Raw genomic sequence first — 56,299 nt, forward strand, 5'->3', positions numbered from 1 at the left:
TGCCACCCCTGTGGGTCCCCAACCAAACTGGTAGCGGGCCGGGGGGTTTTATTGGCGTCGCGCTTTCGGCGGGGCGGGGGTGGCGGCGGGGGGGGGGGGGGGCCGGGGGGGGGGGGGGGGGGCCGGGCCCCCCCCCGGGGGGGGGGGGGGGGGCCCCCCCCCCCCCGGGGCCGGTGGGTTATGCGGTGCGTACGGCGGCGGTAGCGGCGCGGGCGATGGCTTGGGCGGTGGTGGCGGGGTCGGTGATGCGGTGGACGATGGCACCGGTGAGGGGTCGGACACCGCGCGTGTTGGGGGCGAGCCACAGCACCGCGCACCCGCTGGCGCGGAGCCGGTCGAGGCGCTGCTGGGCGCGTCGGCGGGGTTCGGCGCTGAAGACGCCGTCGGAGATGATGACCAGCAGGCGGGTGTTCTCCCGGCGGGATAGTCCGAGCGCGCCGTCGAGTGCGTCGATGGCCACGTCGATGGCCTCGTAGTTGTCGCTGGATTTGAACTCGGTGACCTTGGCCGGTGCGGTACCGGGGCGGGTAACCGAGTGCACGTCGTTGCCGAAGGTGAGGGTGGCGGTGTCGGCGGGCATGGTGGCCAGTTGGGCGGCGTGGGCGATGATCCACGCGGCGGAGGCGACCGGTTTGGCGTAGGAGGTCATCGACCCGGAGATGTCGCAGGCGATCCCGACTCGCAGCGGGGGCACGGGCACGGTTTTACGGGTGGTACGGGTGAACATCTCGGCGGTGGGGATGGCCCCGGCGGCGCGCTGGGCTTCGCGTGCCATCGCGCCGCGCATCCGCACCCGGCCCGGTGGTATCACCGACCCGGTTTTGACCACGGCGCGTTCGCGGCGGCTGGCGGTGCTCAACGCGCGCGCCAGCACACGAGCGGCGGCCCGCTCATCCGCGCGCGGCGCGCGAGGGGCGCGGCTGATGGGAGTCGAGCCCCGAGCGCCGAACACCTTGCTCGCGGCGGCCTCGGCTTCCAGTTCGGCCATGAGTTCGGCGGCAGCGGCAGCGGCGGCGATCTCCGCCGGATCGAGCGGGGCGGGTTCGTCGGCAACTGCTTTGGTGATTTTGGTGATCGTCGCGTCGATCGCGGCGGCCAGTATCGAGGCCGGGTCGGGTTCGGCGTGCGGGTCGGGGCCGACCAGGTCGAGCCAGCGCTGCCCCAGTTCGAGCATCCCTGCCGTGTCGTCGTCGGCGAGGGTGTGCGCGTGCTGCCAGATCGCTTGGAGGTCGGCGAGTTTCGTAGCACCGAGGATGGCTTTTATCGTGGTGGCGGCGGGTGCGGTCTCGGTCTCGGTGAGGATGCCGCCGTCTACGCGGCCCAGGATCAACGCGGCCGAGTGGGCGGCGGCGTATTCGGTGGCGGGTACCGCTGCCATAGCGGCGGGGCCGCCGGTGTCTCCGATGACGATCTCGGTGGCCGAGGCGCGTAGCCAGTGGCGGTCGGCGGGGCGGCGGCGGATCTGCGCGGCCTCGATGCGGGACTCTTCCAGCAGCATCGCGGCCTCGACCACGGCCGGATTCGCGAGTGCGGGTGGCTCCCAGGCCGAGTGGCGGGCGTGGGCGCATTCGTGCACGAACGCACCGAACAGGGCCGGGTAGCGGGCGCGGTCGCTGTTGCGGTCCGGGCGCGCTGTGGCCGGGTCGATCCTGAGGTGGGTGCCGTCGAGTTCGATGGCGGCCCGATGCGGCATGAACACCGCCGGGTGCCCGTGCGCGGCACCGGGGGCGATCGTGACCACGAGGTCGTCGCGGTCAGCGATCGGGGGTGCCTCCTCGGTCAATGCGGCGGACAGGGCAGCCCAGCCGGTGGTGGCGGGCGGGGCGGCGGGTGTGGTGGCGGGGTCGGCGATCACGTGAGCGGTCACGGCGGGGTGTTCCTTCCGATCAGGCGAGAGGTGTGTGGAGGTTCAGTCCGGCAGCCGGGTGGACAACGGGGCGGGTGCGCTGTTGGTGTAGACCTGCGCGGCGAAACCCGCGTGCCGGTTGCGCATGACACCGACCGCGCCCGTCGCGTATTCGGCGATGTCGTCGGGATTGACCAGGTGGATACGCGGGGCGGCAAGGGGGGCGCTCACGTGCGCCACGGTGAACATGCCCGCATCGTCGGCGGCGTAAATGATGAATTGGTCTCCGGTGACAGGGTTTTTCACCTCGTAGATCGGGGTGAGCGCGGCGGTGGTCGGGCGTGTCCGGTTCCTCGGTTCGGTCATTGCGATGGCTCCTCTTCGAATTCAGCTGTCACCGTGCGGTTTCAGGTGTTCGGGGTCAGTGGTGGCTGTAGCGGAAGGTCGCCTAGAGGCGGGTGCCCAGCGACAGGGGCTCGAGGGTGGTGCCGAACACGGTTTTGACGACCTCGGCGACGATGGCGCGGTCCTCTTCCGGTGCGGTGCCGATGAGGTTGGCGGCGGCGGTGAGTTCGGTGGTGGCGGTGGCGATCTTCTGGAAGGCCAGCAGTTCCCGCAGTTGCGGTGCCCACCCGATCTCGCCCTTGGCTTGGCGGGTGGACAGATTGCGGGCCACCCGCACCGCTTTCGGGTTCACCCCGAGGCTGGTGGCGAGGTCGTAGTCGCTGGAGACCTGGACCTGGAAGGCGAACCGGCTGGCGAGCGCGTCCGACAGGATCGCCCCGTGGACTCCGGGGTTGTGTCCCGCGCAGATGTAGAACCCGGGCTCGGCTTTCACGACCTCGCCACCGTTGGCTTTGATCACGATCTCCCGCCGCCCGTCCATCGCGGGGTATACGCACGAGAGCACGGTCGGGGCGATGAGGGTCGCGTCGTCGACGAACAGCACTCGGCCCTCGCGCATCGCCCGGACCAGCGGCCCGTGCACGAACACGAAGGTCCCGTCCGGGGCTTGGGTGTACTCGCCCACGAAATCAGCGACCGTGGTGTCGCCATCCCCTTGCACGGTCAGCAGGTCACCGAACGCGGCCTCGATCAGCGAGGTCTTCCCGGTTCCGGGTGGCCCGTACAGCAGCACGGGCACCTCGTTGGCGCGCATCGTGCGCAACACATCCACATCGGCGCTGCCCGCGAGCTTGCGCGGGTGATACATCTGCCCATTCGGACGCGCCACCGGCCCACTCGTCGTTTTCGCCGCACGGGGCCGCCTACGCGGTGCGCTTGCGGCCGGGACCGCCGGGGCAGCGGGCGCGGCGGGTGCCGCCGGGGGCGTAGCGGGTGCGGCCGGGGCGGGTGTGGCGGATGCCGCCGAGGCAGGCGTGGCCGGGGCGGCAGCGGCGGCGGTGTGGGCGTTGGCGCGGTAGCGGCGCGGTGAGGCGGCGGTGCGGTCGGCGTGACCGGCGGCGGTCAGCGCCTCGAGCGCGTTGCCGACCGCACCGGAAGAACGCGCCAGGGTTTTCGCGACCTCCCGGGGGGAATGCTCGCGGCCCGGATCGCCAGCCAGCACACCGGCGACCATGCGCCGCAATTCACCATTACCCAAACGAGGTGCAGTCATTTCGTCTCCAGAAAGTCGAACCCGAATCACGTACCGCCACGCGGATCGTGGCATACGTGTGGCGAGGCCACCAATCGGATTTCCGTGGATTCCCCGGCGAATTCCGGGGCACGTCTCGACGCTAGCTCGGCTCACGACGAGTCCACAACCCGAAAAAGCGGCAATTTCCCGAAATTTATTCGCGAGCCCCCATATCCGACAAAGCAAGAATGAAATGAAACGCGCGCAGCCCTCCTCGGCCGAGACCGCGCACCGCCCATAAAAGCAACAAAAGAAAAGAAGATAGATGACACAGAAGGTGGAGAAGATAAGGCGGGATGGAGACAGGCAGCAAGGGTGGTTGCGGCACGGCACGGGCGGGAGGAACCGCCGACGAGTGGGGGCGAAGCATGTCTATATAGCTTTGTATATAGACAATCCTGGATGGCCCCCACTCGGGTATATGGCCCCTGAACAGGTATTTTGCCGCGTCGAAGTGGGGCGTCTTGACCGCCCCACGGAACACCCCACGGAAAACCCCACGGAGCGCCCCACCAATTGACCACATCAAGATCGCGAGCAGCAGCCGCACCGGGAATAAATCCACGATGCCACGAGAACGGCATTCGAGAATTCGTGAATGAAATGCGTATCCGCGCCCGCAACGAATAATTTCCCGAGCGGCGCGCATCGCTGGATTGAATTATACATTGCATTCGGCACCGACCGTCACTCGGTAACACTTCGCTGCCACACGGGAGAGGGTGGCGCGGATTTCTTAGCGGACCCACGCAGCAGCAGGAGAGGATTCGTTTGATGGCCGTCTTCTATTCGGCGGTTTTACGGAGGTCTTCGAGGAGCCGGTGTGTTTCGCGGCTCGGGGTTTCGCCGATTTCGGCGAGTCTGTGGGTGAGTAGTGAGTAGGTGGAGGCGAGGGCGTCGTATTCGCCGAGTCGGGCGTGCAGGCGCAGGATGTGGTGCCAGAGGGTTTCGTTGTAGGGGTCGTTGTCGACCGCTGTCTCGAGCAGTCCCAGGGTGGCGTGGGGGTCGAGGTCGGCGTTGCGGGCCAGCCAGCTCAGCGCGTAGCGGGTGTCGCGGCGTGCGGCTTCGCGCAGGGGTTCTACCCAGGCGGCGTCGGTGAGGTCGGTGGCCAGGGTGGTGGTCGCCAGCTGCGCGATGGTTCGGCAGGCGGCGGCCTGGTCCTCATCTGCGGTGGCGCGGCGGCGGGAGGCGACGGCCGCGGTGAACTGCCGATAGTCGACGGTGATCCCGTCTTCGGACAAGCGGCAATGCGTTCGGTCGTCGCTCAGCAAGGTGGTGACCTGGTCGTCGGTGGCGGCGGCGACGGTGGTGCGCAGGCGGCTCAACGTGTTGGTCAGCGCGTGCCCGGAGCGTTCCGGGGCACGCTCGTCCCAGAGCAGCTCGATCAGCGCTGCCCTGGTAATGCCCTCGGGGTGCAGGGCGAGCACGGTGAGAAGCGCGCGGCTGCGTGGCTGCAACCGGGAGGTGATGTCCACGGCCTCCTCACGCCCTGGTGCTCGCCATAGCAGCCGGGTCGGCCCGAAGACCTTGATCGCCAGTCCGGGCTCGGACCGCTTCGGGGCCGGGCTCGCCGGTGGCGGGCTCGACGGCGCGAAGCGATGTGGCGCGGCAGGAGGGTCGGTGGCTCGGTCCTGGCCGGGTGGGCTGGTCTGCTGGGCGGCGTGGCCGGGTGTGGTGGGGCGAGGCGGCGGCACACGTACGGGAGAGGGGGCGGGCGGGGTGCGGACCTTCCCTGCCTCCGTTCTCGGGTTCGGTGACGGTCGCGGGCCTACGGCGGTGGTGGCCGGGTCGAGTCGGTAGACGGTCGGTGGTGGTGCCTGGCGGCGGGCGGGGGCCGTGTGGGGGCGGGTCGGTGGGCGAGTACGCCGATGCGGGGCGGTCGCGACCGGGTGCGGTGGGCGCAGTTGTTCGCGCACGGCGGTGGCGATGGTGCGCGCGGCAGGCAGCAGGCGAGGACCGCGACGCGGTTGCCGGGTCCCGTGCAGCAGCGCCTCGGCCGACACCGGCGCGGCGGGCAAGGATCCCAGGATCGGCAGGGCGAGGGCAGCGGCGAACTCGCTGCGAGGTTTCTCGATGAGCACGATCCCCCGGCGGCGGCAGCCCGCGGTGAGTCGCAGGATGCGGTGGGCAGCGAGTTCGGGCTCGGTGTATTCGGGGCGTACGACGACCAGGCAGGCGTCGGCGGCCTCCAGGACCGGGGCCAGGTCCGAGTCCGGTTCGGGGACACCGCAATCGGCGAACACCGTCGCCCCCAGCCCCCGCCAGCCCGGGTGCGCGCCGGTCAGCAGTGCGGTGGTCAGTGCCGTTCGCGCGGGGTCGCGGCCCGGTGGTGCGGCCAGCATCGGCACGGCGTTGGGCAGGAATTGCAGGTGCTCGAGCACCCGGTCCTTTTCGAACTCTGCGTCCGGTTCGAGGGTGCGGGCCAAACTCGCCAACCCCAGATACGGGTCGGCTTCGACCATGTCGGCCAACTGCCCACCTGCGGGGTCGGCCTCCACCACCAGCGCGGCCTCGCGACCAGGCCAGGCGCAAGCCAGAGCCACCGCCGTGGTCGTGGTGCCGACGCGCGGGCCGAGGCCCGCGACGGCGATCAGTAACGGCGCCTGCGAGCCGGGAGACTGTGGGGTGGTCGGGGTCATCCCTGCCTCTGGATGTTGCTGATCAACAGGCCGCTCTCGCCGGGGCGGGTGTTGATGAGCTGGAGGTAGTCCATCCGTTGCCGGTCCGGGCGCAGCTCGACCACATGCACGTTCGCGGTCGACTCCGAGATCGGAGTTACCGCGACGCAATGGGTCGTGCCCGCCGGGATCGAGGCGATCCCGGCGGCGAGTCCATCTGCGGCGATGCCGGACTCCGGTGCCAGCAGCCGCATCGCGGTCTCGGCGTTGCGATCGATGTAGTAGGCGGCCTCGAACGCCGCGATCACCCCCGCCACGGTCGCGGTGGTGTCGGCGCGACGGTCGGTGACCACGGTGCCCGACAACCCGGTGCACGCCCCCTCGGCCGACGACGTGACGCTCGGCGGGACCGCCGTGGCACGCAGCGGATCACCGGCGTCTCGTGTGTCGTCAGCCCACACGGCCACCACACCGATCATCACCGCCACAGTGGCCGCCAGCGCCGCCCACACCCGCCACGACACCCGATGCCCGGCATCACCCCGCCCCCATAGCCCTACGGCCGTGTCGGGCGGGTCAGGAGGCTGCGGCAACGCCACCAGCCAGCGACCTTCCCGCGCCGCAGGATTCGCCTCGACCCCGGTCTCGGAATCGAGATCGGGGTCGGGCACGAGGTGCAGGGACGGTCCCATTAGCGGCTGTTCGATCCAGGCCCACGGGTCGTCGTCGCCCGGCGTCTTGCGCAACTGCATTCACCTCGCCTGATCAGGAGTAGGTCTCGGACTGTGTGCTGTGGGTACGTCTCCGGGGGCCTGCCCGCACCCCGGGTGGGGGTGGGTGCGGGGTGCGGGCAGGGTTTCCCCTGGAGGGGGTCAGGGGCGGGTGGCGTGCTCGCTGTGCTCGCCCTCGCCGATCGGCCGGCCCGGCTTGGGAGGCGGCCGGCGGGTGATGTTCTCGCCGAGTCTGGCGAGGACATCGGGGGTGGCGGCGTCGGCGGTGGCGCGGTGATCGGCGCCGTACTCGCGCCAGCTGACCTCGGTGCCGCGTTGCCGGTAAGCGATGAGGGTGCGCCGCCCAGCGGACACGGGCACGATCTCATCGTCGCTGCCGTGGTACAGGTGCAGCGGCATCGCGGGCATGGTGTGGGCGAGGGTCTCCAACGCCAGCACCCGCCGCCACCAGTGATCGTTCCACGGGTCCGGGCGTCGGCACCAGTGCGCCACCGGTTGCGGAAACCGTTTCAGCAGTGCGGCATCGGTGAGATGTTGTGCCTCGGCCACCGCTCGCGTCCCGGCCTCGGTCAGGATGTGGCGCAGCGGGAGCTGGTCGTAGGCGCGTGAGAGCCCGATCAGCGCCGCGAGCCCGAGGCCCGCGCCCAAGCCCCGGCTGAACGCCGGAGCCAGCGCCGCGAGGTCGGAAGCGACGGCTCCGGCGGCGATCCCACGCAAGTCCACCTCGGGCGCATACCACGGCTGCAGTTCCCCGGCGGCGGCGACCACCCGCCCACCGTCGGCGTATCCCCAGGCCACCACCGGCGCGACCGGGACATCGGGGTTCGCGCCCCGATAGACCGCCCGCGCCAGATCGAGCACGGCCCTGCCCCCGGCGCGGGCGGCGAGGAAGGTGTGCGGTCCTCCTCCGGTGAGGCCGAGTCCTTCACCGTCGGGTATCGCCACCACCCACCCCCGCCGCAAGGCCGCTTCGATCCCGGTCGTGTCGGGTTCGGCACCGATCGCCAGCAGTTGCGAGGGTGCACACACCCCGCCCAGACCACGAAACTCCGTGCAATACACCAGGATCGCGGTAGCACCGGGCTCGGCGACCGCCTCAGGAGTCAGCACGATCCCGGAGGCGGGAACGAGTTCGGAGCGAGAATTGGTGGAGATGTAGATGACCTGCCACGCTCCTGCCGCCGAGGTCAGTTGCGGAACGAACACCGGCCGGGTGCGCACCAGATCTCCCGCGCGGCTGCCGGTCACGGTGGGTGTGTCGTAGAAGTCGCTGTTGTTCACGGGTGCCTCCCGGCCAGATCGTGGGCGAGTGCGGTCAGCCACGCGACGCCGCTGACGAGCTGTCCGGCAGCGGCGTATCCGGTGTGGCGGCCATGGATGTCGGCATAGCGCAGCCACACGCCCGGGTTCGTCAGATCGGCGTTGTCGGCCACCAGCTGCCCCCACGCACCCGAGAGCTGCCCGGCCAGTTTCGGCAACTGCCCGACCGGGTCGGAGGCCACGACCTCGGTGATCTGTCCCCACCGGGCCGTCGCGGCAGCCGTCTGGTCCGGATCGGGTCGGGGCGTGCGGGGGTCGGAGGCGTCGGTGAGCCGGTCGGCCAGGCTCGCCGCGGGGACGTAATCGACGACGCCGGGGCCGATGTGGAAGTCGTTGTTCACCATGGTGGTCCAGGCGTCACCGAGCACACCCGACAGCAGCGCCTGGATCGAGCCGAGCGCGGCCACCGGATCACGCAGATCCGCCTGGGCAGCGATCTGCGCGGCCACCCGCAACAGGGCGGCGCGATCGGGTGCCGAGCAACTCAAGTCGCCATCGACGCAGATATCGGCCACCCGCCCGGTCAACGCCCCGTACTCGACACCCGAACTGGTGGCGATCCCGCCGCCGGAGGCCGGGGCGGTGGTGATCGCCACCCCCGACACCGCCACCCCCGTGGTGCCGGGGGCCGGGTCGGGGGTGAGCTGACCAGGACGGCCGGGGATCACCGGCGAGCCTGGGGCGCGATCGGGATCGGAGTACAGCGCGATACCTGCCACCCGCTCGGCCGGGACGGGTCCCTCGCCCGCGCCGACAGCGCGGGCGAATTCCGACACCACCTGCGCACCTTGGGAATACCCGACCACAGCCAGAGCGGTGGCGGGGCAATCGGCGGCGATCCGGGCGGCAGTGGCCGTGAGCGCGGCCAAGCCCTCGCCCATCGAGGCCGCGTAGGAGTCGGGGCTGGTGCCTGTGCCCACCGCGCCACCGAACCCAGCCGGATAAGCGATGTACGTGCGGTGCACGAGGTCTGGCACAGCGGCCACCACCGGGCCGAGCAAGAATCCGAGCATCCCGGTATCGGCGGACGGGGATGCTTCCGGGGACGACTCGCCGGTGCCCTGCACTCCGAGGACCCACAGCACAGGGCAACCCGGGCCTGCGGCGGGTGGTTGCGCCGCCCCGGAGCCGGGCGTGCACAGCGCGCTCGTGCAGGCCGCCAGGATGGTGGCGGTGAGGAGACGCAGACCGGTCACGGCTGGCCCACCCCCACTCCGGCACCGAACCCTGCGCCCACTGTGCCACCGGCCAGCGCGCCGACCACGGCGGCGGGAACCCCTGCCACGATCGCGCCCGCGACAGCACCGGCTGCTGCGCCCAGCACGGTCCCGGCCACACCGGAGGTGATCGTGCCGATGACCGGCACGCTCACTACCGTGCCCAGTGCGGCACCGGCGATACCGCCGATCGTGCCACCGGCCAGCCCGCCCGCGACCGCGCCCGCTGCCGCCGCCGGGGTCCCCGCCAGCGCGCCTCCGATCGCACCACCGATCCCTGCCCCGGCGATCGTGGCACCGGCCACCCGATCAGAGCGACCCGCCGGGATCCCGATCGAGTCCAGGAACGTCGCGGCCTGCGCTTCCAGGTTCGCGGCGGTGGTGTTGACGCCGTCACGAATCTCCGGAGGCACCCAGTCCGGCGACGGCGTCTCCCACTGGCCGATCCGGATCGTGTCCGGCGGGGCCTCGATCGGCGCGACCGGAGGCACCGGTTCCGGTGAGTGCAGCTCGACCACCTGCACCGGCGGCGCGGGAGCGGGTGGAGGCGCCGGGCGCGGGGCCGGGCCGTTGCGGACCTCGGGCGGCTGCACCGCATACACAGGGGGTTCGGGCGGTGGTAGGTCCGGTGGTGGGGGCGGGGCGGGTGCGGTGGTTCCGGGCTGGGCCGGGGCGGTGACCCCGGGCTGGTCGGCGATCGGATCCGCAGTCAGCGCACCGGCTTCGGGTGTGGCGATCATCATCACCATCGGTAGGACACCGACAGCCAACATGCGGCCACCCCACAGCAGCCGACCCCCGTACGCGAGGGATGTATTCCCGTTTTCGGGCACGACAAATAACCCTTTCGATCGAATGAGAAAGGAAAGGAAAAGGATCAGAAAATGCGCGTGACAACACGCGAGAAAGGCCGATACTCCCGGCTGCCCGACCACAGCCGGGAGACCCGTCGGCGTACCCCTCGAATCAGAGGAACGGCCCGACGATCAGACGAACGACAGGACCAGACTCAACGCCTGCGAGGCGACCGACAGCACATTCGAGACCAGCGAAGCGCCTGCGTCGAGCAGCACCAGAATGTTGTATATGTCCAACGGTTTTCCCTTTCTGAGGAGGTGTGATGCTCCACCATCACAGCCCCGAAAACCGCTGCTGCGCTACCCCTTCGAGAGGTAAAGAATGTGCTATCACAACCATTACCCCTCCGGCCGCACATGATGGCCTGCGTCGATGCAGGAAAGGGGTAACGCGAGTATCAGTAGAGAAACTAGAGAAACGTCCCGAACGCGCGCGTCATCCCGGCGCGCGAGCACAGCAACACATCGCGCCTGCCGCGCGGACACCTATGGCTATTTGTCGGCTAGCTCACAGAAAAACTTGTTTGCCGGGGATGATCTTTCTCTGGTAGGAACGAATCAGCTCGGGGAAAGTTAACCCTTCAACGTACCCCACGTGGAAGGAAGTACGGAAGACCGTAGTAGGAGGGGCTTTACGTGACCCGGACAACGAATCCGGCCCACCATCCGCGACGACGCCGCCAGCAGGACCGCGCCAGTTCGTCTCGGTCGGAGATACCCGACCTCGGCTGCTGGGCGCGCCGGATCCGCGAGCGCCGCAAACTCCCCCGCCCGCGCGCGGCTGACCGCCTTCACATCAGCGAGGAGATGCTCAAAAAGATCGAACACAACAAGGCGACGCCCTCACCAGCGGTCCTGAGCCACCTCGTCACTGCCTACGACCTCGATCGCGCGCAGGAACGCTACATCCGCGACCTCGCCCGGCCCCCGGTGGCTCTGCAGCCGATTGCGGAACTACGCACGCGCATCGACATTCCGGAGAACCGGGCGACACTGACCTACCTCGACCGCCGCGAGATCGCCGGCGCCTACATCGATCCGCTGTGGAATGTGGTCCTCGCCAACGAACGGTTCACTGCGGGCCTGCCCGGCATCGAAGGATTCCGCGGCAACGTCGCCTTGTGGTTCTTTCACCCCGGCTCGACCACGGCCACCGCCGAACCCATCGTCGTGCACTGGGACAGCGTCGCCGCCTACCTGGTCGCGACTCTGCGCGCCGCTCTCGGACGCCACCGCGAAACCCCGCACGCTCTTACCCTCGTCCGTGACCTGCGCGGTGCGGCCACCTTCCGTGAGGCGTGGGACACCAGCGATGCGGTGGCCTACGGCCGCCGCCCCGAGGAACCCGTCCACCTGCGCGACCCCATCACCGGCGAACTGTACTCCGCACGTATCCACCTCGGCTACGCCTCGAGTTCCCACGACGTCCGATTCTGTGTGTGCTACTGCGAGCCCTACAACGGGTCAGGTCTGACCGGCAGTGTTAGTCGACACGGAAGATGCCGATGAACTGCAGCTCACGGTGCCAACCCCCGAATCCCCGCACCACCGAACAGGAGTACCGAATGACAGGCAATCCCCCCACCCGCCAACACAACGCCGAGCAGGCACCTCGTCGTTCACACGCCAGGGAAACCGCGCTCGCGCTACCTCCGCACAGACGGGCAAGATGAAATGCGGAAAGCCCCGGCACTCGACGGGATGCCCGACTTCCACGACTCGTTGGAATGGCTGCGCCACCGCCATCATCTGTCCCGTGAGTCCGCGGCCCAACAGGCCGGTTTCAGCAGTTCCTACCTCCACCGGCTCATCCGGGATCGGACCTATCCCGGCCCTCGTGTCTTCGCCAAACTGGTCGACGCCTTCGACCTCGACTCCTCACAGCGACGACACCTGCACGAACTGTGGCAACCCTCCCTCGACCTGCCACCCGCCGAGGAACTACGCCAGCGCCTCACCGGCCTGGGCATCCAAGCCCACCTCGACCACCTCGATACCCGCGACACCCTCGCCGTCTACCTCGATCCCCTCCGAACCGTGCTGCACGGCAACCGGATCTTCCACCGCATGGCGCCCGGCCTCGCCGAGGCCGACAACAACTACTTCCAGTGGATGTTCTCCCCCGCCGCCCGCGACCACATTCACGACTGGGACAACGAAGCCCGCTACACCGTTACCATCCTGCGCGGAACCCTCGGTCGATACCGCGATCTCCCTCGAGCGCGATCCGTGTTCCGGAAACTGCGGGCCACCCCCGAATTCCCCCGCGTCTGGGAATCCACCCCCATGCAGGTCACCTACGACCGCCCCCGCCCGACACCAATCCATGTACGTACACCGGGCACCGATCAGCCCGTCTCACTCAGCCTCGAGATCGGCGATTACGGCGAGTGCCCCGACGTCCTCCTTGCCTACGGCCTCTACGGCACACCCGCCATCGCCGCTGAGAACGCCACCTTGGAACACGACAGAACCAGGTAGTCGCGGGGTGGCCGCCCGAGTGCCATCGGAGCGCCGCCGGGCGAGTTGGGCGACCTCGCCCGGGGCGTGTAGGCGTAGTGATGGTGTAGCCCGGCAGTGTCCTCTGCAGACTGCCATGATGGGCTCATGACTGACCGAACTCAGGTGAGTGAGCTGGTCGAACTCGCCCAGGCTGAGGGCTGGGACGTGTTCGTCGTCGCCTCGCCGAACGGTGTCCGCTTTCTCGATACCGACGCCTTGGAGGCGCAGACCGGTCACCCGGTGCGCTGGGAGTTCGAACAGCCAGGAACCGAGGACCTCCTGCCCCCGGCCGACGCGATCATCGCAGCACCGCTGACGACGAACAGGATGGCGAAATGGTCAGCCGGTATCGGTGACACACTGCCGCTCGCCCTGTTGGTAGAAGCCGTCGGCGAAGGGCTGCCCGTCGTAGCGATCCCGCACGACAAGCAGGAGCAGGCCAACTTCCCCGCCGTGCGTGAGGCCCGCGAGCGACTGGCTGGCTGGGGTGTGTGGTTCGTCCGCATTACCGAGGACGGTGAAACCGGACCGCTTCCATGGACGCGGGCGCTGAACGTGCTGGGTGAACCGTTGACCGCTGCAGGGTCCGCTACCGTCTGCCAGAATCGATGAACATGGCTGAGACACGGGCAGGGCTGATCATCTGGGATGTGGACGGCACGCTGATTCCGGCGGACCTGCGCTGGCTGCGGCGAGCAGTAGCCCGGACCTACGACATCGAAGAGTCGGCTGTCGTGTTTCCCGCTGCGCGGATACATGGTTACACCGACGAGTCCATCGTCGTGGACACGGCCATAGCCTCGGGCGTCGCCAGCGAGACCGCCGAAGAAGGATTCAGCCGGTACGCTGACGTGCTGATGCAGGTCATGAGGCAGGGAGAGGCTGAGCTCGCCCGCGACCAGGCAGCGTATCCGGGTGCCGTGCAAACTATCGCTACTTTGGCGGAGCACGGGTACGTCCAGACGGCTCTCACCGGGAACCTCCGTGTATCGGCCGAATTCAAACTGACCGTGGCGGGCCTGGACTCCCACCTCGACCTCGAAGTCGGTGCCTTCGGCTCAGACGCGCGGGAACGGTTCGACTTGCCCGCGTTCGTCGCCGACCGGTATCAGGCGAAGTACCGGCACCCCATTGAGCCTGCGCGGACCGTCATCATCGGCGATGCGCCGAATGACATCGCCACCGCTCGGCACGCCGGATTCGGCGTTGTCGCGGTGTCGCACCGGATCACCTCCGAGGAGCTGTGGGAACACTCGCCAGATGCGGTCGTGGACCGGCTGGATCCCGACGAGGTACTCGAAGCTATCCGTTCGGCACAGACGATCCGATCAGCCGCGAAGCTCGATCGCTAGGCGGAGGTTTCGCCTACTCGCTCCATCAACGCGAGGACCGGCTTCTCGTTCTGCCATGGAGCCATCTTCTCGATTGCGCGTTGCGCACGTTCGAGTCCACGACGATTGCCCATGGTTGCCAAATCCTCGTAGGTCTCACCGAGTACCCGGCATCCCTCGTCCAGTTCTCCTGACAGCGCGTACGCGCTGGCGAGGTCGACGCGCGCCGCCAGGGCGACGTTAGGGCTGTCCATCTCGGGCGAGTCCAGCGCGGCGGCAAGGGCGGCGATAGCGCGTTTCGGTTGCCCGAGGAGGAGCTGGCAGGTGCCGACGTAGACTTGGATCCGGGTGCTGTTCCAGTCGCTGAACAGGCCGGAGCGGTTGTCTTCATCGATGCTCTCCGCGGCGCGCTGAGCGCGAGTCAACGCTTCCTCGCATTCATCCCGAAGGTCCAGCACGGCGTAAGCCTGCGCCTGCTCGGCGCCGATTCGTGCTCGCGCCGCAGGTGGCAAGAAGGCGGCGAGGCCGGCTGCCTCATTGAGTACTCGGAGCCCGATGACCACGTCACCATCCGAACTGATCAACGTCGCTGCATCCGACCGGAGATTGCTCTCGAAGATTCGTGCGATACCGCCCAACGTCTTGTCTTGGAGCTGGTCGGCAAGCTTGCGGGCGAACGCGGCATGGGTGAGTGCCATCGACCGGTCACCGATGGCGCTCCACACCCGGCTCGCCACAACGGATGTCTCGCCCAGCAGCGCCCCCGCCCGCCGTTTGATCACATCGTCGCTCGCAGCTCGAAACAATGACGCGACAGCATCTCGGTGAGCCTCGATCGGGCCGATGAGCGCATCGGGTGCCAAACTCTGGCGCTGACCAGCCAGCAGATCGGTCACGGTAGCGAAACTGCTGAGAGAACTTCGCGCCGAGCGCGTTCGCATCAGTGCCGAAGCCTCTTCCACGTCCAACACATCGATTGCCGTGTGATCGGCCCCGACCAGCACCGAGCTGCTGATCGGTGCGACGTCAACTGTCGACGCGGAGGAGTCACCGCCCCCGGCCAACGGAAAGTCCGTACTCACCGACGCTGACTCGGGGGCCGTGGCCGGGTCAGCGCTGGGCACATCACCGGTGTTCGAGTCAGCCTTGCTTCTACGCGCAGCTTTCGGGTGACGTGCTCGCCAGGCGGCTTCGCCTTCGGCCACGATCTGCTCGAACCGTTCCCGGTCTTCCGGTGTGGCGCGTTGGGCGTAGGCGGTGTCCAGGATCTCTTGGGTGTGCGCGCGGAGTCTGACCGCGCTCAGCCCCGACTTCCAATTGCTGATCGTGGTGCTTTCGACGCCGAGCATCGTGGCGAACTGCCGGATCGGTTGTCGCATAGCCTCTTGCAACACCGCAGCTTCGAAGCCGGTCCATTCCCGCGCTCGTATCATGCGGCCCCCCTTATTCCCGCTCCTGAACTGGGAAGTGCCTACGGTACGCCTACGCTACGCCAACACTGTGCGGTTCCTTCCGATACCGCTGGCGCGCCACGATTTTCACCAGGAACCCATTCCTGGGAGGCCGAGGCACAACCGCCCGATCCGACTTCCCTCAACGTTGGAAACGCTATCAGGGAGGCCGCGCATGAACGGCAGCAACGAGCCGAACTCACTCCCGCCCGCGGCGAGGCAGGCCGAGCTGGGCGAGTCGGCCGGCGCCCTCGCCGAGACCGAGATCCCTCGCGCATTCGACTGCTCACTGTCGACCCTGGTCAGGCAGCTCAACGCGATGACGATCGCCGGATGGGCGACCAGGGTTACTGAGCCGTCCGGGGAGTTGCGATGACGCCGATCAGCACGCCGGTGCAGCCGAACACCGAGTCTCCGCAAAGCCGGTCCGAGTTCTACCGCCGCATATGTTCGTTGCCGACCGTGGTCGACCCGCAAACGGGGCGGATCACGATGAAGGCCGGGTCTCTCGTCGGAGCGGTGATGATGCCGACCGGACTGGCGCTTCGGGTCAAGAACAGCCTCGATCTGCGTAGTGTCGCTCCGCTGTCGATCATCGGCCACCCCCGCGCAGGGATGTGGACCTTCCTCGTACGAGCCGACATACGGCCTATCGCCGACCCTGCCGTCATCGCCCAGCTGTGGCACGCCCGGGTGGTAGTCATCCGCGACGGAGACATCGCCCTGCCCTCGCCCGTCCCGGACCCACTGATGATCCGCACCTGGATCTCCCCGGCAACCGGCACCTTTCGGCCCTTCGGCGAAGTGGTGATTGAGTGCGCCCGAGCACTCCTACCTAGGACGGCTCGGCAATGAAACCCGACAGCAGGCAGTCGCCGTGCCCGGACGAACCCCCGACCGCCACGTGGACGTATCTGATCCGCTCCGACATCCCCGCCACGATGACCGCGGCTGAGGCCGCCTTGTACCGCAGCCGCCGGATAACGGTGCTCGGCAACGGCGACTTCGTGGCGCTGCCGTTCGCGAGCCGATCAGGGCTCGGAGTATCGCGGATGGATTGCCATCGCGCACTTGGTGTTCCGTACCTCCGGGCGTGCGGTGCTGTATGCGGTGCACCCCTGCCTGGCCCCGACCCGCCAGCCCGCGTTATGAGCACCACCGCGTTGTCGCCCCGAGCGCGGAGCACTTCCCCAACACCAGCATCCAAAATGCGGTCGCCTTGGCCTGTGCCCTGGTGACGCCGACACGCACCATTCCCCCGTTAGGAGCCCCGCATCATGAAACTGGTTCCCGTTCAGCAGCTTGGTTCTGTTCTCGCCGCTGCTGGCATGCTCACTCTCGCCGCGTGCGGATCACCCCATCCCACCGATACTCGGGGAGTAGGCGGGTGGCGATGATAGCGAAATCCGTGTCTGGTCTTGGCAAACTCGTCGGGCAGATCGCGTGTCTGGATCGAGTCGAGGCGACCACATTGGATCGAATACGTCACGAGGCGTTGACAGTTCCCGACGATCGAGCGTGGGTGGCCGAGTACGGGGAGTTCCAGTCCGGGGGTTGGTCGACGCTGTCATTGATCAACGATTCGGGCGACCCCCGTGACGTGCGAATCACTGATTGTTCTCCGCGAGCGACGACGATGCTCGAGCAGATGCCGGTCACACGGGAGTTTCTGCTCTCGTTGGGATTTCGCTTCATGTGGGCCCGGCTCGCGCGACTGAGCGCGCACTCGTTTCTGTGGGAGCATCGCGACTATCAGGAACTCGACAGCTCGGCCCGGGTGCGGTTGCATGTCCCGCTGGTGACCAACGCTTCGGCTGTCCTGGTCACCGCCGGTACCCGAGTCCGACTACGCGCCGGGCGGATCTGGCTGTTGAGACCGACTCACGCTCACGGCGCGGGCAATCTGCTCGGCCCCGACCGATACCACCTGCTGCTGGACTGCTACCTCGATGACCGACTCACCGAGGCGGTCGATAATGCGTGGCTGGAGGCCGATGACGCCGAACCCATGCCTTCCGCCACGTCCGAGGAACTGACGCGGCGGTTCGATCAGGCGCTATCGCTGGCCGAGCTGGGTTACCCGTCCACGGCCGAGAAGCACCTGCTGCGGCTGTTCTACGAACGCGCCCTCCCTGAAGGGCATGTTTACGACCTGATCGCGGAGCTGTACGCCCGGCTGGGCGACACCGAGGCCGCGCAACGGTGGCGAACGAACAAGCGCACGATGCTCGGCGAGGTCGCACCGGAGGTCCTCGCATGAAGACTCCCGGCCTGCGTACCCTGCTGGAAACAAACCGCCCTGATCAGTTCGCGCTGCTCGAGGCCGCGACCGAACTATTCACGCGCAGTGACGCGGTCACCGAGCTGCTGGTGCGCGGCTCGCTGGCACGCGGCACCGCGGACCGCCTCTCGGATGTGGACTTCGTGGTGGCCGTCGAGGACGCGAGGTTCCCGCAGTTCGTCTCAGCGCTGGACCCGCTGATCGGGACCGAACTCGGTGGCATCCTGCCCGGATGGCGCGACACGATCGTAGGCGACATGGGCGGGCTCGGATATGTGTTCCTGCTCGTGTGGGCCGATCACCTCCAACAGCTGGACCTCTACGCCGTTCCGGCGAGCCGCCTGGCACGAGTGCGCGAACAGTCGCTATGCCAGACGATCTTCACCCGCGACCCCGAGGCCACCCGTACCGTCGATGACGAGACGACGCGGTTCGTCACACGCGCGGCGCACCACCCCCCCGACTGTGAGAACCTGCTGATCGAAGCCCTGGTGATCGGGTATCTGATCCGCAAGCGAGTCACACGCGGGCAGGACTTCGTCGCCTATTCCGAGGGGTTCCTGTTCGACACAGCGGTCAAGAACCTGATCAAAACCGCTCTCGCTCCGTCCTCGTCCTACTACGGCTGGTACCAACTGCACGAGGAGATCGGCAGAACTCCGCTCGGGCGCGACTGCCTCGAGCATCTGACCGCGTTGGTGACCGCGCCACCGATCCCCACGCTGGCCTCTGTCACCGAAGGCTTGAATCGAGTGATCGCCGTCGCGGAGAGAACGGTCCCGGAGATCCTGCAGACCCACCGTGACGCGATCGACGCCTACCGCCGCTACATGGAGCTGTGATGAGCCATACCAATAGAACTGCCTCGTTTTTCGGTGGCGTAGTGCCGGGCTCGGTCGCCGATCTCGAACTCGCCTACGGCATCGGCGACGCCCTGGGCGCGGCGGGATTCGTGCTCCAGCACGGCGGCTACAACGGGCTGATGGAGGAAGCTGCTCGCGGAGCCGCAGACCGGGGCGGACAGGTGGTCGCGGTTTCCTTGGACGGAATGGAGTGGGGCGAGTTCAACCCCTATATCTCTTCCTCTGTGCATCTGCCGACGATGGGTGAACGGCTGCACCGGTTCCTCGACGGCGCTGATGTGGTGATCGCGTTAGGCGGCGGGGTCGGAACCCTGCACGAACTCACCGCCGCGCTGTGGTACGCGGGCAACATCCGCCCGGTACCGGTGTGGCTGTGCGGGCCGACCGCGCTGCGGCTGGCCGCGTTCCTGCGCGAGGAGCGGTGGCTGTTCGAGTCACCGACCCGGCCCTTGTCGTTCCTGTGCGAGATCGCCGATCTGGAGGGATTCACCCGCGCGTTGTCAGCGCTCGTCGCGGCTCCGTCTGCGGTCTCGGCTGGTGTCCGATGACGGTCTCGGCCGGGCTAGTGGCTCGGATCCGGGAGTCCGCGATGCGCAAGGGCGGTTTCGTGCTCGCCTCCGGTGAGGTCCTCGACGAGTACTTCGATCAATACGCTCTCGCTGCGGCGCCTGAGCTGCTGGCCGAGGTCGCTGCGGCGATGGCGGGCCTGATTCCGACTGATGCCGATGTGATCGCCGGGGTCGCGCTGGGCGGTGTGCCGCTGGCGGTGGCTGTGTCGGCCGTGACGGGCATCCCGGCCGCGTTCGTGCGTCCCGAACCAAAAGCGCACGGCCTACGGCGTCAGGTCGAGGGGGAGATCGCGGTCGGTGCCCGCGTGGTGGTGATCGATGACGTCGTGCGCACCGGAGGACAGGTCCACCGCGCGGTGGACGCGCTGCACGGCATCGGCGCGCACGTGTTGACCGTGGTGTGCGTCCTGGACCGTCGTCTCGGGGGCGGTGAGTTACTGCGCGCCAACGGAATCGAGCTGCGTGGCCTGCTAGACCCGGAGGAGCTGGTATGTGTGCCCCGGCGCGGGGAGGTGTCGGATGCGCTCGGGTGAGCGCCGGTATGCCGCCCTGTTCGACCTCGACGGCGTGGTCATCGACGGTCGCGTGGCGACGCTGGCGGCGCTGCGTGCTCTGGCGCAGACGTGGTCGATGAGCACGGTAGAGGAGAGCGTGCTGGGCCAGTGCGCCGCGATGCCCCCGGTGCAGGCCCTGGAGATGTTGGGAGTGCCTGATCCTCGTGAGGTGTATTACCGACACTTCGACGCGGCGCTCTCGGCCGCGGTGAGCGAAGGCGTGCTTGTGTTCGAGGCCGTCGTCGCGGCGATGTCGGCATTGGCCGCCCACGGTGCCGGTATCGGGATCGTCACCGCCCAGGCGCGCAGCCGGATCGAGTTCTGGATTCCCCCCGCCGTGGCCGACCTCACCGACGTCCTCGTGGCCTACGAGGACGCGGTCCCCAAGCCGGCGCCCGATGGAGTACTTGCGGCGTGTGCTCGGCTCGCAGTACCGCACGATCGGGCGTTCTTCCTCGGCGACTCCCCGACCGATATCGCGGCCGGACGCGCGGCGGGGGTGTTCACCGTCGGCGCGGGATGGGGATTCACCGGACCGGATGCGTTGCGGGAGGCGGGCGCGGATCTGGTCCTTGACAGCCCGGACGAGGTCGGCCCCGAGCTGCTGTCGCATCTCGGGGCCGACTGAACTGGCTACGGCGGGTCAGGGCGTGGCTTTCTGACCGACTGTCTCGCGCACCAGCCGCAGGGCCTCGCTGGTGGCGAGCGGGTCGGTGCCGCCGCCCTGGGCGATGTCGGGTTTGCCGCCGCCGCCGCCCTTGAGGGCCTTAGAGGCGACGCGCACCAGGTCACCGGCTTTGAGCCCGCGCTCCTGCCCGGCCTGGTTGACGGCTGCGACCACGATGGGCTTGTCGTTGGACAGTGCGGTCAAGACGACCACCGACGCATCGTTGCCGAGATACTTGCGCACGTCGAGGACAACGCTGCGCAGCTCTTCGGTAGTAGCGGGCTCGGACAGGTGTTCGGCGACGACCGCGACACCACCGATCGAGGTGGCTTTGCCCGCGAGATCCTTTGAAAGATTCCGCAGCAGATCGGCCCGGAAGCGGCCGAGCTGCTTCTCGGCGTCGCGGAGCTGCTTGACCAGTGCGGCGACGCGATCACCGATTTCCGGGGTCGGCACATTCAGGATGTCGCTCACCTTGACCGCGAACGCGCGTTCCTTGGCAAGGTACCGGTAGGCATCGATACCGACATAGGCTTCCACCCGACGCAGACCCGACCCGACCGAGGACTCACCGATCACCGTCAGCGGACCGACCTGCGACGAGTGCCCGACATGGGTACCACCGCACAGCTCTCGCGACCACTGCCCGCCGATCTCGACCACACGGACGTCTTCGTCGTAGGTCTCGCCGAACAACGCCAAGGCACCGATCTCGCGGGCCTTCGGCAGCGGCATGTACTCCACGGCCACGGGCAGGTCACGGCGGACGGCGAGGTTGGCTACCTCCTCGATCTCGGTCCGGGTCTCGGGTGAGAGGCCACCGGTCCAGGAAAAGTCCAGGCGCAGGTACCCGGGCTTGTTGTAGGAACCGCTCTGCAAGGCGGTCGGCCCCAGGACCTGCCGCAGGGCCGCGTGCACGATATGGGTTCCCGAGTGGGCCTGGCGGGCACCGAGCCGCCATTCCGGGTCGACCTTGGCCAGCACCGACGCGCCCTCGGCGATCTCCCCGCGTCGGACCTTGACCTGGTGGACCCAGAGCTTGCGGGCGATCTTCTGGACGTCGAGGACCTCGAGGTCGACGCCATCGGCGGTGATCACCCCGGCGTCGCTTTCCTGTCCACCGGCCTCGGCGTAGAGCGGGGTGCGGTCCAGGACGAGTTCGACGATGTCGCCCTCGGCGGCCGAGCGGATGCGTTCGCCGTCGCGGATGAGACCGCGCACAGTGGCCTCGGAGGTGAGTTCGCCGTAGCCGGTGAACTCGGTGGGGCCTTGAGCGAGCAGGTCGCGGTAGACCCCGGACTCGCCGTGCCCGCCGGACTTGCGGGCGGCGGCGTCAGCCTTGGCGCGGGCGCGCTGCTGGGCCATCAACTCCCGGAACCCGGTCTCGTCCACCTTCAGCCCGGCCTCGGCCGCCATCTCAAGAGTGAGGTCGATCGGGAAGCCGTAGGTGTCGTGGAGCTGGAAAGCCTTATCGCCGGGCAGGACTCGGACGTCGGCCTTGCGCAGTTCCGAGGCAGCCAAATCGAAGATCGCGGTACCCGAACGCAGGGTTTGAGTGAAGGCGGCTTCCTCGGCGACAGCGACGCGGTCGATGCGCTTGTGCTCGTCCTTGAGTTCGGGATACATCGGGCTCATCGCCTTGACGGTGCGCGCGACCAACTCGTGCACGACCGGATCGTCCGACCCAAGGAGTTTCATCATGCGCACAGCTCGGCGAAGGATACGGCGCAGGATGTAGCCGCGTCCCTCGTTGGAGGGGGTGACGCCGTCACCGATGAGCATGACGCTGGTGAGAATGTGATCGGCGACCACACGCAACCGCACATCCTCGGTGACCCCGGCACCGTACTTGGCTCCGCTGAGTTCGGCGGCCAAGTCGAGGATTTGGCGGGTGGTATCGATGTCGAAGATGGTGGGCACATTTTGCAGCAGCAGGGCCATGCGTTCGAGACCGAACCCGGTGTCGATGTTCTTCGACGGCAGGTCCCCGAGGATCGGATACCCCTCCTTGGCGGGGCCTTCGCCTCGGATGTTCTGCATGAACACGAGGTTCCAGATTTCGAGGTAGCGCTCGTCGTTGGCGACCGGCCCGCCCTCTTGGCCGAAGTCGGGTCCGCGGTCGAAGCAGATCTCCGAGCACGGCCCGCACGGGCCGGGCACACCCATCGACCAGAAGTTCTCGGACATGCCCAGGCGCTGGATACGGTCCTTGGGCACCCCGACGTCGCGACGCCAGATCTCCTCGGCTTCGTCGTCATCGAGGTAGACGGTCACCCACAGTTTGTCCTCGGGTAACCCGAGCCCGCCATCACTGATCGAGCTGGTGAGGAACTCCCAGGCGTAGGGGATGGCCTTCTCTTTGAAGTAGTCGCCGAAGGAGAAGTTGCCGAACATCTGGAAGAACGAGCCGTGACGGCTCGTCTGGCCGACCTCTTCGATGTCGACGGTGCGCACACACTTCTGCAAGCTCGTGGCCCGCTTATACGGGGCGGGCGCCTCGCCGAGGAAGTAGGGCTTGAACGGTGCCATACCCGCGTTGATCAGAAGCAGGGTCGGGTCATCAGCGATCAACGATGCTGACGGTACGACGGTATGGCCTCGCTTCTCGAAGAAGCTGAGGGCGCGGCTCCTGATGTCGGCCGAGTACATAGACGCCTTCCAGACTGGTCGAGGGATGTCACAGCCGCCCCGAGTAGGCGAGCTGGATCAAGCATCCATCGTAAGGCGACCAGGTTCGACCGGTTTTAGCGCCCTGCGTCCGCCGTAGGAGAGATTGTGCAGGCCCGGCAGACTGGATCGACCAACTGTTCGGAGGTCAGGGTGCCGTGAACTCCCCATCAACGATGCCCTTGGCAAATGCGTCCATTTCGTCAGGTGTGAAATCCAGTTCGGCGTCTGGGCTGCTGAAGGTCGCCGCGCCATCAGGGTGAATAGTCACTCGCATAGTCTCACCCACCGCGAAGGAGGACATGCCGACTGTACGGTCACAGACCTCGGCCCACAGGCTGATCGGTATCTCAATCTGAGGCTGTGGCGTTCCGTGGTTGGCTGGGTTTCGGCGGAACTTGGTGTCGCGGACAAGGATGGCGTCGCCATCGATCTTTACCTCAACGCACGCGCCACCGTTGTTGCCGCTGAAGGTGCTCGTTGTCCACTCACTCAGCCGGATATTGGTGGTCATCCTCACTCCATGTTCTTCATCTTCATGATCCGACTCTGAATGGCGCTTGCCGTGTCCTCCGCTGAGAGCGCTCTATCTGTGAGTCGATCCGCGATCAATGCATACAAGTCTACGTCGGCGCGTTCTTGCAGGTAGAGGGCACCGGTGTGGTACTCGATGTAAGCGATCCCGCGAGCATCGGTGAAGTTCAGCAGGATGAACGGGTTCGATAGCCCGTCGTGATTCCCGACTGCTGTAGGGATGACGCGCAGGTCGATGTTCGGCAAGGTCATCAGTTCGAGGACATGCTCGAACTGCTCGATCATCACCGTCGGGCCGCCAAAGGGCCGATCCAGTACCGACTCCTCCACGACCGCGCTGATCTGGAGCGGCTTGTCGTCGTCAGCCACCCGTTGCCGGTCGATACGTGCACGAGCGGTCTGAGCGACATCCTTGGCGGGTATGTGGAGGCTATCGCCAACCACGGCTGTGGCGTAGTCGAGTGTTTGGAGCTGACCGGGAAAGAAGCTGTTGGTGTACTCGAATTGCCGCTGGGCCAGCTTCTCAAGGCCGACGTACAGCTTGAACCAGTCGGGCCAAACGTCGTCGTTGCGCGTGGACAGGACGCCGTGGTCGGCGCGGACCGCCAGCGAGACCACCCACTCGACATCTTCAGCGGGTGCGTTGTAGAGCCGCATCAACTGGGCGACATGGTCGGCGCTCTGGGCAGTTTCGCCGCTCTCCATGTAGCTCAACTTGCCCGACGTGAAGCCGATGTGCTTCGCGGCGGCTTGCTGCGTAACGCGCGCGCTGGTTCTCGCTGCTTTGAGCGCGCTTCCAACGAGGAACCGCAGGGCCGACGCATCTGATAGCTCGTCGTCGCGCATCCGATCCTTCCGTCCTTGCCCGATGCTTCTGCCCAAACTACCGCATCGAATTGACCTGAAATCTAGCGCAAAACTCAATTTTAAGTTTAAATCCAATTGTGACTTCAAACGCGGGTTGAACTCTCTTCCCAAGCTCAGAGGCGGTTGGACATGCCGAAAAGAAACAGTGAGCGATCGTTGACCGGCGATGCTCAGATCGGGCATCAGGCCCGTTGCGTTGGCCAGGGCCAGTGGGTGGTGAGCTTCCTACCTGGCCGGACGCTGTCGAAGAACCAAGCGAGCGCCGCTCTGCGGGTGGCCGAAGAGCTGGACGCCATGCGCGGCTATGCGGCAACGCTGGGTTTGACGGTGCTCGAACTCGTCGGGTTGGCCATGATGGACAACTCGGCGGAGCGGCTGTGGTCGCTCGGCGACGCCGCGCAGGCCCTCTCACGGCTGGGCCGGGCACAGTGACCGGCGAGCAGGCCGTGGCCTCGGCCGCGGCAGTCGCGGCGTTCAGTGCGGGAGCCGCACGAGGACACGAGGCCGCCGCCCTCGAGCTGGCAGAACTCGATGCCGCTCTGGACGCGGCGGCATGGCCCATGGTTGAGGTTCGGGCGGTGGTGCGGTGATGTTCGAGAGATGTCACAGTGCGCGGGAGGTCGCCGAGGTGTACCGGCGGCGCGGGTTCATCGTGTCGTGCGCGTTCGATCGCGTGTTCCTGGTCGCGTCGCTGAGGGTGGGTGCGGTGGTGATGCCCGCGCCGCTGGGTGGGCGGGTGCGGAAGGCTCTGCTCGATATGGGCAAGTTCGCCTCGGTGCCCGTCCTGACCCATGCCCGCCCGGATCGGGAGTGGGTGTTCCTGGTCGGCCCGGCCTGGGGTGCCGGATTGTCGACGCCGACGGTGGCGAGCCTGGAGACGCGCGGGGTGCGAGTGCTCGACGCTGGGCAACGGATCTGGTTGCCGATGACCGATCACCCGACCGGCTGGCATTGGATCTCGGAGCCGGTCGACGCCACAGCGATCCCGTCGCGCACCAGCGTGGCGTGCCGTGCCCGCGACCTTCTCGCCCCCGCCCGGTCGTCGCGGGCGCGGAGGTGAGTGATGGCCTTCACCCCAGACGACGATGCGAGGGTGCTGCCCTCGGGGGAATCGCTGCTCTTGGCTATTCGCGGCCATCACGTCGACGCGCACCGGCTGACGCGGTTCGCCGCCGAATTCGGGAGGCTCTATCACAGCTCACCAGGGTGGTTGGGGTGCGGCTGCCGTTGCCGCAGTGGCGAACTCGTTCTCGCTGTCGATACGTGGGCGGCCATGCATCTGCCGGTGCCGCATTCGGGGGCGCGGTTGCACACCGAGACTCTCGGCGCGGTCATCGACCGCCTCGCTCGTAGCCAGATGCGCGCCTATCACCTGTTGATGACTGTGGATGATGTGGCAGATCCGCAGGTGCACGCGGCCTGGTATCGGCTGGCGGAGCTGGTGGATGGCTACACCGATCTCGCCGACGCGCTGACGCAGCGGTCGGTGCGGTTGCCCGCGCTCGGAGACGGTGGCTGATGAGACCTGTGCTGCCGGGCAAGGACGAGCTGCTCATGGCCTGCCGGGGCTTCCCGCTGCCCGTCGACGACCTGGTGCTGAACGCGGCTGCCGAACTGGCCGTGCTGCATCAGCGGCGTGAACAGACAGCGTGGGAAGCGCTGGCGGTGATCGACGCGCCCCGCGCCCGGTTGATGGACACCATCGACACCTGGGTTCAGGTGGTGATCCCGGAACCGGTCTCGGGCGCGCGGGTCCACACCCAGACGATGGGTCAGGTCATCGACCGGCTCGCCCAGTTGACCGCCCACATCTACACCGCGCTGGCGGGCGCCTCCGAAGAGGTGTTCTGGCAATCAGCGGAAGTGGTCGATGACCTCGCCGTCGCCTACGCCGACCTGGTCGAAGAACTCCTCGCCGGTACCCGCCGCTTACCGATGACCACCACCTTGGCGTAGCGCACCACTCGGCATCTCGCTCGGTCCTTCCTTACCTGCACGCGGCTTCGGCTTGAGGTCGCCGTGTGGACATCACCCATCCATTTCCTGGAGGGAGCACCCCATGCCCGAAACACCTGATTGCCGCCCCACCGCATGGCCGGTGACGACCGTGATCCGGTTCCCGCTGGCCGGTGACCCGCGCCGCACGGTCACCATCCGGCCATTCGTGCAACCACAACCCATACGGCACAACCTGTTTCACCCCGATGAAGGAGAACCGAACATGCCCGACCATGTCCCCTCGACCGACCTGTGGACCGCCCAACCCGAACCCGAACCCGACACTGGTGGCCTCGTGATGCTGTCGACCGACATCGCCTATGACCCGGACGATTTCGTGGCGTTGGTGCTCGCGGCGCGGCTGGTGCCACCGAGCCAGCTGGTCGTGGTCACAGCGGATGAGGTCGGCGGCCTGCGCGCACAGTTCGCCCGCCGCGTGCTGGACTGGCTCGACCGCGGCGAGGTACCCGTCGTCGAAGGTATCGACCTGGGCGGCAAGCGCCGGTTCCTGCCCGATCCCGGCCAGCAGATCCCCGCCTACATACGCCCGACACCTGAGGAACGTGAGAACCGTCATCACGCGATGATCGATGTCCTCACCGACGTGATCGCCTCGGCCGAAGGTCCGGTGCGCTGGGTGGGGTGCGGTCCGATGGCCGAGCTGGCCGCGGTGCTCACCGCCGCACCGGAGTACGCCGAGCAGTTGGTCGTCACCCAGATGGGCGGCTGGCTCGGCCACTATAGGGACCTCACCCGCTCGTCCCATAACTTCCACACAGACATGAGTTCGGCCGGCCTCGCCCTGCGAGTACTGCCCCGCCCCAGGTTGGTGCTCTCCGAGCACACCAACCATCCCGCGATCCGGGTGACCGAGGACTGGGCGCTGCTCGATGCCCTGAACGCCGATTCCGCTCCGGAGTGGGCGCGATGGCTGTCCACGCATTTCCACCGCTGGTTCGCCGTCAAGGACGGCTCCTGGATGCACGACCCACTGACCCTGTCTGCCGCCCTCGGCTATCCGTTCGTCAAGTTCACCAGCGAGCGCATCCGCATCGGCCACGACGCGCGCCTGTACCGCAACCCGTACGGACGCCCGATGCACGTATCGACCGAGGTCGACTACGAAGCGTTCCGGGACTGGATGCAGTCGGTGGTGACGAACTGGTGATGTGCCCCACTTGCGGCCAGACAACCCAACTGGCCTGTGACCCGGACACGATCCGGGCGCGTGAGCGAGCGGTCAACGCCGAGCTGTCGGGGCCGACCCACGCTCGCGTCCTCGATGCTCTGCTGCCCGCCGACCTCGACCGTCCTTACGACCCCGACCAGATATCCGGCAAGGACAACTTCGCCTGCGACCGCGACATGACCGCCCTGTTGGACCGTCGCGCGCCGGGATTCCGGGCCAGCGTCCACGCCGGGCACATGTTTTTACTGCGCGCGGTAGCGGAGCTGGCGCGGGCAGGGGTCTCGCAGTTCGTGGTCATCGGGTGCGGATTTCCGCGCAAACGCAACGTGCACACCGTTGCCCGCGAAATCAATCCGGCCGCCCACGTGCTCTACCTCGATGACAGCGCGTTGGTAGCGGCACACGGGCGCGCCTTGCTCATGGCCAAATCCCGGTTCACGCGGGCCGACCCGGGTCACCCAGCCGCGATCCTGGCCGCCATCGGCCAGCCAGGCTGGCTCGACCCCCGCGAGCCGATCGCGCTGGTGTTCGGGTCGCTGGTCCTGGAACAACTCGACGCACCCGGAAAGGTAATCGCCGAGTTGGTGGCCGCCCTGGCCAGCGGGTACGTGGCGATGACCCACATTTGCACCAACACCGTGACCGACGTAGCCCGGCGCGCAGCCGCCGTCTACACCGAGCACAACCTGACACTGCGGCCCCGCACGACCCGCGACGTCACGACCATGCTGACAGGGCTGGAATTGCTCGGCCCCAGCCTGACGGTCGCCCAGGACTGGACCCCCGGCCACGCCACCAGCCCCGGCACGGGTGACGGGAGCTGGCGCTGCTGCTGGGCCGCACTCGGAACATGGGGAGCGACCCGATGAGACCCGAGGACCTACCAGAGCGCGGCGGCCGTGACGCGGCCCGGATCGCCCACCGCACCACACTGCCCGCGATCCAGGACAGCAGCATCGCCGATGCCATTTGCGCGGTCGATCCCGGCGACCTCAGTCCCGACGACGCGATCCGCACCCTCAGCGTCCACCACCACTGCCCATCGCCCTGTCGTCCGCGTGAGCGTGCTTTGTCTGTACTGGGCACCGAATACAGTGTGGCAACGCCGGGCGTGCATCGGCCCGCGTGTGCACTGGATGAACTGGACCGACGGCTGGCCGAGTTGATCCGCGAATACCTACGCCAAGTCGCGGAGCGCGCCGACCGGTAACCGCAGCCGCGACACAATGAGCCCCGGACGGCACCACCGTCCGGGGGCCTCGCGGCACACGCATTGCCAACTATGGGCTGTCACTGGTTCTGCCTGGCCGTCCAGTCCCTGCGATTGCCGCGCCATATAGCGAGCAACAATGTGCCGTCTTCCGGAGCTCGTTTAGCGGGGCAAACATCGAAGTGGGTGATCCTGCATTCGTCTGTGGGGTTGGCACCGCCCAGGTTGACCGCTGTGCCGTCCCCAGCGACGCGCCAGCGCTTTCCTGGAGGGATCTTCGAAGTCGGGTAGGCACCAGGTTCAAGCAGTAACCAGCGCCCATGCAGTGTGCGATGCCAGGAGCATTCAGTCTCGCAGTACTTGCAAACGCTCGGCGTACCTTCTCTGGGGTCAGCTGCTGGTGCGACACGGAGCTGGTCGACTGTTAGCTCGATGTCGATCTTCTCCGGTTCGCGGTCGGGGAAATTCACCGCCTCGTCCCAACACCTATCGCAGGCAACCGTCCGGAGAGGAACAGGTCGTTCCTGCGCTCCCTCGCTCGTCCCACAGACCATGCACGCCAAGATGCTCACAACTGAGATGCTCTCACGATTGCATTGTTAGCCAAAGGCTTTCCTCTAGAACAACTCTCGTTGCTTCATCAACTCACAGTGGTCCGCAGTGGTCCCGGCCTGGCGGGAGCGTGCAGGTGCGGCAATGATGCGGGTGGAGCCCGTCGGGCCTCGCATCTTGACCGAGCTGACTGCCGAGGGCGGGCAGATATCGGTGTGCACCGTCGGACGGCATCTGCGTCGGCGGGGCTGCACAGAAGTCCGTTCCTCTACTCATCCGAAACGAACGACCGTGCCCCGCAATCCCTCCACGCCTGTCGGCCCGGACATAGGTGCACGTGAACGTCAGGAAGGTCGGCCAGGCCCACCACACCGCTTCACCCGCCAGCGATGAGAACCTCGGTCTCGGTAAATGCTTTCTTTTCTGCCTCACTCGCAGCTGCACGGAGTTTCGCAGCCTCTTCTTGGGCAGAGACCCAGAGATCAGCGATGTGGTTCTGCTCCGCGATCGGTGGAATAGGTACCAGCAACTCACGAACATCGGAACTATTGATGGTCGCCAGGTTGGTCGTCTTCTTGGCTCTGCGCCGGAAATGTCCTCGACTCGGAGCAGTTTGCATAAAAGCCATCAGGTATTGCGGCAGCAAGGCATCCTGGTTCAGGCGTGCCCGGAGTACGTGATTCTGGTGCACGCAGTCTTCGATTTCTCCGCCCCACAACGCTGGTCGGCCTACGAGTTCAGCGGAGTTCCCCTCGCAGAACAGGATATCTCCGGGCTCGAGGCGATATGTGTCCATCTGCGCATCGGGGACATCGATGTACTTGATCTCCCGGAGGTCGAGGTAGGCATCCTGGACGTTGGCGACTCGCAGGTAAGGGCGGCCATTCTTGTCCGGCCTGTTACGCGGGCTTTTCTGGATACCGTAGCTTACGAGAGAAAGTTCAGGATCACCGAGCGGCTTGACTGGATAACAGCTCTGCAACTCGTCGCTGATACCTTGAGCCACTGCGGTAGCTGCGAAGACCGACCACCGAGTTGCCCGGTGTGACGGGATAACGAATGGCTTGGTAATGGGTGCGACATCGGGGGACTTCAGGTCCAGCAGGCGGGTGATCTCGTCGACGGCGCCCGCGAGGGCATCGGCGGCCTTCCTTCGTAGACACATGGCTTCGCTGACATGTTGCATGTGCCGCTCCACAATTGCCCGCTGGTCATCGATAGTGGGAGCAGGGATCGGCAAGTCCTCGAACATCTCGGCCGAGACGCGCTTTCTGCCACTATGCCCGACGACCAGCGCCTCGACCTGCGACCGGAAAACCTGTGTGCGGCACAGTAGACGAACAAAATCAGGAATTACCCGGCCGACTGCGTTGACGTCGTAAATGGGATATTCGTTGGTGAAAGCGAGCGACCCGAACTCGTTCGGAACAACGCCGATGGCCCCATTCCTTATATCAATCCTGGAAAAAACAACATCCTGTGGACGCGCCAGGTATGTCGTGCCCTGGATCGTGGTCGTATCCGGTCGCCGACTGATGCTCCCGTCGAAGTGGATAGAGCCGTACCGAAGAGTTCCGTCGCTTACTTCCACGCGCCGTTTCGCCACATCACCGAAACGGACGATTTCGGACGCTGGCCTAAGCCAGCGACCGGCGAGTATATGTTTCACGTCCCATCGGGCAAGGGCAGCCGACGGCACCACACGGATAGGTGGCATCAAATCGCCCTCGCGGTCTGTTGCTCTGCTCCCGACAGGCTCCGTGAGACCTCCTCGGCGAAGCCCGCCTTTTCATTCTTGAAGCGGCGGTAAGCGGCCACGATCTCCGGCAGGTCGTTGGGAACATGCAGCCCGGTTTCGCCGGTGCTCGTAATGCCCGCCGATTCCGCTTCGGCCATGAAGACCGGATACGAGGTCAGTTCGCGCGCTCGGTTCCGAGTCATTTCAGCCTCGCGCCGATCCAGCTCCCGCTCGGCGGCTAGTGCCTGCCTGTCGAGATCCTTTTGACGTTTTTGATCACCAGGCAAGAGGGACTCCTTCAGCCGCGTCTTCAGCCCACGGATCGCGACGGGGTCGCGCTTGGTTGCCGCCTCCAGCGCGCTGATCTCGTCCACCAGGTCGGCCAGGTCGTCACGATCGAAAATCGCCGCCCTCCGACGCATGTCGGCGACCTCCTGGCGCTGTTCTACGAGCGCGCTGGCGGCCTCGGCTCGCCCGGTCTCCAGCGCGGCCTCCCACTCCTGCTCCTGCTGCTCAGTAAAGCGTTGGAGAAACACCAAGCTGGTCTTCACCGTAGCCTTCGAGGACGCGAACACATCTTGCGGGACCGAAACCACCGCCAGCAACCGCGCACGACCCTCGACGTACTCGCGCAACCATGCCAACGACGGATTATTCAAGATGCCGTCAGGGAGGACGATCCCCATTCGCCCACCCTTCGCGAGCAAATTGAGACAGCGCTCTATGAACAGTTGCTCAGTCGGGCGATTCGGGCGAACCTTGGATGATTCCGGCGGCGCTGCTATCGGGTCTCTCCCGATATCAAAAAGCTCAAGAATAGTACGGCGCTCTTCGGCGGCCTGGACCATCCGGTCATGGGCAGCCTCCCACTTACGGCCGTACCGACGCCGGTAGAGGCGAAGTATATCGGGATCGAGCTCGACTCGCGTTTGTTCGGTTGCGCCCACTATCTGATCTTTGCCAACGTTGGCACCGAAAGGTGGATTGGTCAGGACGATATTGAAATTTTCCTCAAAGATTCCGTTCACATCCAGGAGGCCATCGTGGTAGTGGATACCACCATGGCCGTCGCCGTGCATGATCATGTTCATCTTGCTGGTCCGGGCGGCACGAGCCTCTGCGTCTGTGCCAAAGATGCAATTGTGGGCGATTTTGTGAAGCCGAGCCTCTTTATCGGTCACATCGAGGTGTCGATTATAGGTGGCCTGGATCTCCTCCAGCCGGGCCACAAGCTGATCGTCGCTCCATCCCTCTGCCTCCGCGTCCTTCTCTGCCTGTTCGGAGGCTGCGGCCTTTTCTACCTGAATCTCTCGTTCAAGGCGTTCTCGCAGGTGCTCGAAAACGCGGATCAAGAAGCCACCGGTGCCGGAGGCGGGGTCGCAGACAACCTCACCCTCCTCCGGGTCCAGCATTTCCACCATGAAATCGACGAGAGGGCGAGGCGTGAAGAACTGGCCCAGTTCTCCACGGAATGTTTGCCCAAGAAACCGTTCGAACGCGATACCTTTGACGTCGTCTCCCGTGTCGGAGAGGTTGAACTTCTGTAGTTTCGAAACGATTCGTTTGAAGGTCGCCAAAGAAACCTTCAGCGATTCATTTTTGCCGAACAGTTGATCTGCGCGGTAGAAACTCTTAGTGTTATCGAACATTTGTGTAAGGATCGCTGGGTCATCGTCCTTGAGGAGGCCCACCGCAGCGATCTGCTTGAGGCGGTCTATCGTAAAAATTTCAGAAGTTCCCTGGCGCTCATAGGCCATTTTTATGAAGAGAATCTTCGAGATCTCATCAAATGCCGCACCGGGGTCCATCTTGTGATTATCCCGCAGAATTGAATGGCATTCGAAAAGCAGCCTCTGGAACTCATCACGAGTGAACGTCTTCGTGGACTGGCGAATCTCTTCCAGGCGTTTGGCGTCACCCAGCTCATGGGCTTGCGGGATTCGTGTGATCTCGATCCGTTCACCTGGCGCGCCTGGAATCAAGCGGCAGTACGCGGTTTCCTTCGAGTTGTGCATAACCAGGAATTCCGCCCCTACTGCGCGGGCGTAAGACTCGCCCTGTCCGTAGTCGTCGGCGCGGATCGGAATGTTTTCGGCCTTCGTCTCGACGACGATTCGCCAGTCCCGGTTCTGTTTGGCAGCTTCCACCGACTCGGCGATAACGACATCTGCCCGTGTGGCCCCTCGTCCCCGCTGAGTACGCACCTCTTGGCGCATCTGTTCGAGAGGAAACTTCCACTGGGTGTGGAGACGGTAGATGAACTCCTGACGGACCATTTCCTCAGGCTTCTTCATCAGCCAAGCCCGCTTCAAGGGAGCCCAGACCCAGGAACCTTCGATGTGGAGAGGGTCATCACTGCCGCCGTAGGGCTCGCTCGGCCGTCGGGATGGTTTGCTCCCACGTGCAGGCATGTGTTCGCCGACTCCTCTCGCAATTCGACTTGGTCCCAGGTCATCTGGCCCGCGGCACTCCTGTTAACGGCGGGCTGGGAAAGGCGACTTGGGAGTAGTGCATCTTAGCCTGCCCCGGACAGCGTACGAGAGCGAGATAGATCGAGTAGCCATCCATGATGACCAGGCGTCTTCCGGGTGCCCATGTTTTGTGGATCCTGCCCCCCAACACCGAGCCCCCGCTCCAACCACGCCGCCAGCCAAACCCGGACCAGCTGTACGCGCCCGACACGTGGCGGGTCGAGCAGTACCTCACCGACCGCGACACCCGAGACGACTAGCGGCACAACCACACCCAGCCGACATCTCACGCCACCGGACCGAACGCGAGAATCCGGCCGACAACCCCGTCAGCGATAGTGCTCGCCCGATGATGCCCCCTGTCTTGTTCGCGAGGCCGGCAGGGTCGGCGAGCAGGCCATAAGAGCATCGCCCAGCTCGCGGCCTCATTGGCTGACACCCGCCATGGTTGCGCTCATTCTTCACCGGTGCCGACGCAGCGACGGATGCGTCACAAACCGAAGACGTGACCGAGCAGGTTCCGTGAGCCGATGGCTACGAGCACTGGACGCGCGACAAGCGAGCAACTTGAGATTTTGATGGATAATTGTGCTCGGAATCCGTCACCGAGTGGCGTATACCTGTATGGCTAGCGATCACAGGGCACGGGAGGGTTTGGGGTTGAGCACGTTCTACGAAGAGGTGGCCGCAGCGCTAGGGGTTACGGACCTGCATCCACTACGAGATGGTGGGCAGAAGCGGGTTTTCGTCGCCCGCCGTGGAACCGAGGACGTTGTGGTGAAGGCCGTCGAAGTCCTGCCTCCCCACCAAGCGCTCGTGCTCGAACGAGCAAAGCGCGAAGTGACCCTGCTCGGCAAAGTGTCCGCTACCGCAGGGAGGCGAATTGTCGCACTGCGCAGCGGGCTGGTGACAGTAGGCGATCCGGCGCGACCGTCTGCCGTCGGCTGGCTGGAGGAACTTCTCGATGGCCACGATCTCCGCGAGCTTCCCGTGGGAGCCTGGACTCAACAAGACGCTCGCGACCTTGTCGTCGGCCTCGTGCAGGCGCTGCACCACCTGCACGAGAACGAGGTCGTTCATCGTGACCTCAGCCCCGGCAACGTGCGCCGACGCGCCGACGGGACGTGGACTCTGCTCGATCCAGGACTCGCTCGGCATCTCACCGAGTTGTCGCTTACCGGTCTCTACCAGCCTGGCACCCCCGGGTACCGCAGCCCAGAGCAGGTGACCGGCGGGAACCCCGAGCCATATTCGGATATCTACGGGGTAGGCATCCTGGGCTACTCCGTCCTCACCGGCCAGCTTCCGGTGGATCCCAGAGGCAATGAAGAGGACTACTTCCGACGCCTTCGGGAACAGCAACCCGCACCGGTCAAGAACCTCCGACCCGACCTCGATGACGACTTCGCCGGGATCATCGATCGCTGCCTGGACCGCCAACCAGCCCGCCGATACCTCGATGCGGCCGAGTTGCTCGAAGAACTCGGTGTAGGTATCCCATCGTGACTGTCCTCCTCCATGACGGCAAACGCGGCGCTCATCTCAACTGGCTGAACGAAGCACTGGCTGAGGGCGTGGCCGACGGGGCGATTCTCAGCCCGTTTACGACACCGCCGATCACCATCCCCTACCATCCGTCAGCGAATGCCGTCGCCACGCAGTTGAACGATGCCGCTTCCTTGTTCAGCGATGCTCCCGAGATCCTCTTCGACTCGGCTACCTGGGCCGCGACCCTGCCCGGGACAGACCAATGGGACTTCTATGACCAGTGGCCGCTCTGGCCGCACTATGGGCGTGGGAACCTGGACGATTCGGGAGCAATTGCCGATCATGTTCGCGCGGTATTCGAAATACAGGCAGGACTCGGCCTGCCTTACCTGGCGCCGACCGTCTGCGTCGACACCCCGGCCGGGCCAGCAGCAGACCTGGCGAGAGAGCTAGCTGCCGAGAGTGTTCGGCAACAGCCGAAGTGTATCCTCACGATTGCTGGCACAAATAGCTTCTGGCGCGCCGGGCCGCCCCTCGACACACACATTGGTCGAATCGCACGCCTGCGAGCACCCGCGTTCTACGTCGTGCCCGTCCGCGATCGCAGCGGCTATCCGACCGACCTGACCGACACCGCAGCCATTGCTGGCTGGCTCCGGACGATTCACTCACTGACGATTCGCAGTCGAGTGATCGCGGCGTATACAGACCACCTCGGAATCGTCGCGGCAGTCGCCGGTGCCGACACCGTCGGCACCGGCTGGGACCAAGGCCAACGAACCTGCAGCCCGGAATCATTCAGGGACACGGAGGGCGGGCGAAACACCAACTACAGCCCGCATCCCGGGCTGCTCGCGCGGTTCACCGTGACCACTGCACGAGCGCTCGAGGATCTCGCGCCGACGTTCAGCGAAGCGATGCGATGGGGTGCACCGATACCCAGCGACATGCGAGGGCACCGCATCCAGCACCTGCGCATTCTTCAGGAGCAAATGCGCACTGTGCTCGATTCCAAGCAGCACACCGACCGCGTCGCCACCGTGCAACGAATGTTCGATGGCGCTGCTTTGGCCTGGGAGCACGCAGTCGCCCTGGGGTCGCAGGGAGTCGGACGCAAGGAGAAGGCTGCGTGGCTAGACGGATTGCGCAGCGGGTTCGACGCGTATGTTCGAGCCGAGAGCTGATCACTCACGTGCGAGTAGGCCGCGTTTCACCCACCAGCGCGGCCAGGATGTGCTCGGATGCGTGTAGCCGGGTGGCGTCATCGGGCGGTACCAAAATCGGGCGCGTAACCCAGGCGCCCTCGACTACCAGACCGACTCGATAGTGCCGTGCTTGTTCCGCGATAACATCCACGGGAACCCTTGCCCGCCCCAATACAAGGACCGCTCCGTCTGCCCACAGGCGGTAGCGGTGCGCTTGCGCCAGCCCTGTTTGCCAGTCATCTACCTTGGCCTCGATCGCCCAGTGCCGTCCCAGAGTAACCATCCCCCGATCGCGCTTCAGCCGACCGCGCCGCATCTCGAGCGCCCCGATCCCGACCAGTCGCCGCATATAGCGGTCACCAGCGCTGGACGACACCCCCGCTGCTGCCGCCAACATCGCCGGTTCCATCCATCGCCCTGCTGCTGCAACGAGGCGGCAGTCGTGTTGTGCCAACAACGGAGGAACCCCGCAGCTCAACCGCTGACCAATCCGTGCAGGGGTGAAAGCGACCAAGTCCGGCACACCCCAGGGACCTCTGCACTCACCGATTGCGATCACGCCACGATGAGATCCCGGCAGACGCGCGGCCACCTCCCTCAACGTGGAGTTGAGCGCCGACTCCGCCCGCGGCTCGAACTGAGGCGTGCAAACCGGCCGCTGAGACGACACCTCAAGCACAGCCCCAGTGGCCACAGACGCGAACCACGCGCCTTCAGCAGCCTCCGGAAGAGCTTCGCTGAACGCTGCCAACGCGGGCCGTTCCATCAAACTTGCATCGGTAGCCACCACACCCGCCACCCTAGTGGGCTTTCCACGACCCCCGGGCCGGTACCGCCCGGCACTCGGCTACCCGATACCCAGTCGGTACCAAGCCCACCCGAAAACCGCAGGTCGTCTCGTTCCCGTGTTCGACATGCCCCACCCCTGGAGTTGGGCCGATTGACCAACGCCCGCAGGGCATTTGCGAGTCTTCAGAGGGGATATGCGCCCACGATGACCAGGCGTTTTTCAGTCACCCATGTTTGTGTGTCCTGCCGAGGGCGCATCGAACATGGGCACACTAGCGGCCCAAGTTCGCCGCGTCGCTGATGTGTGCGGGTGATGGCGGTGCAGGGCCTGGCCGAAGCAGTCAGGGCGACGGCCAAAGGCGCGTGGTCGTTATCCCACGTTGCACCATGCACGATTCGCTCGTGGCCCGGCGTGGTTGCTGGTCAGTCATCGCTACTTGTCATCAAACCCGCCATTTAATGACTGACGTCAACCAACGAGGCTCGCACCCGCCAACGCCAGCAATCGATGTTATAGCCGGAGTGGGGTAGGTATTCGAAGTATCCGCAGCTCAGCGACCCAATGCAACCAACTGCCTCCAACACGGTCCGCTCTTGACAACGACGCCAATCGCAAGCTAGTTCGATGTGAGTACATGGAGTTACCCATGTTCTTGCGAGATCAGTTGGTGCGTTGATTCGCGAGAACAGTTGTGGGTTGGTTTGCGGGATCAACTGGTGCATCGACTTGCGGCTCAGTCGTTCCGTTGGACCGAGGAACGAGTTGTTGCGTCGGCGCGCACAGGTCGAGTCGTTCCTGTTCGACGCAGCTTCGGTGGTTGCTCGAAACCATATGCCGGGGCCTCGAGCGCCGGGGCGAAGGCGTACGCAGGTTGCTTTCGGGGTGCACTGCTGCCCTGTCAGCACACTCCGAACGCCGATTCGAGACTACGGGAAGCCACACTCCTACCCCACCGCCGCCGAAGTCGAGGCGGTGCAGCGCGAATTCTGGTTCGAGGCCACCCTCGTGGGAGCCGTCGGCGTGCCGGTGCTCGGTCGGGCACCGGCACGCCTGAGGCTTACTTCTGGTTCAGGTCGCGGCGGGCGGCGACCTTGGAGGACAGGCCGTGGATCTGGACGAAGCCCTTGGCCAGGGACTGGTCGAAGGTGTCGCCCTCGTCGTAGGTGGCCAGGTTGAAGTCGTAGAGCGACTGCTCCGAGCGGCGGCCGTTGACCACGGCGGAGCCGCCGTGCAGCACCATCCGGATGTCGCCGGAGACGTGCTGCTGGGTGTCCAGGATGAAGGCGTCCAGCGCGCGCTTGAGCGGGGAGAACCACAGGCCGTCGTAGGCCAGCTCGCCCCAGCGCTGCTCGACCTGCCGCTTGTACCGGCCCAGCTCGCGCTCGATGGTGACGTTCTCCAGGGCCTGGTGCGCGGTGATCAGCGCGATGGCGCCCGGAGCCTCGTAGATCTCCCGGCTCTTGATACCGACCAGGCGGTCCTCGACCATGTCCAGGCGGCCGACGCCCTGGCGGCCGGCGCGGTGGTTCAGCTCGATGATCGCTTCCAGCACGCTGACCTGGCGGCCGTCGATGGCCACCGGAACACCCTTGTCGAACGTGACGATGAGTTCGTCGGGAGCCTCGAAGTTGACGGTTGGGTCGGAGGTGTAGTCGTAGACGTCCTTGGTCGGGGCGTTCCACAGGTCCTCGAGGAACCCGGTCTCCACCGCGCGGCCCCAGACGTTCTGATCGATGGAGAACGGCGACTTCTTGGTGACGTTGATCGGCAGCGCGTTCTCCTCGGCGAAGGCGATGGCCTTCTCCCTGGTCCAGGCGTAGTCGCGAACCGGGGCGATCACGTTCAGATCGGGCGCGAGCGCGCCGATGCCGACCTCGAAGCGGACCTGGTCGTTGCCCTTGCCGGTGCAGCCGTGCGCGACGGTGCTCGCGCCGTGGAACTTGGCGGCCTCGACCAGGTGCTTGACGATGAGGGGGCGGCTGATCGCCGACACCAGCGGGTACTGGCCCATGTACATCGCGTTGGCCTGGATGGTGGGCAGGCAGTACTGGTCGGCGAACTCGTCGCGCGCGTCGACCACGATCGCCTCGACCGCGCCGCAGTCAAGGGCGCGCTGGCGCACCACGTTCATGTCCTCGCCACCCTGGCCGAGGTCGATGGCCACGGCCACCACTTCGGCGCCGGTCTCCTTGCCGATCCAGCTGATCGCGACGGAGGTGTCCAGCCCACCGGAGTAGGCGAGTACGACGCGCTCGGACATGTTCTGTGTGCTCCTCGATGTTCGGTAGGTGTATCAGCAGTATGGCGGGTGTCCGAGCAGTGGGAACGGCCCGGCCCCGACGCCCTCGCGACCAGCCTTGAGGCCCTGCGTCATTCTGCAAATGATTATGCACGATGATGCAAGCTCATTCATAATCGGGGGTCGGGTTCCGCGCTCCGCTGGAGAGCCGGCACCCATCAACCGTGCCCATGTACAGCCGCAGTATCTTCAGCTCGACCGACAAGTGAGCTGGATCGAGGTCACTGTCGGCCGTCTCGTTCCGATGCTGGAGTCCGCGTCCTTCCCGTCCGGTCACGCCGCCTCGGCTTTTGCGTTCGCCTATTCGGTGGGCCGACGCTACCCGGCGCTGGCAGTGCCGATCCGGTTGCTCGCCAGTGGGTGGCCTATTCGAGGGTGCACACCGGCGTGCACTACCCCGGTGACGTCGTGCTCGGCTCGGTCCTCGGAGCCGGAACGTCGGCCATGGTGGCGGGCGTACGCGACCGCAGGTATCGGTCGTCGAGGCGGAGAGGCGTCGTACCCGGCCGACTACTCCGGCGCCTGCCTGCGGACGGACGGTGAAGCGCTCCTCGGGGACCTTGCCGGTCGCAGACGAGCGGAGGGCGAGGCGCCAGGATGCCGGGAGGAGATGCGCACGCGGAGCACTGCCGGGCGAATGGCGAACCTGAGCGGCGCGTTCAGCACCACTGGCTCACCGTCGATACCCGCGTGCACCGGCGCGGGGGCGAAGACCTCGAAGTCCGGTGCGCTCCAAGCGCGCCCTGGAGGATGCCGCCTGGGATCCGGCGCGTCGAGAACGACGATGCCCAGTAGGCCGCTCTCGAGCGACGGGCGACTGCCCAGGACAGGAGGGCCCAAGGCGTAGGGGTTGTTCGAAACCAGCACAACAGCGAGCTGAGCGTGCTGCCGGCCTACGTCGTCGACGAGGTGCAGCGCCGGTGTCCTTCCACCGGGGCCGGCCACCCGATCGGCCGTCTCCATTAGAGTGCGCACCTTGGCGTCGCGATAGGCCGGATGGCGGTTCGACGAATCAGGCACGGAGTCGGGGACGGATCAGGCTAGTTGTTCGATCTTCGCGGCTACTTCCGCACCGGTCAGGGGTTCGCGCGCGATGACGGCGATGGTGTCGTCGCCCGCGATGGTGCCGACGATGTACGACAGGGCCGCGCGGTCCAGGGCGCTGGCCAGGTAGTGGGCCGCGCCGGGCGGGGTGCGCAGGACCGCGATGTTGCCGCTGGCGTCGGTGGAGACCAGCAAGTCGCCGAGCAGTTTGGACAGCCGGTCGGTGCCGCCGGTGACACCGCGGACGGGGCTGCCGTCCTCTGGAACCACGTAGACGCCCGCGCCGCCGTCTGCCGCGCGCAGTTTCACCGCACCGAGTTCGTCGAGGTCCCGCGACAGCGTCGCCTGGGTGGTCTCGATGCCCTCGGCCGCCAGGAGCGCCGCCAGTTCGGTCTGGCTGCGTACCGCGTGCGCCGACAGCAGTTCGATGATGCGCGACTGCCGCCCGGCGCGGGTGCGCGCGATGGCCGGGCCGCTTCGTCCCGATTCCGACTGCGAAACGCTCACGACCGCGCCTCGCTAGGGCGCAGGATCGGCGTACGCGGCTGAGCGCTGCGCCCTGGCTGACACTCCCTCACCGGCTGCATCTCGCTGGGGTCCGGTTGGCTCCAGGCAGCCCCGCTGGGCCCGACGAGCATGGCCACGCCGGTGATACGCCCTCGCTCACGCTGCGCCCTTCTGGCACGAGCGGAGCCGGTCACACTCCGCTGCCGCCTCCTGGCCCGACCGTTCACGCCGCTCCCCCGTATCGTCGCTCCAGCAGCCAGACCAGCAGCGCCTTCTGCGCGTGCAGGCGGTTCTCCGCCTCGTCCCACACCACGCTGCGCGGCCCGTCGAGCACCTCGTCGGTGACCTCTTCGCCACGGTGCGCGGGCAGGCAGTGCAGCACGACCGCGTCCGGCTTCGCGTGCGCGAGCAGCTCGGCGTTGAGCTGGAACGGGCGGAACGGACCCACCCGGTCCAGGCCGTCGTTCTCCTGCCCCATGGACGTCCAGGTGTCGGTGACCAGCGCGTCGGCGCCCCACGCGGCGGCGACCGGGTCGCCGGTCACCGTGACGGTCGCGCCGGTCTCGGCGGCCCGCTTACGCGCGGCCTCCACCACCCACGGCTGCGGCTCGAACCCCGCGGGCGCGGCGATGGTCACGTTCAGACCCGCGGTAGCGCCGCCGAGCAGCAGCGAGTGCGCCATGTTGTTGGCGCCGTCGCCGAAGTAGGCCAGTTCGCGACCGGTCAGGTCGCCCTTGTGCTCGGCGAGGGTCTGCAGGTCCGCGAGCACCTGGCAGGGATGGAACTCGTTGGACAGCGCGTTGACCACCGGCACCGTCGCGGTGGCGGCCATCTCGTCCAGCCGGGACTGCTCGAAGGTGCGCCACACGATGGCGTCCACATACCGAGACAGCACCCGGCCGGTGTCGCCGAGCGTCTCCTCCCGGCCCAGCTGGGTGTCGCGGCCGTCGACGACCACCGCGTGCCCGCCGAGCTGGGCGATGCCCATCTCGAAGGAGAACCGGGTGCGGGTGGAGTTCTTCTCGAAGATCACGCCGACGCCGCGCGGACCCTCCAGCGGGCGCCGCGCGAACGGCGACTTCTTGAGTTCGGCCGCGAGGGCGAGGATCTCGGCCTGCTCGGCCGGGCTGACATCGTCGTCACGCAGGAAATGCCGCACGGAAGTCATTGCGCCGCAGCTCCTTTCGCGTCAGCGAGCGCGGCGTCGAGGATCCCGGGCAGGTCGGCGACGAAATTGTCGGCCTGGGTCTCGGTGAGCACCAGCGGCGGCGCCAGCCGGATCACGTCGGGCTTGGCCGGGTTGACCAGGTAGCCCGCTTCCCGCGCCCGCGCCTCGACCTGTGCGGACACCTCGTCGGTGAGCACGATGCCCAGCAACAGGCCCGCACCGCGCACCTGATCGATGAGCGGATGCTCGAGCAGTTCGATGCCGTCGCTGAGTCGCTTGCCGACCGACTCGACGTGCGAGAGCAGGTCGGTCTCATCGATCGTGCGCAGCACCGCGAGCGCCGCCGCGGCGCACACGGGATTGCCGCCGAAGGTGGTGCCGTGCATGCCGGGGGTGAGCAGATCGGCCGCCCGCCCGGTGGCCAGCACCGCGCCGATCGGCAGTCCGCCGCCGAGACCCTTGGCCAGGGTGATCACGTCCGGGACGATGCCGACGGCCTGGTGGGCGTAGAACTTCCCGGTCCGGCCGATGCCGGTCTGCACCTCGTCCAGCACCAGCAGCGCACCCTTGCGCGCGGTGATCTCACGCGCCTTGGCCAGGTAGTCGAACGGCGGTACCACCACGCCGCTCTCCCCCATCATCGGCTCGAGGAACACCGCGGCGGTGTCCTCGTCGACCGCGGCCTCCAGCGCCGCGGCGTCGCCGTAGGGCACGTGCACGACGCCGGGCGGCATCGGTTCGAACGGGGTGCGCTTGGACGGCTGCCCGGTGAGGGCGAGCGCGCCCATGGTGCGGCCGTGGAAGGCCTCCTCGCAGGCGACGAGCTTGGGCCGCCCGGTCAGCCGTGCGATCTTGAACGCCGCTTCGACGGCCTCGGTGCCGGAGTTGCAGAAGAACGCCCGGCCTTCGCCGTCGCCGAAGTGCGCGAGCAGCCGCTCGGCCAGCTCGACGACCGGCTCGCTGGCATACAGATTCGACACGTGCCCGAGCGTGCCGAGCTGCTGGGTGACCGCCTCCAGAATCGCCGGGTGCGCGTGCCCGAGGCTGTTGACCGCGATGCCGCCGAGGAAATCGACGTAGCGCTTGCCGTCCGCGTCGTAGACCACCGCTCCCGCGCCGCGGACCAGCGCGACCTTCGGTGTGCCGTAGTTGTTCATCAGCGCGGCGGACCACCGCTGCTGCAGTTCAGCTGTGCTCATTGTTTCGTTCCGTTCGGCGCGCCGGACCCGTTCGGGATGAGCGGGGCGGGCGTCACCATCGTTCCGATTCCTTCTCCGGTGAACAGTTCCAGCAGCACGGCGTGCGGGACCCGGCCGTCGATGACATGCGCGGTCGGCACCCCGGCCGTCACGGCGCGCAGGCAGGCTTCCATTTTGGGCACCATGCCCGCATCGAGGCGTGGGAGCAACTCGGCCAACGCTTTCGTATCGATGCTGGAGGTGAGCGACGAACGGTCCGGCCAGTTCGTGTACAGGCCTTCGACGTCGGTGAGCATCACCAGTTTCTCGGCGCCGATGCCCTCGGCGAGCGCCGCGGCGGCGGTGTCGGCGTTGATGTTGTGCACCACGCCCTCCGCGTCCGGGGCGATGGTCGACACCACGGGAATTCGGCCCGCCCCGATCAGATCCAGCACGGCATCCGGGTTCACTTCGGTGACGTCGCCGACCAGCCCGATGTCGGTGGGCTCGCCGTCGACCTCGACCGTGCGGCGGGTCGCGGTGAACAGCCGGGCGTCCTCACCGGAGATGCCGACCGCGTACGGGCCGTGCGAGTTGATCAGGCCGACCAGCTCGCGGCCGACCTGACCGAACAGGACCATCCGCACCACGTCCATCACCTCGGGTGTGGTCACCCGGAAGCCGCCGCGGAATTCGCCTTGCAGCCCGAGCTTTTTCAGCATCGCGCTGATCTGCGGGCCGCCGCCGTGCACCACCACCGGGTGGACGCCGACCGTGCGCAGGAACGCCATGTCGGCGGCGAAGGCCCGCTTGAGGTCGTCGTCGACCATGGCGTTGCCGCCGTACTTCACGACGACGATCTTGTCCCGGAACTTCTGCAACCACGGCAGGGCGTCGGCTAGGACGTGGGCCTTGTCCAACGCCGAAAGCGTGTGCAACACGTCGCTGGTCATGAGCTGTAGGCCGAGTTCTCTTCGACGTAACCGTGCGAGAGGTCGGTGGTGCGGATGGTCGCACGCGCGGAGCCCACGTTCAGGTCGATCAGCACCTCGATGTCGGCGCCGGACAGATCGACCTCGCGTGCGCCGGGCGCGCCGACGCCATCGATGCACACCGGTTTGCCGTTGAACGACACCGAGATCCGGTTCGGGTCCAACGTCACCGGCGCCATGCCGACCGCCGCGAGCACCCGGCCCCAGTTCGGGTCGGATCCGAACAGCGCCGTCTTGACCAGGCTGTCGCGGGCGACGGTGCGCGCCGCGGCCACGGCCTCGTCCTCGCTGACCGCACCGGCGACGGTGACCAGCACCCGCTTGGTGACGCCCTCGGCGTCGGCCATCAACTGGGCGGCCAGATCGTCGCAGACCGTGAGCACGGCGGCGTCCAACTCCTCCTGGCTCGGGCTGACCTCGCTGGCGCCGTTGGCCAGCAGCAGGACGGTGTCGTTGGTGGAGCAGGAGCCGTCCACGTCGAGCCGGTCGAAGGTGCGCGCGGTGGCGTTGCGCAGCGCGCGGTCGAGCTGATCGGCGGTCACCGCCGCGTCGGTGGTGAGCACGACCAGCATGGTCGCCAGCGACGGTGCCAGCATGCCCGCGCCCTTCGCCATGCCGCCGACGTTCCACTTGTCGCGGTGGTGGAACGCCGCCTCCTTGGGCACCGTGTCGGTGGTCATGATGGCCCACGCGGCATCAGCGCCGCCGGACAGGCCGCCGCCCATCTCGTGCACGATCTCGGTGACGGCGGGGATCAGTTTGTCCATCGGAAGCCGGTCACCGATGAGCCCGGTGGAGCAGACCGCTATCTCCCCCGCTCCGGTCTCGGTGCCCCAGTTGCTCAGCGCGGCGGCGAGTTCCTCGGCGGTCTTGTGCGTGTCCTGGAATCCGCCGGGGCCGGTGCAGGCGTTGGCGCCGCCGGAGTTCAGGATCACCGCGCGCAGCCGCTTGCCGGTCAGCACCTGCTGCGACCACAGCACCGGAGCGGCCTTCACCTTGTTGCGGGTGAACACGCCCGCGGCCGGGTACTCCGGCCCCTCGTTGAACACCAGCGCCAGGTCCGGCTTGCCGCTGACCTTGATGCCCGCGGCGATGCCCGCCGCGCGGAAGCCGAGCGGTGCGGTCACGCCCTGGGTGCGGACCAGCTTGCCGCTGGCGGTGTCGGTCGATGTCACGGTGCCACTCCTACGGTGGAAAGTCCTTCGGTCTCCTCGAAGCCGAGGGCCAGGTTCATCGATTGCACCGCGGCGCCCGCGGTGCCCTTGGTCAAGTTGTCGATCGCGCCGATCACCACGAGCACGCCCGCGTCGGCGTCCACGGCCACCTGCAGGGTCACGGCGTTGGAGCCGAGCACCGACCCGGTCTGCGGCAGCGCGCCCTCCGGCAGCAGGTGCACGAAAGGCTCGTCGGCATAGGCTTTTTCGTAGACCGCGCGCGCCTGCGCCGCGTCGACGCGAATCGGTGCGGTGCAGGTGGCCAGGATGCCGCGTGGCATCGGCGCGAGTACCGGCGTGAAGGACACCGTGACGTCCGTGCCGCCTGCCGCCGTGAGGTTCTGCGCGATCTCCGGGGTATGCCGGTGCGCGCCCGCGATCCCGTAGGCCCGCGCCGAACCCATCACCTCCGACCCCAACAGCCCGATGTCCAGCTTGCGGCCCGCTCCGGAGGTGCCGCTCACCGCGACCACGTGCACGGTGGGCTCCACGATGCCCGCGGCGACGGCGGGAGCCAGCGCGAGGCTCGCGACGGTCGGATAGCAGCCGGGGACCGCGATCCGCGTCGCGCCCCGCAGCTTCTCCCGACCGCCGGGCAGCTCGGGCAACCCGTAGGGCCAGCTGCCCGCGTGCGGGCTGCCGTAGTATTTCTCCCAGGCCTCGGGGTCGGTGAGCCGGAAGTCGGCGCCGCAGTCGATGATCACGGTGGACTCGGGCAACTCGGCGGCGATGGCCGCGGACTGGCCGTGCGGCAGGCCGAGGAAGACCACGTCGTGTCCGGTCAGTTCGGCGGCCGTGGTCGGCGCGAGCACCCGATCGGCCAGCGGCAGCAGATGCGGCTGCAGCTCCCCCAGCGGGGTACCCGCGTTGGAGCCCGCGGTCAGCGCCCCGATGACGAGGCGCCCGGTTCGGTAGGCCGGATGCCCCAGCAGCAGACGCAACACTTCGCCGCCCGCGTACCCGCTGGCACCGGCTACCGCGACCCGCACGGCGGGTCCGCCCGAGGAATCAACCATGTGATGATTATGCATGACTATGCAAGCTCATTCACAGCCTGGTCGCCGGGAGCGGTTCACGACCACCAGATACCCGCCGCGTCGTCAGGCGAAACGGCGAGCTCGCGGCCTCGGTCACGCAAGGTACGGCGCATCGGTCCGCCGCAGGTCAGCGCAGTAGTCCGGGGGCGATGCCCAGCGTCTCGGCCAGCCCGGCCTCGCCTCGCGCCGTCACGCGCACGGCGCGCCCGCTACCGATCCGCTTGATCCACGCCAGCTCGATCATGCGGCGGCAGAGTTGCGCGCCCGCCGCGCCGCCCAGATGGACGCGGCGCTCGGTCCAGTCCAGGCACGGCCGGACGATCGGCCTTCGGGTGGCGCGCAGCGCGGCGGGGTCGACGCCCATCGGCCCGGTGAGCCACGCCGAGCCGGACTCCGTCAGCGCGAACCCGCTGTCGCCGCGCAACAGGCCCTGTGCGGTCATGGCGTCGGTGACCGCCACACCCAACCGACCCGCGAGATGGTCGTAACAGGTGCGGCCACGGGCCAGCGCGGCGGCGGCGGTCGCGGTGCGCAGTCCGGTCGCCGGGGCGGCGGGCGGGCCGACATGGGCGACCATGGCCTCGAGCAGTTCCGCGACCCGGGGCCCGGCCAGCCGCAGGTAGCGGTGCCTGCCCTGCCGATGCTCGAGCACCAACCCGCCGTCGCGCAGCCGGTCCAGGTGTTGCGTCGCGGTGGACGGCGCGACACCGGTATGGCGCGCGAGTTCGCCCGCGGTCCAGGCCCGTCCGTCCAGCAGCGCGAGGCAGATGTCGGCGCGGGTGCGGTCGGCGAGCAGAGCGGCCAGGCCCGCCAGTTCGGCTCCTCGATCGGACATCACCTCATCATGGCGCGTCGTCGTTTCGGCGGGCGCCGAAACGTCCCGTGGCTACGGTCGCGGCATGACTTCGTCTTCTCCGGCGGCGCCCGCGCCGACCAAGTTCGAGATCTTCCGCGCTTTGCACCACCGCGACCTGCCCCTGGTGCTGCCGAACGCCTGGGATTTCGCCTCGGCGGCGTTGCTGGCGACCGAGGGATTCCCGGCGATCGGCACCACCAGCCTGGGCGTGGCCGCCGCGGCGGGGCTCGCCGACGGTGCGGGCGTCACGAAGGCGGAGACCTTCGATGCCGCCCGGCGCCTGGGCCGGCTGCCCATCCCGATCACCGTCGACATCGAGGGCGGGTTCGACGAGCGGCCAGAAGCGGTCGCCGATTTCGCCGGACAACTCGCCGCCCGCGGGATCGCGGGTATCAACCTCGAAGACGGCCGCGCGGGTTCCGCTCTGGCCGACCCACGGCACCAAGCAGCGCTGATCAGCGCGATCAAGGACCGCACGCCGCAGCTGTTTGTCAATGCCCGCGTCGACACCTACTGGCTCGGCCTCGACCACGGCTCCACGCATGAGCGTGCGCGGCGCTACGCCGCGGCCGGAGCCGACGGCGTGTTCGTGCCCGGCGTGGCCGACCCGGCCCGCGTCGAGCGGATCGTCGCGGCGACCGAGCTGCCGGTGAACGTCCTCTATTCGGCCACCGGCCCCGGCATCGCGACGCTGGCAGACCTGGGTGTCCGCCGGATCAGCACCGGATCGCTGCTCTACCGCGCCGCACTGTCGGCCGCGGTGGACGTGGCCCGCGCCGTGCGGCACGACGCTCCCGTCGCGCCGGGCATCGTCAGCTATTCCGACATCCAACGCCTGCTGCCCGACAAGTGAGTCCGCCCGATGCCGCGGTGCCGGAAATTGGGCGGAAAATATTCCGCGCTCGCTGTCGATCCGCCGGTCGTCCGTTCGTGTACGTGGTGAGACCGGCGCCGCGCCGGTCGCGGAAGGAGCGGAGATGAGCAAGATCATCGCGGTGGAGCATCTGAGCTTGGACGGCGTCATGCAGGCGCCCGGCCGGGCGGATGAGGACAGCAGGGACGGATTCGCCCACGGCGGCTGGGCATACCGGCACGACGACCCGGTGCAGGCGGAGGTCATGGGCAGGCATATGGCGGCCAACCGCGGCGCGCTGCTGCTCGGCAGGCGCACCTACGAGGATTTCGCGGGATACTGGCCGCGACAGGTCGGCGATCCGATGGCCGAGGCGCTGGACAAGACCGAGAAGATCGTCGCCTCTCGCACCGGAAGCGGGCCGCTGGCCTGGCGGAATTCGATCTGGCTCGGCGGCGACGCGGCGACGGCGGTGCCCGGAATACAGCGGCGGCAGCCGGACCGGAACCTGGTGGTACTCGGCAGCGGTGACCTGTTGCGCTCTCTGATGCGTCACGATCTCGTGGACGAGTACCTATTGCTGACCCACCCGCTGGTGCTCGGCACCGGTCGCCGCCTGTTCGACGGCGTGGGGCCGGTCGGCCTGCGGTCGGTCGACACCGTGGTGACCGGCACCGGTGTCGTCATCACCACCTACCGGCGTGCGTGAGGGAGGACGACGGAATGAAGAACTATCTGCTCGGCATCTACCAGCCCGACGATGGCGTGCCGGACAACCTGGACGAGATCATGCGCGATCTCGCGGCGCTGAACGACGAGATGCGGGCGGCGGGAGCCTGGGTGTTCGCGGCGGGCCTGCACGCGCCGAGCACCGCCACCGTGCTGCGCGCCGAAGGCGACGACATGCTGATCACCGATGGCCCGTATGTCGAGGGCAAGGAGCACATCGGCGGGTTCACCGTCATCCGCGCCGCCGATCTCGACGAGGCTCTGGAATGGGGCCGCAGGCTCGCCGCCGTCGTCACTCTGCCCATCGAAGTCCGTCCGATCCGAGACGAATAGATGAGCGAGGCCGTGACCGGCTCGGTGATCGAAGCGGTGTTCGCCGAGCACTACGGCCGTGCGGTGGCGAGCCTGATCCGCGTGTTCGGAGACATCGGCGTCGCCGAGGACGCGGTGCAGGACGCGTTCGCCGCCGCCGTCCAGCGCTGGCCCGCCGACGGTGTCCCGCCGAGCCCGCCCGGCTGGATCATCACCACCGCGCGCAACCGGGCGATCGACCGCCTGCGCCGCGATGCCTCCCGGGCGGACCGGCACGCGCAGGCCAGGCTCCTGCATGCCGAGGACGAACCGTTGGAGCCCGTGAGCGCCGTGCGCGACGACCGCCTCCGGTTGATCTTCACCTGCTGCCACCCAGCCCTCGCGCAACAGGCGCGGGTGGCACTGACCCTCCGGCTGCTCGGCGGGTTGGGCACCGCCGAGATCGCCCGCGCCTTCCTGGTCTCGGAAGCGACCATGGCGCAACGCTTGGTGCGCGCCAAAGGCAAGATCCGGGACGCCCGCATTCCCTACCGGGTGCCCGCCGACGCCGAGCTGCCCGCCCGGCTGCGCGCGGTACTCGCCGTCGTGTATCTGATCTTCACCGAGGGGCACACCGCCTCCTCCGGCGCGCGGCTGGTCCGGGCCGACCTCTGCGCCGAGGCGATCCGCCTCGGGCGCTTGCTGGCAGAGCTGATGCCGGACGAGCCCGAGGTGACCGGACTGCTCGCGCTGATGCTGCTGAGCGAGTCCCGCCGCGCCGCCCGCACGGGTGCCGACGGCTCTCTCGTCCCGCTCGCGGAGCAGGATCGCAGCCGGTGGGACCGCGACCTCGTCGCCGAAGGACACGCACTCGTCCGGCAGTGCCTGCGCCGCAACCAGCCGGGGCAATACCAGCTGCAGGCGGCGATCAACGCGGTGCATGCCGACGCACCCACCGCCGCGGCCACCGACTGGACCCAGATCCTGCGGCTCTACGACCAGCTCGCCGCACTCGCGCCGAGTCCGATCGTCGCGCTCAATCGCGCGGTGGCGGTCGCCGAAATACACGGTCCGGCAACGGCCCTGGCACAGGTGGACGCCCTGCCCCTGGCGGGGTACCACTTGTTCCATGCCATCCGCGCCGACCTGTTGACCCGGCTCGGCCGCACCGAGGAGGCCACCGCCGCCTACGCCGCCGCCATCGCCCGCACCGACAATGCCGCCGAGCGCAGTTTCCTGGCGCGTCGGCGCGCCGACCTCGGTGGGCAACCACGCCGGAGCGATTGACGGCCCGCGCTCACGCCAGGCGGCCGCCGCCGTCGACGTGCAGGGTCGTCCCGGTCATGAACGGATTGGTCAGTGCCGACAGCGCCGCAGCGGAGATGTCGGCGGTGCTTCCGACCCGGCGCGCCGGATTGCGAGCCGCCACCTCCTCGAAGAACTGCTCTTTCCGCTCGCCCAGACCGTCCCAGGCGCCCGAGTCGACGATGCCCGGCGACAGCGCGTTCACCCGGACCGGCGCCAGCTCGACCGCCAGCGCCTCGGCGAGAAAACGCACCGCGCCGTTGGTCGCGGCCATCACCGTCCGGCCTGGCGCGGGCCGCCATGCGGCGACCCCGGAGAACAGCAGCAGCGCACCGCCCGGCCTGATCCGGGCGGCGAAGTGCTTGCCGAGCAGGATCGGACCGATCACCTTCGCGTCGAAGGCCCGCACGACCGCCGCGCGGTCCAGCTCGGCCACGGGACCGTTCGCGTGCGCCGCCGCCACCGACACCAGATAGTCCAGTTCACCGATCTCCTCGGCCGCCCGGACGACGGAGTCCTCGTCGCCGAGATCGATGCGCAGGGCATGGATCGCCGCGCGACCACGTGTCTCGCCCGCCACCTGCCGCCGCGCGGCGGCGACGGCGTTCTCGTCCCTGCCCGCGAGCACCACGTCCGCGCCCTCGGCGGCGCCATCTCGCGCGATCTGTCGCGCGATGCCCGACGCACCGCCGACGATGACGAGTTTCTTGCCATGCATCGTGCCTGTCATGAGTTGCCTCCTCGGTAGGTCGCCCCCACCGAGAAGGAACAAGCAGGGAGACCATCGGCCATCCCGTCGTGAGATCGATATTTTCTCGCTTTGCCATAAAATTCTCGAATGCCTACTTTGCGCGCGCTGGAGTGCCTGGTCGCCGTGCTGGACTCCGGATCGGTGACCGAAGCCGCCGGCCGGCTGCATCTGTCGCAGCCCGCGCTGTCGCATCAGATCGCCGCGCTGGAACGCGAACTCGGCACGCCGGTGCTGGAGCGGCTGCCGCGCGGTGTGCGGGCCACCGCGGCGGGCCGCGCGATCGCCGCGGACGCGCGTGCCGCCGTGGCCGCCGCCGAACGGGTGGTCACGGCAGGCCGCGCCGTCGCCGCGGGCGCGCGAGGACAGCTGCGGATCGCTTGCGCGGACAGCATGTCCGCGAGCCTGCTCGCGCCTGTGCTGCGCGCCTGGCACCGCCGCCGCCCCGAGGTACACCTCGTCCTGGCCGAGTTGTCCAGCGCGGACGCCATGGCCGAGATGGTGTCCGCCGGGACGGCCGACCTCGCCCTCGGGCCGCGGCCGTCCCGCTGGGAGGGCCACCTCGTGGTGATCGGAACCGAGGAGATCGTCGCGGTATCGCCGCAGGCAGCCGGAGAGCCCACGGCCACGGTCACTTTCGCCGACATCGCCGCGCGACCGGTGGTGCACTACCACTCCGACAACGGTCTCGGCGCCTGGCTCGACGAAATCGCGGCAGGCAGGGGCGTGGCGCTGACCGCGTCCACCCGGACCCGGCAGGCCACCACCGCCGCCCAGCTGGCCGCCGCCGGACTCGGCACCGCACTCGTGCCGACCAGCGCGCTGACGGCCACGTTCTCCGGCGCCGTCCGCAGCCTGCGTCCGCCTCTGGTGCGCGAGGTCGTCTGCCTCACCGCCACCCCGGGCGATCCTCTCGTCCGCCGATTCCTGGAAGACCTGCGCCGGCGCGGTGTCCCGGTCCCGAGCCCGATCGCCGCCCAGTTGACGGCACGGGAGTGAGGCGGCGGCGCCGGGTCAGTGCTTGCGCACCACGCGTTCGCCTTCGCCCGGTTTCCAGATGGTGATGTCGAGGTGGTCGCCCGCGACCTCCACTGTCGACGCGCCGGTGAGATCGGCGACGTAGAAGTGGTCGAACTGTTGGCCCCTGATGTCGAACCCGGTCTGGTCGAACAGGTGCTGAGCGAAGCGAACGTGCACGTCGCGGTCAGGAAGCTCGACGACCGTGCCGAAGAGTTTGGCGTCGCCGTCGGAAACGTTCGTGTCCACCGTGGCGGTGTGCAGGCAGAAGCGCGGATCGCGCGCCAGATCGCGGAACTTGGTCGTGCCCGGCATCCCCGCGATCACCAGGAGCCCATCGAAGACGCGCGGCTCGATCGGACTGATCCGTGGATATCCGTCCGAACGGATGGTGCCGAGCATGCAGAGATTGCCCGCCGCGCGGTGCCTGCGCAGGAAGACCTCGGCGATGTGCGGCGCTTCTTCGGTGAACCGGCTCCAAGTGGTCATACCGGCGACGGTACGGCGAATACTTGCCATCTCCTGTCCAGGTTTCCGGCTAGTGTCGCCTCCGTGCGAGCGAGTCGACTGGTGCAGCTGCTCTTGCTGTTGCAGACGCGGGGCAGGCTCACCGCGCCCGAACTGGCCAGGGAACTGGAGGTGTCGGTGCGCACCGTCTACCGCGACGTCGAGGCCCTCTCGTCGGCCGGTGTCCCGGTCTACAGCGAGCCGGGCCGGGCCGGTGGCGTGCGGCTGGTCGACGGCTACCGCACCCGGCTCACCGGCCTCACCACCGACGAAGCCGACGCGGTGCTGCTGACCGGTCTGCCCGGTGCAGCCGCCGATCTCGGGCTCGGCACCGTGCTGGCCACCGCGCAGTTGAAGGTGCTCGCCGCGCTGCCGCCGGAACTGCGCGGGCGGGCGACGCGCATCGCCGAACGTGTGCTCGTCGACGCGCCGGGCTGGTTCCACCGGCCGGACGAGACGCCGATGCTCGCGACGATCGCCGACGCGCTCTGGCACGACCGCAGGCTGCGGGTGCGCTACCGCCGCAACGACAAAGTGGTCGAGCGCCTGCTCGACCCGCTCGGTCTGGTGCTCAAGGCGGGCACCTGGTATCTGGTGGCGCGCAGCGGGTCCACACCGCGCTCGTACCGGGTCGGCCGGATACTCGCCGCCGAGCCGACCGGCGAAACCTTCTCCCGCCCAGCGCAATTCGATCTGCGCACACATTGGTCCGAGGCCGCCGACGAATTCGCGCGCTCGATGCTGCGCGTGCGGGCGCGCTGCCGGATCGCCGCCACCCACCTGCGCCTGCTGCGGCTGACGAACGATCCGGCGGCGGTCGCGGAGGCACTGGCCTCGGCGGGACCGCCCGATGCCGAAGGGTGGGTCGAGGTGGTGGTTCCGTCGGAGTCCTACGACGTGCTCGCCCACGGCCTGCTGCCGCTCGGCGAGCACGTCGAGGTTCTGGACCCACCGCAGTTGCGCGCGCGACTCGCGGCGACCGCCGCCGCCATGCACGCGCGCTACTCCGGGAAGTAGTTCCTATGTCACCTGATGCCGAAATCCCCCTGACCGGAGGACGAATCACCCCCGGCGTGGTCCGCGTCGGCGACACAGTGCGACGACCCGCCACCGTCTCGTCGGCCTTCGTCGCCGAACTGCTCACGCACCTCCAGCAAGTCCGTTTCGCCGGCGCACCGCGTTATCTCGGAATCGACGACACCGGCCGCGATACCTTCACCTACCTGCCCGGATGGGTGCCCGCCAGGTTCCAGCGCTGGACGGACACCCAGGTCGCCGCGGCAGGGGCCCTGCTCCGTTCGCTCCACGACGCGACCCGCGACAGCGGCCTCACGGCAGGCCGGCCGGTCGTCTGCCACCACGACCCCGGCCCCAACAACACCGTCTTCCGGAATGCCCGACCGGTCGCCTTCATCGATTTCGACACCGCCGCCCCCGGCGACCCGCTCGAAGACTTCGGATACCTGGCCTGGACGTGGTGCGTCTCCTCGAAGCCCGACGCACCACCCGCCCCCGCCCAGGCAGCCCAGGTGCGAATCCTCGCCGACGCCTACGGCCTCACCAATGCCGAGCGAGCCAACGTCGTCGACGCGATGCTCGACCGCCAGATCCGCAACGCCCACTGGTGGACAGCACAGCTGGCCGACCCCGGCCATCGCGGCACCAGCCCCGAGCAGGTCGCCTCCCGCATCGCCTGGTCCGAACGGGAACAGGCCTACACCAGCGCTCACCGCGCCGCCTTCGAAGCGGCACTCCGGTACGACGGATGATCCGGGTCTCGAGCGTGCCGCCGCACCGACATTCGACCCGGGAAAGCCCGGCGGGACAAGCGGATCCGCCGAGGTCCATCGACGGATGGACCACTCACCGGCCGTGCGCGGCCGCCGGGTGGTGTCCGGCCCGGTCAGCTCTGTGGACGAGTGGGCCGGATCAGCGCAGCGTGCGGAAGAACTCGCGCACGTCCGCGAGCAGCAGATCCGGCGCCTCCATCGCCGCGAAATGCCCGCCGCGGTCGAACTCGGTCCACCGGACGATGTTGTGCGCGTCTTCGGCGAGTTTGCGGACGGACATGTCGCCGGGGAAGATCGCCGCCGCGGTCGGCACATCGGACTTCCGCGTCGGCGCGCCCCAGACCGCGGATTCGCTGTAGAGCCGCAGCGAGGAGGCGAAGGTTCCGGTGAACCAGTACAGGCTGACGTTGGTCAGCAGCGCGTCCCGGTCCACCGCGTCGTCGGGCAGCTCGATCGCCGGGTTGGTGTACTGCCGGAACAGGTCGGCGATCCAAGCCAGCAGCCCGGCGGGTGTGTCCTGGAGGCCGATCGCGAGCGTCTGCGGACGGTTCGCCTGCACGGTCGCGTAGTCGTAGCGGGCATAGCTGTCCGGACCGGTCATCGTGTCCAGCTTCGCCTGATCCGCCGCGGACCATTCCGCCTGAGCCACGTATTCGTCCGGGCCGCCGGAGTTTTCGGCGTCGCCGTCCCAGGATGGAATCGTGATCGGGCCGTTCACGTGCAGGCCTACCACATGCTCGGGGTCGATATGGCCCAGTTGGGCGGCGACGAAGTACCCCGCGTCGCCGCCCTGCACGCCGTAGCGGTGGTAGCCCAGACGCGCCATGAGTGCCGCGACCACCTCCGCGAACCGCTCGGTCGAGCCCGCACCCGGGTCCGGGGCCACCGTGGAGAACGCGAAACCCGGCAGCGAGGGCACAACCACGTGGAACGCGTCGGCCGGGTCGCCGCCGTGTGCGCGCGGATCGCTCAGCGGTCCGAGCAACTCCAGGAACTCGACGAACGACGCGGGCCAGCCGTGCCCGAGCACCAGCGGCATGGCATCCGGCTCCGGCGAGCGCAGGTGCAAGAAGTGCACCTGCTGCCCCTCGATGTCGGTGACGAACTGCGGCAGCTCGTTCAGCTCTGCTTCCACTGCGCGCCAATCGAATTCGGTACGCCAGTACTCGGCCAGCGGTCGCAGGTAGGACACTCGCATGCCCTTGTCCCATCCGGCGCCGGGCAGGTCGCTCGGCCACGACGTGCCTGCGAGGCGCCGGTGCAGATCGTCGATCTGCTCCTGCGGGATGGCGATGCGGAAGGGGCGAATGTCCGGTTCGGTAGTCATATCGGCCACGGTAGGAAGGGCTTAGGACGGGAGCGTTCCTAACTTCCGGGCATGCTGGCGTCATGCTGGAAACGTCGGCCCGCCTGCTCGCCCTGCTGACTCTGCTGCAGACCCGTCCGGACCGGACGGGCACCGAACTGGCCGAACGGCTCGGCGTCACCGGCCGCACCGTTCGCCGCGACGTCGACCGGCTGCGCGAGCTGGGCTACCCGATCCATGCCACCCGCGGCGCCGCGGGCTACCGGCTGGGCGCGGGGACAGCGCTGCCGCCGCTGCTGCTCG

Annotated in this window: 55 protein-coding genes (1 of these 55 cut by a window edge); 29 read left to right on the plus strand and 26 right to left on the minus strand. The window is 67.5% G+C overall.

From position 1 onward, the window contains the following. Positions 1-178: 178 nt before the first annotated feature. The 8 genes from ACL03I_RS17025 to ACL03I_RS17060 all read right to left on the minus strand — a co-directional run bounded on the left by ACL03I_RS17025 (position 179) and on the right by ACL03I_RS17060 (position 10,144). Entirely contained in the window at positions 179-1,867 is a 1,689-nt protein-coding gene (locus tag ACL03I_RS17025) for a vWA domain-containing protein (RefSeq protein ID WP_412806433.1), read from the minus strand. A gap of 42 nt (positions 1,868-1,909) precedes the next feature. Continuing rightward, positions 1,910-2,212: a hypothetical protein gene (locus ACL03I_RS17030; RefSeq protein ID WP_412806434.1), complete on the minus strand. Its 303-nt coding sequence runs from the start codon at positions 2,210-2,212 to the stop codon at positions 1,910-1,912. Positions 2,213-2,294: 82 nt separating this feature from the next. Then, positions 2,295-3,464, minus strand: coding sequence for an AAA family ATPase (locus tag ACL03I_RS17035; RefSeq protein WP_412806435.1), 1,170 nt, complete (start codon positions 3,462-3,464; stop codon positions 2,295-2,297). Between the two features lie 806 nt (positions 3,465-4,270). Next, on the minus strand, positions 4,271-6,124 hold the full coding sequence (locus ACL03I_RS17040; RefSeq protein WP_412806436.1) for a BTAD domain-containing putative transcriptional regulator: 1,854 nt from the start codon (positions 6,122-6,124) through the stop codon (positions 4,271-4,273). Continuing rightward, positions 6,121-6,855 carry a hypothetical protein gene (locus tag ACL03I_RS17045; RefSeq protein WP_412806437.1) on the minus strand — a complete coding sequence of 245 codons (735 nt, stop codon included), beginning with the start codon at positions 6,853-6,855 and terminating at the stop codon, positions 6,121-6,123. Before ACL03I_RS17045 ends, ACL03I_RS17040 begins: the two co-directional genes overlap by 4 nt. Positions 6,856-6,975: 120 nt before the next feature. Then, positions 6,976-8,115, minus strand: a complete 1,140-nt coding sequence (locus ACL03I_RS17050) for a lipase family protein (RefSeq protein ID WP_412806438.1) — start codon at positions 8,113-8,115, stop codon at positions 6,976-6,978. Further along, the gene (locus ACL03I_RS17055) at positions 8,112-9,350 is read right to left on the minus strand and encodes a cutinase family protein (protein WP_412806439.1); all 1,239 of its coding nucleotides are present in this window, start codon (positions 9,348-9,350) and stop codon (positions 8,112-8,114) included. Before ACL03I_RS17055 ends, ACL03I_RS17050 begins: the two co-directional genes overlap by 4 nt. Continuing rightward, the gene (locus ACL03I_RS17060; RefSeq protein WP_412806440.1) at positions 9,347-10,144 is read right to left on the minus strand and encodes a hypothetical protein; all 798 of its coding nucleotides are present in this window, start codon (positions 10,142-10,144) and stop codon (positions 9,347-9,349) included. The genes ACL03I_RS17055 and ACL03I_RS17060 overlap by 4 nt, the downstream gene beginning before the upstream one ends. 720 nt (positions 10,145-10,864) lie before the next feature. Here ACL03I_RS17060 and ACL03I_RS17065 point away from each other — a divergent pair. From ACL03I_RS17065 to ACL03I_RS17080, 4 genes are all read left to right on the plus strand, one after another. Then, positions 10,865-11,737: a helix-turn-helix domain-containing protein gene (locus tag ACL03I_RS17065; RefSeq protein ID WP_412806441.1), complete on the plus strand. Its 873-nt coding sequence runs from the start codon at positions 10,865-10,867 to the stop codon at positions 11,735-11,737. A 165-nt stretch (positions 11,738-11,902) separates the two neighbouring features. Then, positions 11,903-12,709: a helix-turn-helix domain-containing protein gene (locus ACL03I_RS17070; protein WP_412806442.1), complete on the plus strand. Its 807-nt coding sequence runs from the start codon at positions 11,903-11,905 to the stop codon at positions 12,707-12,709. Between the two features lie 126 nt (positions 12,710-12,835). Beyond that, complete coding sequence (locus tag ACL03I_RS17075; protein ID WP_412806443.1) at positions 12,836-13,342, plus strand: flavoprotein; 507 nt, start codon at positions 12,836-12,838, stop codon at positions 13,340-13,342. Positions 13,343-13,344: 2 nt separating this feature from the next. Beyond that, positions 13,345-14,082: an HAD family hydrolase gene (locus tag ACL03I_RS17080; protein WP_412806444.1), complete on the plus strand. Its 738-nt coding sequence runs from the start codon at positions 13,345-13,347 to the stop codon at positions 14,080-14,082. On the opposite strand, the gene ACL03I_RS17085 is transcribed toward ACL03I_RS17080, so the two are convergent. After that, positions 14,079-15,410 (minus strand): hypothetical protein, encoded by a 1,332-nt coding sequence (locus ACL03I_RS17085; protein ID WP_412806445.1) that lies wholly within the window; start codon positions 15,408-15,410, stop codon positions 14,079-14,081. The genes ACL03I_RS17080 and ACL03I_RS17085 overlap by 4 nt on opposite strands. A 277-nt stretch (positions 15,411-15,687) precedes the next feature. Here ACL03I_RS17085 and ACL03I_RS17090 point away from each other — a divergent pair, with 277 nt between their 5' ends. The 7 genes from ACL03I_RS17090 to ACL03I_RS17120 all read left to right on the plus strand — a co-directional run bounded on the left by ACL03I_RS17090 (position 15,688) and on the right by ACL03I_RS17120 (position 20,407). After that, the gene (locus tag ACL03I_RS17090) at positions 15,688-15,888 is read left to right on the plus strand and encodes a hypothetical protein (RefSeq protein WP_364434632.1); all 201 of its coding nucleotides are present in this window, start codon (positions 15,688-15,690) and stop codon (positions 15,886-15,888) included. Next, positions 15,885-16,367 carry a DNA-directed RNA polymerase subunit beta gene (locus ACL03I_RS17095; protein WP_412806446.1) on the plus strand — a complete coding sequence of 161 codons (483 nt, stop codon included), beginning with the start codon at positions 15,885-15,887 and terminating at the stop codon, positions 16,365-16,367. Before ACL03I_RS17090 ends, ACL03I_RS17095 begins: the two co-directional genes overlap by 4 nt. Positions 16,368-16,905: 538 nt before the next feature. Continuing rightward, positions 16,906-17,772: an aspartyl/asparaginyl beta-hydroxylase domain-containing protein gene (locus ACL03I_RS17100; protein WP_412806447.1), complete on the plus strand. Its 867-nt coding sequence runs from the start codon at positions 16,906-16,908 to the stop codon at positions 17,770-17,772. Beyond that, positions 17,769-18,635 carry a nucleotidyltransferase domain-containing protein gene (locus ACL03I_RS17105; RefSeq protein ID WP_412806448.1) on the plus strand — a complete coding sequence of 289 codons (867 nt, stop codon included), beginning with the start codon at positions 17,769-17,771 and terminating at the stop codon, positions 18,633-18,635. Before ACL03I_RS17100 ends, ACL03I_RS17105 begins: the two co-directional genes overlap by 4 nt. Then, positions 18,635-19,204, plus strand: coding sequence for an SLOG cluster 4 domain-containing protein (locus tag ACL03I_RS17110; RefSeq protein WP_412806449.1), 570 nt, complete (start codon positions 18,635-18,637; stop codon positions 19,202-19,204). Before ACL03I_RS17105 ends, ACL03I_RS17110 begins: the two co-directional genes overlap by 1 nt. A 41-nt stretch (positions 19,205-19,245) precedes the next feature. Continuing rightward, a complete protein-coding gene (gene pyrE, locus ACL03I_RS17115) occupies positions 19,246-19,758 on the plus strand; it encodes an orotate phosphoribosyltransferase (RefSeq protein ID WP_412806450.1) in 513 nt (170 codons plus the stop codon). Continuing rightward, the gene (locus ACL03I_RS17120; RefSeq protein WP_412806451.1) at positions 19,745-20,407 is read left to right on the plus strand and encodes an HAD family hydrolase; all 663 of its coding nucleotides are present in this window, start codon (positions 19,745-19,747) and stop codon (positions 20,405-20,407) included. The genes pyrE and ACL03I_RS17120 overlap by 14 nt, the downstream gene beginning before the upstream one ends. Positions 20,408-20,422: 15 nt before the next feature. Here the strand turns inward: ACL03I_RS17120 and alaS are convergent, their stop codons facing one another. From alaS to ACL03I_RS17135, 3 genes are all read right to left on the minus strand, one after another. After that, positions 20,423-23,095, minus strand: a complete 2,673-nt coding sequence (gene alaS, locus ACL03I_RS17125) for an alanine--tRNA ligase (RefSeq protein ID WP_412806452.1) — start codon at positions 23,093-23,095, stop codon at positions 20,423-20,425. Between the two features lie 166 nt (positions 23,096-23,261). Continuing rightward, entirely contained in the window at positions 23,262-23,627 is a 366-nt protein-coding gene (locus ACL03I_RS17130; protein ID WP_412806453.1) for a DUF397 domain-containing protein, read from the minus strand. 2 nt (positions 23,628-23,629) lie between these two features. After that, positions 23,630-24,493 (minus strand): helix-turn-helix domain-containing protein, encoded by an 864-nt coding sequence (locus ACL03I_RS17135; RefSeq protein ID WP_412806454.1) that lies wholly within the window; start codon positions 24,491-24,493, stop codon positions 23,630-23,632. 177 nt (positions 24,494-24,670) lie between these two features. On the opposite strand from ACL03I_RS17135, the gene ACL03I_RS17140 reads away from it, so the two are divergent. The 8 genes from ACL03I_RS17140 to ACL03I_RS17175 all read left to right on the plus strand — a co-directional run bounded on the left by ACL03I_RS17140 (position 24,671) and on the right by ACL03I_RS17175 (position 28,911). After that, positions 24,671-24,946, plus strand: coding sequence for a hypothetical protein (locus ACL03I_RS17140; protein WP_412806455.1), 276 nt, complete (start codon positions 24,671-24,673; stop codon positions 24,944-24,946). Next, positions 24,943-25,104 carry a hypothetical protein gene (locus tag ACL03I_RS17145; RefSeq protein WP_412806456.1) on the plus strand — a complete coding sequence of 54 codons (162 nt, stop codon included), beginning with the start codon at positions 24,943-24,945 and terminating at the stop codon, positions 25,102-25,104. Before ACL03I_RS17140 ends, ACL03I_RS17145 begins: the two co-directional genes overlap by 4 nt. Next, entirely contained in the window at positions 25,104-25,574 is a 471-nt protein-coding gene (locus ACL03I_RS17150; protein WP_412806457.1) for a hypothetical protein, read from the plus strand. Before ACL03I_RS17145 ends, ACL03I_RS17150 begins: the two co-directional genes overlap by 1 nt. Before the next feature lie 3 nt (positions 25,575-25,577). After that, the gene (locus ACL03I_RS17155) at positions 25,578-26,033 is read left to right on the plus strand and encodes a DUF4254 domain-containing protein (RefSeq protein WP_412806458.1); all 456 of its coding nucleotides are present in this window, start codon (positions 25,578-25,580) and stop codon (positions 26,031-26,033) included. Beyond that, positions 26,033-26,470 carry a DUF4254 domain-containing protein gene (locus ACL03I_RS17160; protein ID WP_412806459.1) on the plus strand — a complete coding sequence of 146 codons (438 nt, stop codon included), beginning with the start codon at positions 26,033-26,035 and terminating at the stop codon, positions 26,468-26,470. The genes ACL03I_RS17155 and ACL03I_RS17160 overlap by 1 nt, the downstream gene beginning before the upstream one ends. A gap of 103 nt (positions 26,471-26,573) precedes the next feature. Beyond that, positions 26,574-27,680: a nucleoside hydrolase gene (locus ACL03I_RS17165; protein ID WP_412806460.1), complete on the plus strand. Its 1,107-nt coding sequence runs from the start codon at positions 26,574-26,576 to the stop codon at positions 27,678-27,680. Continuing rightward, on the plus strand, positions 27,680-28,570 hold the full coding sequence (locus ACL03I_RS17170; protein ID WP_412806525.1) for an SAM-dependent methyltransferase: 891 nt from the start codon (positions 27,680-27,682) through the stop codon (positions 28,568-28,570). Before ACL03I_RS17165 ends, ACL03I_RS17170 begins: the two co-directional genes overlap by 1 nt. After that, entirely contained in the window at positions 28,567-28,911 is a 345-nt protein-coding gene (locus tag ACL03I_RS17175; protein WP_412806461.1) for a hypothetical protein, read from the plus strand. Before ACL03I_RS17170 ends, ACL03I_RS17175 begins: the two co-directional genes overlap by 4 nt. 80 nt (positions 28,912-28,991) lie before the next feature. Here ACL03I_RS17175 and ACL03I_RS17180 read toward each other — a convergent pair whose 3' ends face one another. From ACL03I_RS17180 to ACL03I_RS17190, 3 genes are all read right to left on the minus strand, one after another. Further along, entirely contained in the window at positions 28,992-29,465 is a 474-nt protein-coding gene (locus ACL03I_RS17180; protein WP_412806526.1) for a DUF6083 domain-containing protein, read from the minus strand. Positions 29,466-29,839: 374 nt separating this feature from the next. Next, on the minus strand, positions 29,840-31,054 hold the full coding sequence (locus ACL03I_RS17185) for a restriction endonuclease subunit S (RefSeq protein ID WP_412806462.1): 1,215 nt from the start codon (positions 31,052-31,054) through the stop codon (positions 29,840-29,842). Positions 31,055-31,179: 125 nt separating this feature from the next. Then, positions 31,180-33,495: a restriction endonuclease subunit M gene (locus ACL03I_RS17190; protein WP_412806463.1), complete on the minus strand. Its 2,316-nt coding sequence runs from the start codon at positions 33,493-33,495 to the stop codon at positions 31,180-31,182. An 837-nt stretch (positions 33,496-34,332) separates the two neighbouring features. Between ACL03I_RS17190 and ACL03I_RS17195 the strand changes: the two genes are divergently transcribed. Next, entirely contained in the window at positions 34,333-35,178 is an 846-nt protein-coding gene (locus ACL03I_RS17195) for a serine/threonine-protein kinase (RefSeq protein WP_412806464.1), read from the plus strand. Further along, positions 35,175-36,344 carry a hypothetical protein gene (locus tag ACL03I_RS17200; protein ID WP_412806465.1) on the plus strand — a complete coding sequence of 390 codons (1,170 nt, stop codon included), beginning with the start codon at positions 35,175-35,177 and terminating at the stop codon, positions 36,342-36,344. The genes ACL03I_RS17195 and ACL03I_RS17200 overlap by 4 nt, the downstream gene beginning before the upstream one ends. 1,868 nt (positions 36,345-38,212) lie before the next feature. Here the strand turns inward: ACL03I_RS17200 and ACL03I_RS17205 are convergent. From ACL03I_RS17205 to ACL03I_RS17240, 8 genes are all read right to left on the minus strand, one after another. Then, a complete protein-coding gene (locus ACL03I_RS17205; RefSeq protein WP_355080705.1) occupies positions 38,213-39,415 on the minus strand; it encodes an argininosuccinate synthase in 1,203 nt (400 codons plus the stop codon). A gap of 1,074 nt (positions 39,416-40,489) precedes the next feature. Next, positions 40,490-41,005 (minus strand): arginine repressor, encoded by a 516-nt coding sequence (locus ACL03I_RS17210; RefSeq protein WP_412806466.1) that lies wholly within the window; start codon positions 41,003-41,005, stop codon positions 40,490-40,492. A gap of 223 nt (positions 41,006-41,228) precedes the next feature. Continuing rightward, positions 41,229-42,173, minus strand: coding sequence for an ornithine carbamoyltransferase (argF, locus tag ACL03I_RS17215; protein WP_412806467.1), 945 nt, complete (start codon positions 42,171-42,173; stop codon positions 41,229-41,231). Continuing rightward, on the minus strand, positions 42,170-43,372 hold the full coding sequence (locus tag ACL03I_RS17220) for an acetylornithine transaminase (protein ID WP_356968995.1): 1,203 nt from the start codon (positions 43,370-43,372) through the stop codon (positions 42,170-42,172). Before ACL03I_RS17220 ends, argF begins: the two co-directional genes overlap by 4 nt. Beyond that, positions 43,369-44,304, minus strand: a complete 936-nt coding sequence (gene argB / locus ACL03I_RS17225) for an acetylglutamate kinase (RefSeq protein WP_412806468.1) — start codon at positions 44,302-44,304, stop codon at positions 43,369-43,371. The genes ACL03I_RS17220 and argB overlap by 4 nt, the downstream gene beginning before the upstream one ends. After that, positions 44,301-45,518: a bifunctional glutamate N-acetyltransferase/amino-acid acetyltransferase ArgJ gene (gene argJ, locus ACL03I_RS17230; protein ID WP_412806469.1), complete on the minus strand. Its 1,218-nt coding sequence runs from the start codon at positions 45,516-45,518 to the stop codon at positions 44,301-44,303. Before argJ ends, argB begins: the two co-directional genes overlap by 4 nt. Beyond that, positions 45,515-46,573: an N-acetyl-gamma-glutamyl-phosphate reductase gene (argC, locus tag ACL03I_RS17235; RefSeq protein WP_355080692.1), complete on the minus strand. Its 1,059-nt coding sequence runs from the start codon at positions 46,571-46,573 to the stop codon at positions 45,515-45,517. Before argC ends, argJ begins: the two co-directional genes overlap by 4 nt. A gap of 148 nt (positions 46,574-46,721) precedes the next feature. Beyond that, a complete protein-coding gene (locus ACL03I_RS17240) occupies positions 46,722-47,429 on the minus strand; it encodes an ArsR/SmtB family transcription factor (protein ID WP_412806470.1) in 708 nt (235 codons plus the stop codon). A 64-nt stretch (positions 47,430-47,493) separates the two neighbouring features. Between ACL03I_RS17240 and ACL03I_RS17245 the strand changes: the two genes are divergently transcribed. The 4 genes from ACL03I_RS17245 to ACL03I_RS17260 all read left to right on the plus strand — a co-directional run bounded on the left by ACL03I_RS17245 (position 47,494) and on the right by ACL03I_RS17260 (position 50,610). Next, on the plus strand, positions 47,494-48,303 hold the full coding sequence (locus ACL03I_RS17245; protein WP_412806471.1) for an isocitrate lyase/PEP mutase family protein: 810 nt from the start codon (positions 47,494-47,496) through the stop codon (positions 48,301-48,303). A gap of 124 nt (positions 48,304-48,427) precedes the next feature. After that, on the plus strand, positions 48,428-49,012 hold the full coding sequence (locus ACL03I_RS17250; protein ID WP_412806472.1) for a dihydrofolate reductase family protein: 585 nt from the start codon (positions 48,428-48,430) through the stop codon (positions 49,010-49,012). 14 nt (positions 49,013-49,026) lie between these two features. Further along, positions 49,027-49,365 (plus strand): YciI family protein, encoded by a 339-nt coding sequence (locus tag ACL03I_RS17255; RefSeq protein ID WP_355080684.1) that lies wholly within the window; start codon positions 49,027-49,029, stop codon positions 49,363-49,365. After that, the gene (locus ACL03I_RS17260) at positions 49,366-50,610 is read left to right on the plus strand and encodes an RNA polymerase sigma factor (RefSeq protein WP_412806473.1); all 1,245 of its coding nucleotides are present in this window, start codon (positions 49,366-49,368) and stop codon (positions 50,608-50,610) included. A 10-nt stretch (positions 50,611-50,620) separates the two neighbouring features. Here ACL03I_RS17260 and ACL03I_RS17265 read toward each other — a convergent pair whose 3' ends face one another. Next, a complete protein-coding gene (locus ACL03I_RS17265; protein WP_412806474.1) occupies positions 50,621-51,358 on the minus strand; it encodes an SDR family oxidoreductase in 738 nt (245 codons plus the stop codon). 108 nt (positions 51,359-51,466) lie between these two features. Between ACL03I_RS17265 and ACL03I_RS17270 the strand changes: the two genes are divergently transcribed. Next, positions 51,467-52,375 (plus strand): LysR family transcriptional regulator, encoded by a 909-nt coding sequence (locus ACL03I_RS17270; protein WP_412806475.1) that lies wholly within the window; start codon positions 51,467-51,469, stop codon positions 52,373-52,375. A gap of 15 nt (positions 52,376-52,390) precedes the next feature. On the opposite strand, the gene ACL03I_RS17275 is transcribed toward ACL03I_RS17270, so the two are convergent. After that, the gene (locus ACL03I_RS17275) at positions 52,391-52,882 is read right to left on the minus strand and encodes a pyridoxamine 5'-phosphate oxidase family protein (RefSeq protein ID WP_412806476.1); all 492 of its coding nucleotides are present in this window, start codon (positions 52,880-52,882) and stop codon (positions 52,391-52,393) included. A gap of 63 nt (positions 52,883-52,945) precedes the next feature. On the opposite strand from ACL03I_RS17275, the gene ACL03I_RS17280 reads away from it, so the two are divergent. Both ACL03I_RS17280 and ACL03I_RS17285 read left to right on the plus strand, forming a co-directional pair. After that, entirely contained in the window at positions 52,946-53,917 is a 972-nt protein-coding gene (locus tag ACL03I_RS17280) for a helix-turn-helix transcriptional regulator (RefSeq protein WP_364430283.1), read from the plus strand. Positions 53,918-53,922: 5 nt separating this feature from the next. Beyond that, positions 53,923-54,669 carry a phosphotransferase gene (locus ACL03I_RS17285; protein WP_412806477.1) on the plus strand — a complete coding sequence of 249 codons (747 nt, stop codon included), beginning with the start codon at positions 53,923-53,925 and terminating at the stop codon, positions 54,667-54,669. A 160-nt stretch (positions 54,670-54,829) separates the two neighbouring features. Here ACL03I_RS17285 and ACL03I_RS17290 read toward each other — a convergent pair whose 3' ends face one another. After that, a complete protein-coding gene (locus ACL03I_RS17290; RefSeq protein WP_412806478.1) occupies positions 54,830-56,017 on the minus strand; it encodes an epoxide hydrolase family protein in 1,188 nt (395 codons plus the stop codon). A 62-nt stretch (positions 56,018-56,079) separates the two neighbouring features. Here ACL03I_RS17290 and ACL03I_RS17295 point away from each other — a divergent pair, with 62 nt between their 5' ends. Beyond that, positions 56,080-56,299 carry the 5' end (the start) of a helix-turn-helix transcriptional regulator gene (locus ACL03I_RS17295; RefSeq protein ID WP_355080669.1) on the plus strand. The gene runs 737 nt beyond the window's last position, so only the first 220 of its 957 coding nucleotides appear in the window; its start codon is at positions 56,080-56,082; its stop codon lies off the right edge, out of view.

The organism is Nocardia sichangensis (assembly GCF_047200615.1).
GTDB classification, from domain to species: Bacteria; Actinomycetota; Actinomycetes; order Mycobacteriales; family Mycobacteriaceae; genus Nocardia; species Nocardia sichangensis.

Coding starts and splice junctions, on each gene's coding strand:
- ACL03I_RS17030 (WP_412806434.1), bottom strand. CDS start 2,212: ATGACCGAACCGAGGAACCGGACACGCCCGACCACCGCCGCGCTCACC.
- ACL03I_RS17035 (WP_412806435.1), bottom strand. CDS start 3,464: ATGACTGCACCTCGTTTGGGTAATGGTGAATTGCGGCGCATGGTCGCC.
- ACL03I_RS17040 (WP_412806436.1), bottom strand. CDS start 6,124: ATGACCCCGACCACCCCACAGTCTCCCGGCTCGCAGGCGCCGTTACTG.
- ACL03I_RS17045 (WP_412806437.1), bottom strand. CDS start 6,855: ATGCAGTTGCGCAAGACGCCGGGCGACGACGACCCGTGGGCCTGGATC.
- ACL03I_RS17060 (WP_412806440.1), bottom strand. CDS start 10,144: ATGTTGGCTGTCGGTGTCCTACCGATGGTGATGATGATCGCCACACCC.
- ACL03I_RS17070 (WP_412806442.1), top strand. CDS start 11,903: ATGCGGAAAGCCCCGGCACTCGACGGGATGCCCGACTTCCACGACTCG.
- ACL03I_RS17075 (WP_412806443.1), top strand. CDS start 12,836: ATGACTGACCGAACTCAGGTGAGTGAGCTGGTCGAACTCGCCCAGGCT.
- ACL03I_RS17080 (WP_412806444.1), top strand. CDS start 13,345: ATGGCTGAGACACGGGCAGGGCTGATCATCTGGGATGTGGACGGCACG.
- ACL03I_RS17085 (WP_412806445.1), bottom strand. CDS start 15,410: ATGCTCGGCGTCGAAAGCACCACGATCAGCAATTGGAAGTCGGGGCTG.
- ACL03I_RS17090 (WP_364434632.1), top strand. CDS start 15,688: ATGAACGGCAGCAACGAGCCGAACTCACTCCCGCCCGCGGCGAGGCAG.
- ACL03I_RS17095 (WP_412806446.1), top strand. CDS start 15,885: ATGACGCCGATCAGCACGCCGGTGCAGCCGAACACCGAGTCTCCGCAA.
- ACL03I_RS17100 (WP_412806447.1), top strand. CDS start 16,906: ATGATAGCGAAATCCGTGTCTGGTCTTGGCAAACTCGTCGGGCAGATC.
- ACL03I_RS17105 (WP_412806448.1), top strand. CDS start 17,769: ATGAAGACTCCCGGCCTGCGTACCCTGCTGGAAACAAACCGCCCTGAT.
- ACL03I_RS17110 (WP_412806449.1), top strand. CDS start 18,635: ATGAGCCATACCAATAGAACTGCCTCGTTTTTCGGTGGCGTAGTGCCG.
- pyrE (WP_412806450.1), top strand. CDS start 19,246: ATGCGCAAGGGCGGTTTCGTGCTCGCCTCCGGTGAGGTCCTCGACGAG.
- ACL03I_RS17120 (WP_412806451.1), top strand. CDS start 19,745: ATGCGCTCGGGTGAGCGCCGGTATGCCGCCCTGTTCGACCTCGACGGC.
- alaS (WP_412806452.1), bottom strand. CDS start 23,095: ATGTACTCGGCCGACATCAGGAGCCGCGCCCTCAGCTTCTTCGAGAAG.
- ACL03I_RS17130 (WP_412806453.1), bottom strand. CDS start 23,627: ATGACCACCAATATCCGGCTGAGTGAGTGGACAACGAGCACCTTCAGC.
- ACL03I_RS17135 (WP_412806454.1), bottom strand. CDS start 24,493: ATGCGCGACGACGAGCTATCAGATGCGTCGGCCCTGCGGTTCCTCGTT.
- ACL03I_RS17150 (WP_412806457.1), top strand. CDS start 25,104: ATGTTCGAGAGATGTCACAGTGCGCGGGAGGTCGCCGAGGTGTACCGG.
- ACL03I_RS17155 (WP_412806458.1), top strand. CDS start 25,578: ATGGCCTTCACCCCAGACGACGATGCGAGGGTGCTGCCCTCGGGGGAA.
- ACL03I_RS17160 (WP_412806459.1), top strand. CDS start 26,033: ATGAGACCTGTGCTGCCGGGCAAGGACGAGCTGCTCATGGCCTGCCGG.
- ACL03I_RS17165 (WP_412806460.1), top strand. CDS start 26,574: ATGCCCGAAACACCTGATTGCCGCCCCACCGCATGGCCGGTGACGACC.
- ACL03I_RS17170 (WP_412806525.1), top strand. CDS start 27,680: ATGTGCCCCACTTGCGGCCAGACAACCCAACTGGCCTGTGACCCGGAC.
- ACL03I_RS17175 (WP_412806461.1), top strand. CDS start 28,567: ATGAGACCCGAGGACCTACCAGAGCGCGGCGGCCGTGACGCGGCCCGG.
- ACL03I_RS17180 (WP_412806526.1), bottom strand. CDS start 29,465: ATGGTCTGTGGGACGAGCGAGGGAGCGCAGGAACGACCTGTTCCTCTC.
- ACL03I_RS17190 (WP_412806463.1), bottom strand. CDS start 33,495: ATGAAGAAGCCTGAGGAAATGGTCCGTCAGGAGTTCATCTACCGTCTC.
- ACL03I_RS17205 (WP_355080705.1), bottom strand. CDS start 39,415: ATGTCCGAGCGCGTCGTACTCGCCTACTCCGGTGGGCTGGACACCTCC.
- argF (WP_412806467.1), bottom strand. CDS start 42,173: ATGACTTCCGTGCGGCATTTCCTGCGTGACGACGATGTCAGCCCGGCC.
- ACL03I_RS17220 (WP_356968995.1), bottom strand. CDS start 43,372: ATGAGCACAGCTGAACTGCAGCAGCGGTGGTCCGCCGCGCTGATGAAC.
- argB (WP_412806468.1), bottom strand. CDS start 44,304: ATGACCAGCGACGTGTTGCACACGCTTTCGGCGTTGGACAAGGCCCAC.
- argC (WP_355080692.1), bottom strand. CDS start 46,573: ATGGTTGATTCCTCGGGCGGACCCGCCGTGCGGGTCGCGGTAGCCGGT.
- ACL03I_RS17240 (WP_412806470.1), bottom strand. CDS start 47,429: ATGTCCGATCGAGGAGCCGAACTGGCGGGCCTGGCCGCTCTGCTCGCC.
- ACL03I_RS17245 (WP_412806471.1), top strand. CDS start 47,494: ATGACTTCGTCTTCTCCGGCGGCGCCCGCGCCGACCAAGTTCGAGATC.
- ACL03I_RS17250 (WP_412806472.1), top strand. CDS start 48,428: ATGAGCAAGATCATCGCGGTGGAGCATCTGAGCTTGGACGGCGTCATG.
- ACL03I_RS17255 (WP_355080684.1), top strand. CDS start 49,027: ATGAAGAACTATCTGCTCGGCATCTACCAGCCCGACGATGGCGTGCCG.
- ACL03I_RS17260 (WP_412806473.1), top strand. CDS start 49,366: ATGAGCGAGGCCGTGACCGGCTCGGTGATCGAAGCGGTGTTCGCCGAG.
- ACL03I_RS17265 (WP_412806474.1), bottom strand. CDS start 51,358: ATGACAGGCACGATGCATGGCAAGAAACTCGTCATCGTCGGCGGTGCG.
- ACL03I_RS17270 (WP_412806475.1), top strand. CDS start 51,467: ATGCCTACTTTGCGCGCGCTGGAGTGCCTGGTCGCCGTGCTGGACTCC.
- ACL03I_RS17275 (WP_412806476.1), bottom strand. CDS start 52,882: ATGACCACTTGGAGCCGGTTCACCGAAGAAGCGCCGCACATCGCCGAG.
- ACL03I_RS17285 (WP_412806477.1), top strand. CDS start 53,923: ATGTCACCTGATGCCGAAATCCCCCTGACCGGAGGACGAATCACCCCC.
- ACL03I_RS17290 (WP_412806478.1), bottom strand. CDS start 56,017: ATGACTACCGAACCGGACATTCGCCCCTTCCGCATCGCCATCCCGCAG.